General features: G+C 69.2%; 41 protein-coding genes. 11 read left to right on the top strand and 30 right to left on the bottom strand.

What is annotated here, in order from left to right:
- The 3 genes from LJE69_RS07405 to LJE69_RS07395 all read right to left on the bottom strand — a co-directional run.
- The coding region (locus LJE69_RS07405) for an efflux RND transporter permease subunit (protein WP_296923382.1) at nucleotides 1–2,952 on the bottom strand (2,952 nt) is incomplete at its 3' end.
- A gap of 588 nt (nucleotides 2,953–3,540) precedes the next feature.
- Nucleotides 3,541–4,740 (bottom strand): efflux RND transporter periplasmic adaptor subunit, encoded by a 1,200-nt coding sequence (locus LJE69_RS07400; protein WP_296923379.1) that lies wholly within the window; start codon nucleotides 4,738–4,740, stop codon nucleotides 3,541–3,543.
- A gap of 223 nt (nucleotides 4,741–4,963) precedes the next feature.
- Nucleotides 4,964–5,452 (bottom strand): DUF4405 domain-containing protein, encoded by a 489-nt coding sequence (locus LJE69_RS07395; protein WP_296923376.1) that lies wholly within the window; start codon nucleotides 5,450–5,452, stop codon nucleotides 4,964–4,966.
- Between the two features lie 234 nt (nucleotides 5,453–5,686).
- Between LJE69_RS07395 and LJE69_RS07390 the strand changes: the two genes are divergently transcribed.
- Together LJE69_RS07390 and LJE69_RS07385 are read left to right on the top strand one after the other, a co-directional pair.
- Nucleotides 5,687–6,415, top strand: a complete 729-nt coding sequence (locus LJE69_RS07390; protein ID WP_296923373.1) for a response regulator — start codon at nucleotides 5,687–5,689, stop codon at nucleotides 6,413–6,415.
- Nucleotides 6,416–6,422: 7 nt separating this feature from the next.
- Nucleotides 6,423–7,856 (top strand): ATP-binding protein, encoded by a 1,434-nt coding sequence (locus tag LJE69_RS07385; RefSeq protein ID WP_296923370.1) that lies wholly within the window; start codon nucleotides 6,423–6,425, stop codon nucleotides 7,854–7,856.
- Between the two features lie 17 nt (nucleotides 7,857–7,873).
- Here LJE69_RS07385 and LJE69_RS07380 read toward each other — a convergent pair whose 3' ends face one another.
- The 4 genes from LJE69_RS07380 to LJE69_RS07360 all read right to left on the bottom strand — a co-directional run bounded on the left by LJE69_RS07380 (nucleotide 7,874) and on the right by LJE69_RS07360 (nucleotide 9,632).
- Nucleotides 7,874–8,134 (bottom strand): hypothetical protein, encoded by a 261-nt coding sequence (locus LJE69_RS07380; RefSeq protein ID WP_296923399.1) that lies wholly within the window; start codon nucleotides 8,132–8,134, stop codon nucleotides 7,874–7,876.
- A gap of 106 nt (nucleotides 8,135–8,240) precedes the next feature.
- Nucleotides 8,241–8,807: a YecA family protein gene (locus LJE69_RS07370; protein ID WP_296923367.1), complete on the bottom strand. Its 567-nt coding sequence runs from the start codon at nucleotides 8,805–8,807 to the stop codon at nucleotides 8,241–8,243.
- 46 nt (nucleotides 8,808–8,853) lie between these two features.
- Nucleotides 8,854–9,222 (bottom strand): hypothetical protein, encoded by a 369-nt coding sequence (locus LJE69_RS07365; RefSeq protein ID WP_296923397.1) that lies wholly within the window; start codon nucleotides 9,220–9,222, stop codon nucleotides 8,854–8,856.
- A complete protein-coding gene (locus tag LJE69_RS07360; protein WP_296923394.1) occupies nucleotides 9,219–9,632 on the bottom strand; it encodes a hypothetical protein in 414 nt (137 codons plus the stop codon). Before LJE69_RS07360 ends, LJE69_RS07365 begins: the two co-directional genes overlap by 4 nt.
- On the opposite strand from LJE69_RS07360, the gene LJE69_RS07355 reads away from it, so the two are divergent.
- A complete protein-coding gene (locus tag LJE69_RS07355; RefSeq protein ID WP_296923388.1) occupies nucleotides 9,540–9,926 on the top strand; it encodes a transposase in 387 nt (128 codons plus the stop codon). The two genes, LJE69_RS07360 and LJE69_RS07355, sit on opposite strands and share 93 nt — an antisense overlap.
- 220 nt (nucleotides 9,927–10,146) lie before the next feature.
- Here the strand turns inward: LJE69_RS07355 and megL are convergent, their stop codons facing one another.
- From megL to ilvB, 4 genes are all read right to left on the bottom strand, one after another.
- The gene (gene megL, locus LJE69_RS07350) at nucleotides 10,147–11,364 is read right to left on the bottom strand and encodes a methionine gamma-lyase (RefSeq protein ID WP_296923363.1); all 1,218 of its coding nucleotides are present in this window, start codon (nucleotides 11,362–11,364) and stop codon (nucleotides 10,147–10,149) included.
- Nucleotides 11,365–11,509: 145 nt separating this feature from the next.
- Nucleotides 11,510–11,812 carry a 4a-hydroxytetrahydrobiopterin dehydratase gene (locus LJE69_RS07345; protein ID WP_296923360.1) on the bottom strand — a complete coding sequence of 101 codons (303 nt, stop codon included), beginning with the start codon at nucleotides 11,810–11,812 and terminating at the stop codon, nucleotides 11,510–11,512.
- A gap of 342 nt (nucleotides 11,813–12,154) precedes the next feature.
- A complete protein-coding gene (locus LJE69_RS07340) occupies nucleotides 12,155–12,595 on the bottom strand; it encodes a hypothetical protein (protein ID WP_296923357.1) in 441 nt (146 codons plus the stop codon).
- Between the two features lie 318 nt (nucleotides 12,596–12,913).
- The gene (ilvB, locus tag LJE69_RS07335; RefSeq protein WP_296923355.1) at nucleotides 12,914–14,656 is read right to left on the bottom strand and encodes a biosynthetic-type acetolactate synthase large subunit; all 1,743 of its coding nucleotides are present in this window, start codon (nucleotides 14,654–14,656) and stop codon (nucleotides 12,914–12,916) included.
- A 121-nt stretch (nucleotides 14,657–14,777) separates the two neighbouring features.
- Here ilvB and LJE69_RS07330 point away from each other — a divergent pair, with 121 nt between their 5' ends.
- Nucleotides 14,778–15,569 carry a zinc-dependent peptidase gene (locus LJE69_RS07330; RefSeq protein ID WP_296923352.1) on the top strand — a complete coding sequence of 264 codons (792 nt, stop codon included), beginning with the start codon at nucleotides 14,778–14,780 and terminating at the stop codon, nucleotides 15,567–15,569.
- Here LJE69_RS07330 and LJE69_RS07325 read toward each other — a convergent pair.
- Nucleotides 15,556–16,305 (bottom strand): TIGR02281 family clan AA aspartic protease, encoded by a 750-nt coding sequence (locus tag LJE69_RS07325; RefSeq protein WP_296923349.1) that lies wholly within the window; start codon nucleotides 16,303–16,305, stop codon nucleotides 15,556–15,558. The genes LJE69_RS07330 and LJE69_RS07325 overlap by 14 nt on opposite strands.
- 300 nt (nucleotides 16,306–16,605) lie before the next feature.
- Here LJE69_RS07325 and LJE69_RS07320 point away from each other — a divergent pair, with 300 nt between their 5' ends.
- A complete protein-coding gene (locus LJE69_RS07320; protein WP_296923345.1) occupies nucleotides 16,606–18,561 on the top strand; it encodes a bifunctional diguanylate cyclase/phosphodiesterase in 1,956 nt (651 codons plus the stop codon).
- A gap of 71 nt (nucleotides 18,562–18,632) precedes the next feature.
- Here the strand turns inward: LJE69_RS07320 and LJE69_RS07315 are convergent, their stop codons facing one another.
- The gene (locus LJE69_RS07315; protein WP_296923342.1) at nucleotides 18,633–21,086 is read right to left on the bottom strand and encodes an SUMF1/EgtB/PvdO family nonheme iron enzyme; all 2,454 of its coding nucleotides are present in this window, start codon (nucleotides 21,084–21,086) and stop codon (nucleotides 18,633–18,635) included.
- Between the two features lie 307 nt (nucleotides 21,087–21,393).
- On the opposite strand from LJE69_RS07315, the gene LJE69_RS07310 reads away from it, so the two are divergent.
- Together LJE69_RS07310 and argF are read left to right on the top strand one after the other, a co-directional pair.
- The gene (locus LJE69_RS07310; RefSeq protein ID WP_296923340.1) at nucleotides 21,394–22,590 is read left to right on the top strand and encodes an aspartate aminotransferase family protein; all 1,197 of its coding nucleotides are present in this window, start codon (nucleotides 21,394–21,396) and stop codon (nucleotides 22,588–22,590) included.
- Nucleotides 22,591–22,732: 142 nt separating this feature from the next.
- Nucleotides 22,733–23,656: an ornithine carbamoyltransferase gene (gene argF, locus LJE69_RS07305; protein ID WP_296923337.1), complete on the top strand. Its 924-nt coding sequence runs from the start codon at nucleotides 22,733–22,735 to the stop codon at nucleotides 23,654–23,656.
- Between the two features lie 523 nt (nucleotides 23,657–24,179).
- Here argF and LJE69_RS07300 read toward each other — a convergent pair.
- Nucleotides 24,180–25,034: a GNAT family N-acetyltransferase gene (locus LJE69_RS07300; protein ID WP_296923335.1), complete on the bottom strand. Its 855-nt coding sequence runs from the start codon at nucleotides 25,032–25,034 to the stop codon at nucleotides 24,180–24,182.
- A gap of 490 nt (nucleotides 25,035–25,524) precedes the next feature.
- Between LJE69_RS07300 and LJE69_RS07295 the strand changes: the two genes are divergently transcribed.
- The gene (locus tag LJE69_RS07295; RefSeq protein WP_296923332.1) at nucleotides 25,525–26,070 is read left to right on the top strand and encodes a hypothetical protein; all 546 of its coding nucleotides are present in this window, start codon (nucleotides 25,525–25,527) and stop codon (nucleotides 26,068–26,070) included.
- A gap of 369 nt (nucleotides 26,071–26,439) precedes the next feature.
- Here the strand turns inward: LJE69_RS07295 and LJE69_RS07290 are convergent, their stop codons facing one another.
- Together LJE69_RS07290 and LJE69_RS07285 are read right to left on the bottom strand one after the other, a co-directional pair.
- Entirely contained in the window at nucleotides 26,440–26,943 is a 504-nt protein-coding gene (locus tag LJE69_RS07290; RefSeq protein ID WP_296923329.1) for a TIGR00645 family protein, read from the bottom strand.
- A gap of 139 nt (nucleotides 26,944–27,082) precedes the next feature.
- A complete protein-coding gene (locus LJE69_RS07285) occupies nucleotides 27,083–27,619 on the bottom strand; it encodes a Slp family lipoprotein (RefSeq protein ID WP_296923326.1) in 537 nt (178 codons plus the stop codon).
- 297 nt (nucleotides 27,620–27,916) lie between these two features.
- Between LJE69_RS07285 and LJE69_RS07280 the strand changes: the two genes are divergently transcribed.
- A complete protein-coding gene (locus tag LJE69_RS07280; protein WP_296923323.1) occupies nucleotides 27,917–28,459 on the top strand; it encodes a cyclic nucleotide-binding domain-containing protein in 543 nt (180 codons plus the stop codon).
- A gap of 179 nt (nucleotides 28,460–28,638) precedes the next feature.
- On the opposite strand, the gene phbB is transcribed toward LJE69_RS07280, so the two are convergent.
- The 11 genes from phbB to glgX form a co-directional block, all read right to left on the bottom strand.
- Nucleotides 28,639–29,400 (bottom strand): acetoacetyl-CoA reductase, encoded by a 762-nt coding sequence (phbB, locus tag LJE69_RS07275; RefSeq protein WP_296923320.1) that lies wholly within the window; start codon nucleotides 29,398–29,400, stop codon nucleotides 28,639–28,641.
- A gap of 207 nt (nucleotides 29,401–29,607) precedes the next feature.
- Entirely contained in the window at nucleotides 29,608–29,979 is a 372-nt protein-coding gene (locus tag LJE69_RS07270; protein WP_296923317.1) for a phasin family protein, read from the bottom strand.
- 463 nt (nucleotides 29,980–30,442) lie between these two features.
- Nucleotides 30,443–31,219 carry a membrane integrity-associated transporter subunit PqiC gene (locus tag LJE69_RS07265; RefSeq protein WP_296923314.1) on the bottom strand — a complete coding sequence of 259 codons (777 nt, stop codon included), beginning with the start codon at nucleotides 31,217–31,219 and terminating at the stop codon, nucleotides 30,443–30,445.
- Nucleotides 31,219–32,949: an MlaD family protein gene (locus tag LJE69_RS07260; RefSeq protein ID WP_296923311.1), complete on the bottom strand. Its 1,731-nt coding sequence runs from the start codon at nucleotides 32,947–32,949 to the stop codon at nucleotides 31,219–31,221. Before LJE69_RS07260 ends, LJE69_RS07265 begins: the two co-directional genes overlap by 1 nt.
- Nucleotides 32,912–34,192: a paraquat-inducible protein A gene (locus LJE69_RS07255; RefSeq protein ID WP_296923309.1), complete on the bottom strand. Its 1,281-nt coding sequence runs from the start codon at nucleotides 34,190–34,192 to the stop codon at nucleotides 32,912–32,914. The genes LJE69_RS07260 and LJE69_RS07255 overlap by 38 nt, the downstream gene beginning before the upstream one ends.
- A gap of 338 nt (nucleotides 34,193–34,530) precedes the next feature.
- A complete protein-coding gene (pabB, locus tag LJE69_RS07250; RefSeq protein WP_296923306.1) occupies nucleotides 34,531–35,973 on the bottom strand; it encodes an aminodeoxychorismate synthase component I in 1,443 nt (480 codons plus the stop codon).
- A gap of 233 nt (nucleotides 35,974–36,206) precedes the next feature.
- Nucleotides 36,207–37,673: a glycogen synthase gene (locus LJE69_RS07245; protein ID WP_296923304.1), complete on the bottom strand. Its 1,467-nt coding sequence runs from the start codon at nucleotides 37,671–37,673 to the stop codon at nucleotides 36,207–36,209.
- A 271-nt stretch (nucleotides 37,674–37,944) separates the two neighbouring features.
- Complete coding sequence (locus LJE69_RS07240) at nucleotides 37,945–39,132, bottom strand: hypothetical protein (protein ID WP_296923302.1); 1,188 nt, start codon at nucleotides 39,130–39,132, stop codon at nucleotides 37,945–37,947.
- Between the two features lie 73 nt (nucleotides 39,133–39,205).
- Complete coding sequence (locus LJE69_RS07235) at nucleotides 39,206–40,630, bottom strand: glycoside hydrolase family 57 (protein WP_296923300.1); 1,425 nt, start codon at nucleotides 40,628–40,630, stop codon at nucleotides 39,206–39,208.
- Nucleotides 40,631–40,902: 272 nt separating this feature from the next.
- Nucleotides 40,903–41,097, bottom strand: coding sequence for a hypothetical protein (locus tag LJE69_RS07230; RefSeq protein ID WP_296923298.1), 195 nt, complete (start codon nucleotides 41,095–41,097; stop codon nucleotides 40,903–40,905).
- Nucleotides 41,094–43,151, bottom strand: a complete 2,058-nt coding sequence (gene glgX / locus LJE69_RS07225; RefSeq protein WP_296923296.1) for a glycogen debranching protein GlgX — start codon at nucleotides 43,149–43,151, stop codon at nucleotides 41,094–41,096. Before glgX ends, LJE69_RS07230 begins: the two co-directional genes overlap by 4 nt.
- A 271-nt stretch (nucleotides 43,152–43,422) precedes the next feature.
- Between glgX and LJE69_RS07220 the strand changes: the two genes are divergently transcribed.
- Nucleotides 43,423–43,692 carry a hypothetical protein gene (locus LJE69_RS07220; RefSeq protein ID WP_296923294.1) on the top strand — a complete coding sequence of 90 codons (270 nt, stop codon included), beginning with the start codon at nucleotides 43,423–43,425 and terminating at the stop codon, nucleotides 43,690–43,692.
- Here the strand turns inward: LJE69_RS07220 and LJE69_RS07215 are convergent.
- The 3 genes from LJE69_RS07215 to LJE69_RS07205 form a co-directional block, all read right to left on the bottom strand.
- Entirely contained in the window at nucleotides 43,652–44,788 is a 1,137-nt protein-coding gene (locus LJE69_RS07215; RefSeq protein WP_296923385.1) for an MFS transporter, read from the bottom strand. The two genes, LJE69_RS07220 and LJE69_RS07215, sit on opposite strands and share 41 nt — an antisense overlap.
- A 295-nt stretch (nucleotides 44,789–45,083) precedes the next feature.
- A complete protein-coding gene (gene aroC, locus LJE69_RS07210) occupies nucleotides 45,084–46,199 on the bottom strand; it encodes a chorismate synthase (RefSeq protein ID WP_296923292.1) in 1,116 nt (371 codons plus the stop codon).
- 220 nt (nucleotides 46,200–46,419) lie between these two features.
- Nucleotides 46,420–47,775, bottom strand: coding sequence for a TolC family outer membrane protein (locus LJE69_RS07205; RefSeq protein ID WP_296923289.1), 1,356 nt, complete (start codon nucleotides 47,773–47,775; stop codon nucleotides 46,420–46,422).
- Between the two features lie 346 nt (nucleotides 47,776–48,121).
- Between LJE69_RS07205 and LJE69_RS07200 the strand changes: the two genes are divergently transcribed.
- Entirely contained in the window at nucleotides 48,122–49,099 is a 978-nt protein-coding gene (locus LJE69_RS07200; protein WP_296923287.1) for a hydrolase, read from the top strand.
- The last annotated feature ends 53 nt before the right edge of the window (nucleotides 49,100–49,152 follow it).

Raw genomic sequence — 49,152 nt, 5'->3', positions numbered from 1 at the left:
CGCGAGCGGCAGGACGCCGAAGCCGAACGCGAGCGAGGTCATGACGATGGGGCGCAGGCGCATGCGGGCGGCCTCCAGCGCGGCGCCGAGGGCGTCGCGGCCCTGCTCCTGAAGGGTCTTGGCGAACTCGACGATGAGGATGGCGTTCTTGGCCGAGAGGCCGATGGTGGCGAGCAGGCCGACCTGGAAGTAGATGTCGCTGGGCAGCCCGCGCAGCAGCACCGCGAGCACGGCGCCGAGCACGCCGAGCGGCACCACCAGCATCACCGAGAAGGGCACGGACCAGCTCTCGTAGAGCGCGGCAAGGGCGAGGAAGACCGCCAGCGCGGAGAGGGCGTAGAGCAGCGGCGCCTGGGCACCGGCGGCGCGCTCCTCTCTCGACACACCGGTCCATTCGAGCCCGATCCCCGGCGGCAGCTTCGAGACCAGCTCCTCGACCACGGCCATGGCGGTGCCGGAGCTCACGCCGGGGGCCGCCTGGCCGACGATCTCCGCCGACGGCAGGCCGTTGTAGCGCTCCAGGCGCGGCGAGCCGTACACCCAGCGACCGGTGGCAAAGGCCGAGAACGGCACCATGGCGCCCTGGTCGTTGCGCACGAACCAGGTGTCCAGATCCTCCGGCTGCATGCGGAAGGGGGCGTCGGCCTGCATGTAGACCTTCTTGACCCGGCCCTGGTGGACGAAGTCGTCCACGTAGGCGCTGCCCCAGGCGATGGACAGGGTCCGGTTGATGTCGTCCAGCGACAGGCCCAGCGCGCCGGCCTTGGTGCGGTCCACGTCGATCTGATACTGGGGCTCGTCGTCGCGGCCGTTGGGGCGCACGCCCGCGAGCAGCGGGTGCTGGCTGGCCATGCCGAGCAGCTGTCCGCGCGCGGCCATGAGGGCCTCGTGGCCGACGCCGGCGCGGTCCTGGAGCTGGGCGTCCCAGCCCGAGGCGGTGCCGAGCTCGATGACGGCCGGTGGTACGAAGGCGAAGACCCGCGCATCGCGGATGTGCGAAAACGCCTGCATGGCGCGGCCCGCCACCGCGTCGGCGCTGAGGTCCGGGCGCTTGCGCTGACCCCAGTCTTTCAGCCGCGCGAAGCCGATGGCCATGTTCTGGCCCTGGCCGGCGAAGCTGAAGCCGGCGACGGTGATCATCTGCTCGATGGCCTCGGCCTCGTCTTCCAGGAAGTGCCGCTCCACCTGCTTCATGACCGCCAGCGTGCGCTCGCGGGTCGCCCCCGCCGGCAGCACGGCCTGGACGATCACGAAGCCCTGATCCTCGTCCGGCAGGAATGCCGTCGGCAGACGCGGATACAGCCAGCCGAGCGCGGCCACCAGCAGCGCGTAGACGCCGAGGAACACCCACCGGCGCCGCAGCATGGCGCCGACGCCACGGCCGTAGAGGTGGACGCTGCGCTCGAAGTTGCGATTGAACCAGCCGAAAAAGCCCCGCCGCGGGCCGTGTGCGATGGGCTTGAGCAGCGTCGCGGTCAGCGCCGGGCTCAGGGTCAGCGCCACGATCACCGACAGCAGCATGGCGGCGACGATGGTCACCGAGAACTGCCGGTAGATGACGCCGGTGGAGCCACCGAAGAAGGCCATCGGCACGAACACCGCGGACAGCACCAGCGCGATGCCCACCAGCGCGCCGGTGATCTGGTCCATGGAGCGGCGGGTCGCCTCCTTCGGCGGCAGCCCCTCCTCGCGCATGACCCGCTCGACGTTCTCGACGACGACGATGGCGTCGTCCACCAGCAGGCCGATGGCGAGCACCATCGCGAACAGCGTCAGGGTGTTGATGGAATAGCCGAAGGCGGCGAGCACGCCGAAGGTGCCGAGCAGCACCACGGGCACGGCGATGGCCGGGATCAGCGTCGCGCGCAGGTTTTGCAGGAACAGGTACATGACCAGGACCACCAGCACCACGGCCTCGAGCAGGGTCTTGATGACCTCGCCGATGGAGATGCGCACGAAGGGCGTGGTGTCGTACGGAAACACCGCCTCGACGCCGGGCGGGAAGCCGGCGGAGAGCTCATCGAGCTTGCGCTTGACCGCATCGGCCGTCTGCAACGCGTTGGCCCCGGTGGCGAGCCGGATGGCCATGCCGGCGGCGGGCGTGCCATTGCGGCGCGCGGCCTTGGTGTAGGACTCGCTGCCGAGTTCCACCCGCGCGACGTCACGCAGTCGCACGCTGGAGCCGTCGGCGCGGGTGCGCAGCCGGATCTCGCCGAACTCATCCGGCGTGGTCAGCCGGTCCTGCACATTCACGGTAGCCGTCAGCACCTGCCCCGGCGTGGCGGGAATGGCGCCGAGCTGGCCGGCGGAGATCTGCGCGTTTTCCGCTTCCAGGGCGTCGGCCACCTCCACGGGGGTCAGGCCGTACTGGTTAAGCCGGTTGGCGTCGAGCCAGATGCGCATGGCGTACTGGGGCTCCAGCATCATGACCTCGCCGACCCCTTCGACCCGGCTGATGGGGTCCTTGACGAAGCTGGCGGCAAAATCGCCCAGGTCGTCGCTGCCCAGGCTCCCATCATGCGACACGAAGGCGACGATCATCAGGAAGTTGCGCACCGACTTGGCCACCTGGATGCCCTGCTGCTGCACCTCCGCCGGCAACAGGCCGCTGGCGAGCTGGAGCTTGTTCTGCACCTGCATCTGCGCGACGTTGGGGTCGGTGCCGTTGTCGAAGGTCAGGGTGATGGTCGCGACGCCGGTCGCCTCGCTGGTGGAGGACATGTAGCGCAGGCCGTCGAGGCCGCTCATTTGCTGCTCGATGACCTGAGTCACCGCGCTCTCCAGGGTCTGTGCCGAGGCGCCGGGATAGGTCGCGGTGATGGCGATGGCCGGCGGCGCGATGCTCGGATACTGGGAGACCGGCAGCGTCAGGATGGACAGCACCCCGGCCAGCGCGATGACGATGGCGATGACCCAGGCGAAGATGGGCCGGTCGATGAAAAAGCGGGCCATAGGAAATGTGTCTCCGGGGTCTCGAGGCGACCGAGATGCCTTGCTCCGGGAATCCCGAGCAAGCCGTGGAACGATTTCGCGTCGTTGTCGTTGTCGTTGTCGTGGTCGTGGTCGTGGTCGTGGTCGTGGTCGTCGAGCGTCCGCACGATTACGACAACGACAACCGTGGGAGCGCCACCGCCTTTTGTGGCGCAATCACTGCCGCACGACTGCCTGCCGCTTGGCGGTTACTCGGGGCGTGGCGTACTGACTTGCCGGCCGGTCGCGGCACCGAGAATGCCGCTCCCACAAGCGCTGCTCCTCCCATAACGGCGACTCCAGGTGCGCTGGCACTGTGGGAGCGCCACTGCCGTTTGTGACGCGATCGCGGCCGCGCGACTGCCTGCCGCTTGGCAGTTGCTCGGGGCGTGACGTACTGCCTTGCCGGCTGGTCGCGGCACCAAGAGTGCCGCTCCCACAGCGGCACCGAGCGTGCCGCTCCCACAAGAGCTTCCACAAAAGCTCCTACAGGGGTGTCTCGCAATCGGATCGGGACCGATCGCGACACCGGCACCGCTGGTCACCTGCGTCCACGGACTCACCGCGGTCTCAGGGGTTAGCGGCCAGCGCGCTGAAGGCGGGCTCGCCGCTCACATCGACGCCCTGCGCCACATCACCGGGGCGGACCTTCTGCACGCCCTCGACGATGAGCCGGTCGCCGGGCTCGAGGCCCGCGTCGATCAGCCAGCCGCTGCCGACGGTGCGGCCGGTCTCGAGCTTGCGCTCTTCGACCTTGCCGTCGTCGCCGAGCACCAGCGCGGTGGGATTGCCGCGCCGGTCGCGCTGCACCGCCTGCTGCGGCACCAGGATGGCGTCCGGCTGCACACCCTCCTCCACCACCGCGCGCACGAACATGCCCGGCAGCAGCAGGTGGTCGGGGTTCGGGAAGGTGGCGCGCAGCGTCACCGTGCCGGTGTCCTGCTCCACGGTCACCTCGTAGAGGGCCAGCCGGCCGGTCTGGTCGTAATTGCTGCCGTCCTCCAGGATCAGCATCACCCGCGGCTGCTCGCCGGCCGGGCGCTGCAGGCGGCCCGCGCGCAGTGCCTGGCGCAACCGCAGAAGCTGCACGCTGGACTGGGTCAGATCCACGTAGATCGGGTCGAGCTGCTGGACGGTGGCCAGCGCCTGGTCCTGGTTCGCGGTCACCAGCGCCCCCTGCGTCAGCGACGAGCGCCCGATCTGCCCGGCGATGGGCGAGGTCACGCGGGTATAGGCGAGTTGGATGCGGGCGGTGGCCAGCGCCGCCTCGTCCACGGCAACGGAGGCCGCCGCCTCCTTCAGCGCGGCCTGGACGTCGTCGGAGTCCTCCTGGCTCACGGACTTGGACTGGAGCAGCTTGGCGTAGCGGTCGGCCTTGAGCTGCGCGCGCTCCAACGCCGCACGCTCGCGCGTCAGTGCCGCCTCGGCGCTGTCCCGGGCGGTCTGATAGGGCGCCGGGTCGATCTGGTAGAGCACCTGCCCGGCGGCGATCTCCGCCCCCTCCTGGAAGCGCCGCTCCTGGATGATGCCACCCACCTGCGGGCGCACCTCGGCAACGCGATAGGGCGAGGTGCGTCCGGGCAGCTCGGTGGTCAGCGTCACTGGCCGGGCCTTGACGGTGACGACACCGACCTCCGGGACCGGCGCGCCCGGACCGGCTTTGGCGCCGCCGCCGGCTTTGGCCGGGGAACCGTCACAGCCGCTGACGAGCAGTAACGCGGCCAACATGCAGACTGGCGCGCAGACCGGCGCGATCCGATGGTGAAGCATGGAAACTCCTCTGGGGGTTGGTGAAGCGCGCCGCTGCGGTGACCAGCCGCATGCGCGGGCAATCCTCGTATGACCGGCAAGATCCAAGGGCGGATCAGCGCAACGCATCCGCCATTCGACCTCGCATCAGCGGCGGGGCCTGAGCAGTCTGACGACAAGCGGCGCCACTGGAAAGGATATCGGTCACGCCTGGAGTCGCGGCGGCGAGCGCGGCGCTCGCGCTTCAGTCCAGCAGCAGCCGCATCACCGCCTTCGGCTCGGCGCCGTTGGCGGCAGCGATGGCCGTGATGGACTGATCCACGCCCTGAACGCTGAAGCCGGCGGTCCGCACGGTGTCGACCACCTGGTCGGTGCTCCGATCAAGCAGCAGCGCCACCTGGGCCAGCGGCGCGTCTTCGATCTTGTGGATCAGCCGGTGGATGCCGTGGCCGCCGTCCTCTTCCTCGCCCGGCAGCAGCAGCAGCGCGGTCGCCAGCGCCACGGCGCCGACGATGCCGAGCGTCAGCGGCCGCGTGAAATAGCTCTTGAAGCCGCGCCAGTGATTGACGACATGCAGGGCAATGGCCGCGGCGAACACGAGGCCGATCCACTCATGCGCCCGTTCCACCGGGTCGTGCAAGCCGAAGAACATCATGACGCCAGAGACGGCGACGAACAGACCCGCGGCGATAATCGCGGGCGTTGACCAATGACGCAAGCTGGCGGTTTTCATGCCGGTACCCCTCGATGAACAAAAAATTTCCGGAGGCCGCGGTCAGCCAGTCATCAGCACAACTGCGTCTGGTGGCGTCGCCCCGCGGATGGTGTCCATTGCAACCGTTGGCTGTGTCGGGCATTTGTCGGATGCACCGGGCTCATGTGACGTTGTGTGACAACCCGCCGGACTGACACGGTCCGTCACCCGATTTCAGCGCGCACGCCGGCGGCAGGGCCTAGACTGCGGGGCATGGAAAAGCAGCGACACATCCTGGTGGTCGACGATCACGCCGAGATCCGCGCCTTGGTGCAGCGCTATCTCGGCGACCACGGCTATCGCGTCAGCACCGCCGCGAACGGCGCCGAGATGCGCCGGGTGCTGGCGGATGCGGCCATCGACCTGATCGTGCTGGACCTGATGATGCCGGGCGAGGACGGCCTCACGCTTTGCCGCAACCTGCGCGCGGGGCCGGACGGGAGCCTGCCGGTGATCATGCTGACGGCGATGGGCGAGGACACCGACCGCATCATCGGCCTGGAGATGGGCGCGGACGACTATCTCGCGAAGCCCTTCAATCCACGCGAGCTGCTGGCACGCATCCGGGCCGTGCTGCGCCGCAGCGGCGAGTCGGCCGCGCAGCAAAGGCAGCGGGCGCCGGAGCAACTGCGCTTCCTCGGCTGGACCCTGGTGCCCCACTCCCACGAGCTCATCGATCCCGAGCAGACCCTGGTACCGCTCAGCGCCGCCGAATTCGCGCTGCTGATGGCCCTGGTCACCCGGCCAGGGCGGGTGCTGAGCCGCGACCGGCTCCTGGACCTGGCGCGCGGGCGCGATGCCCGCGCCTTCGACCGCTCCATCGACACCCTGGTGAGCCGGCTGCGCCGCAAGCTCGGCGACGACCCGCGCGAGCCTGCGATCATCAAGACCATCCGCGGCGACGGCTACCTGTTCGCACCCAAGGTCGAGCAACTGCCGTAGGACCGCCATGCACCGCTGGCCCGACACCATCGCCGGACGCACCCTGGCGCTGCTGATCGGCATGACGCTGGTCATGCTCGTGGGCAGCGCCGTGCTGCTGCACGATGAGCGTCGCGACCGCTTCGAGGAGCGCAACCTGTTCTATCTGCTGGACCAGGTCACGACCCTGGTGCTGCTGCTGAACGACGCCGGTCAGACCGGGCGGGAGCGCATCATCGCGCGCTTCGCCCGGCTCGGCGATGAGATCACCCTGACCGATCAGCCCGCCATTACCGGACCGCGACCCTGGCGCTATGCCGTCGAGCACCTGATCCACCACAAGCTGCGGGCGGCGATGGGTGTGGAAGAGCGTGCAGGGCTGCGGGTCGCGGTGGAGCTCGACCCGCGCCACAAGGTGCAGCCGCTGCCGCCGGACCTGCCGCCCGAGCAGGCGAAGCGTCTGCACCAGGACATCCGCACCGGCGACGTCAGGAGCATTGCCGTCTCGGTGCGCCTGCACGACGGCCGCTGGCTCAACATCCGCACGACGCGGCTGGAGGAGCCGCCGCCCTGGGCCGGCAAGACCCTGCAACTGCTGGGGCTGCTGCTCATGGTGGTGATCGCCGGCGGGCTCGTGATCGCGCGGCGCATCGCCCGGCCCATGGCGCGGCTGGCCGAGGCGTCGAACCGGCTCGGGCTCGGCCAGGCCGAGGCGCACCTCGCCGAGGAGGGTCCACGCGAGATCCGCCAGACCATCCACGCCTTCAACCTGATGCAGGAGCGCCTCCAGCGCCACATCCGCGACCGCTCGCGCATGCTGGCCGCGGTCTCGCACGACCTGCGCACCCCCATCACCGCGCTGCGGCTGCGGGCGGAATACATCGACGACACCGAGATCCGCGAGCGGACCCTCGCCACCCTCGCCGAGATGGAGGCGATCCTGTCCGCCACCCTCGCCTTCGCCCGCGACGAGGCCGCCGACGAGCGCGCCCGCGCCACGGACCTGGCCGCCCTGGTGCAGAGCCTGGTGGACGACTACGCGGACCTGGAGGCCGACCGCGGCGGCGCCGTCAGCTACCAGGGGCCGGACCGGTCCATCTTCCAGTGCCGGCCGGTGGCGCTGCGGCGCGCGCTGAGCAACCTGATCGACAACGCGCTCAAGTACGGCGGCGCCGCCCGGGTACAACTGCTGGAGCTAGGCCGGGACCAGAAGCCGGGCGGGGGCGGGGGCCGAGGCCGCCTGATCCTGATCGACGATGACGGCCCCGGCATCCCCGAGGCCGACCTCGAGCGGGTCTTCGAGCCCTTCCTCCGGCTGGAGACGTCGCGCAGCCGCGAGACCGGCGGCACCGGCCTCGGGCTCGCGGTGGCCCGCACCATCGTGCACGCCCACGGCGGCACGCTGCGGCTAAGCAACCGGCCAGGGGGCGGGCTGCGCGCGGCGGTGCGGTTACCGGCGTAGATGGACTGCTCGAAGGTCTAAGCACACCCGAGCGCATCCTCGACGATCAGGAATGGAGGGCAGTCCGCGAAGAAGCACGGGCACGCCTCGCGGCCCGCGACCAGACTACAGATGGCTGAGACAGCGTCGGCACGGTGGCGGGAAAGGTCTACCAGCGGGCCGCAGCCCGGCAGGATCTGATCGAGCACTTCGTCTATCTCGCCGAAGCTGCCGACCTGGACACCGCGGAGCGCTTCCTTGCTGCCGCTCGCACAACCTTCGCGGAACTCGCGGAGCACCCGACGCTCCGAGCGCTGCTGCAGCCCAAGCGCGCTGAGCTTGCCGGCAGGATGGCCTCGATTTCTGCGTGCGACAGGTAGCCGACCAATGGCCGTTCAAAGCGCTTCATCGGGATCGCCAGGACTGGCTGAATCGTTGCCAGCGCGCTCGGCGCCTGCAGCGCGGCATAGTGGAGGAAGGCGCGAAGCGCCGCCAGCTCCGGCCGCACGGGTCCCCAACAAACTGTCGGCGCTCGAGCCAGAACCCGTGGATCTTCAGCAGCGACCAGGCCTTAGAGTCCAATCGGGTGCCCGTCAGAAAGCCCTCGCACCACTCCGAGGCGCCCCACCGGGCGCCGTCGAGATACACCGGCCGAAAGGCTTCGGGATCGATCCTGAAGCGGTTGATCAAGCCGTTGTGCAGCCGCATGACGAGGCCGAGCATGGCGTTGGCCTCATCCAGGTCCTCGAAGGGCGGTGCCACCTGTCCGTCGATACGATCCCAGATCCAGGGTATCCACTGCGAGGGTCTGACGATGTTCGGCCCGATCACGAGGGCGGTGAGAAACCCTTCGAGTGTCGCCAAGTCCATGACGCGCTCGTCGAACCGCGGTGACGCCAGGAACTCGTCTAGCGCCCACCGTTGGTCCGGGCTGAGGTCGATACCGAGGGGGGCAGAGCGTGCGTCGGTCATAGGACCTGAGTTGGGCGGCATCGATTCAGCCAGTTGTCCAGCGCCCTTAGTCGTCGCAAGGGGTTACACACGCCTGGCCAGTCGCGGGGTCGATATCGAGCAGCAACTCGCAATGCTCGGTGATGGCATCCACCGGCGTCGGGTCGTCGGCGCAGCTGCAGCCGGCGATGACGCCCTCGTAGAAGACACCGAGGTGCACCTGTACGCGGCCAGCCTCCTCGTGGCCACTGAGCACCTGCACCCCGATCGGGGCTTCGGCCACCGCGCTCGTCTGCGTCAGCGCCGCCTGCAGCAAAGGCCGGAGCACGGGGTCATGGGCGCCGAGCGCCTGGAGCTCGTCGACCAGGGTTGGACGAAACGCCGGGCCGTTCCACGCCGCGGCCGATCGCCTCAGCACCAGCATCGCCTCGGTCACTGGGCGGCCTCCATCTCCCGCCGGCGCATCGGCATCGCATCGATGCGTGCGAACAGTCTCCGCAGGTCGATGTCATCGCGTCGCTGACCCGTGGCGAGGAGATTGCGCCGGCGATACTGCGCCGCAACCTCGTCGTCTCCGGGATCAACCTTGTCGCACTGCAGGGCCAGTGCGTTCGCATCGGCGACGTCGTGCTGGAAGGTACTGGGCTCGCGCACCCCTGCGGCAGCCAGCGCCAAACGCTGTGGCCCCAAGCTGTCGCGTTCCGGCTCCGTTACTGTGCCCGCCCGCCGTTCGCGCTCGAGCGTCTCGAGCTCATCGATGAGCAGCAGGTCATCTACCGGCTGCCTCGAACCCAACGCGACGGCACCACTGCGCTCTCGCTCACCCCACTGGAGCTGATCGACCATCTCGCGGCGCTGATCCCGCCGCCCAGGCGGCACCGCCATCGCTACCACGGCGTGCTCGCGCCCAACTCGCCCCTGCATGCTGCGGCCGTCGCCTTCGGGCGCGATGCGGCTGACGACCTGAGCGCCTGCGCCGAGGCGAACCCACCGTCTGCTGCTCCGCTGCGCAACATGCGATCTCCGGTGCGCTATCTCTGGGCCATGCTGCTGGCGCGGCTGTTCGAGTCGACGCCGGACTGGGACATCATCGCCCAACCGGACCCAGGCTTCGCGTTTGACCAGCGCGTCTCCTGGTAACCGCCCTGTTCTGCCACAGAGGGTGCCGCCGCCCCTGATCTCTCGCCCGCCCGCTGCGCTTGCAATCTCCATTCAAACCCCGCCGAAGCGCGTCCCGACACCTGCGAGATGTCCGCGCCGCTCTCGGTTGAGCCTTGACCAGCCCTTTGGCCCTCGCTAGCCTCGCGGCCTGACGCCGCCTTGGGCTCGCATCGGCGGTTGAATTTCCTATCCGTATCCGTTATCCGTCTTGCGCCGGCCCCAATGCCGCCTCCAGCGCCTGCTCCAGGTCCCGCCACAGGTCCTCGGCGCTCTCCAGGCCGATGGACAGGCGCACCAGGCCCTCGGTGATCAGGTGCCGCTCCCGCTCTTCGGGGCTGTAGGTGCTGTGGGTCATGCTGGCCGGGTGCTGGGCGAGACTTTCGGCGTCGCCGAGGCTGACGGCACGGGTGAAGAGCCGCAGCGCGTCGATGAAGCGGGCGCCGGCCTCGGCACCGCCCTTTAGCTCGAACGCGATCATCGCGCCCGGCAGGCGCATCTGGCGCCGGCACAGGGCATGCTGCGGGTGCGATGCGAGCCCCGGGTAGTCCACGCGCGCCACGGCCGGGTGCTCGGCCAGGGCCTCGGCGAGCCGTTGTGCGGTCCGGCAATGGTGCTCCATGCGCAGGGCCAGGGTCTTGATGCCGCGCAGCACCAGGTAGGCGTCCATGGGCGACATGCAGGCGCCGGTGAGCTCCTTCAGGCCTTGCATGCGCACCTGCGCCAGCAGCTCGGCCGGCCCCAGCAGGGCACCGGCGATGATGTCGCCGTGACCGTTGATGTACTTGGTGAGCGAGTGGATCACCACGTCGGCGCCGAGGGCCAGGGGCTGTTGCAGGTACGGCGTGCAGTAGGTGCTGTCCACCGCCACCAGCGCGCTGCTGCCCGCATGCACCAGCGACGACACCGCCGCAATGTCCACCAGGCGCATATTCGGGTTGGCTGGCGTCTCGAATAGCACCAGGCGCGTCCGCTCGCTGAGCTGAGCGGCCAGATCCTCGGTGCGCGTGAAGTCCACCGACCGGGTCACGATGCCGAACTCCGGAAGCAGGTGATTCACCAGCGAGTGGGTGCAGCCGTACAGCGTCAGGTCCACCAGCAGCTCATCGCCCGGGCGCAGCAGGGTCCAGAGCAGGGAGTTGATGGCGCCCATGCCGGAGCCGAAGGCGAGCCCCGCCTCGGCGCCCTCCAGCGCCGCGAGCCGCTCCTCCAAGGTCTGCACCGTCGGGTTGGTGACGCGGGTGTAGATCATGCCCGGCTCAGTGCCGGCGAAGCGAGCCGCGCCCTGCGCCGCGGACTCGAAGGCGAAGGTCGACGACCAGAACACCGGCGGATTCAGCGCGCCCGCGTGCGCCATGGCGTCGTAGCCGGCGTGGATGGCACGGGTGGCGAAGTCCTGATCGGGGTTGGCGTCGGTCACGGTAGTCGCTCGGGCTGGACGAAGGGGTGGAGCTAGCATGCCGCAACCCGAGCGAGAACGCCTTACATTTCGCCACGCCACAGTTCGCCACGCTCTGGCGGCGCCATGCGCTCACCGGCGCCTGGCCGTAAGCGCGGCCTCGACCTCAGCCGGCGATGGTCTCCATGCGGCCAGCGAGGGCGAAATCCAGCTCGGTGATGCCGCCGGCATCGTGAGTGGACAGGTCGACGCGAACGGTGCGGTAGACATTGAACCACTCGGGGTGATGGTCCATCGACTCCGCCGCCAGCGCCGCGCGGGCCATGAAGCCGAACGCCTCGCTGAAATCTCGGAACTGAAATTCCCTGTGCAGCTTGCCGTCGACGACCTCCCATGGCGATGCCGCGGATGCATTCAGAGCGGCCAGGGCGCTTTGGATCTCCTGCTCGGTCAGCTTGTTTGGGCTCATGGTGACCTCCGGATGCTCGTTTGGTTGGTGACGAGAGGGAGGTTGCCCCGTGGAGACGCGGGTTCAAGGGACGCGCCTGCCCGCGAGCAGATCACCGGCGGAACGATGACGCCGCCGGCGGCCTGCGCCGGCAGCGACGGGCGGCGCGCAAGCACGACGCCGCGCGCCCGAACTGTAAAGGAAAGACTAGCAGATGACAGATCTGTTACGAACGCAAGCCCCGACACCCCCGTGGGGGGCAAGAGACCGCGCCGACGGTGGGACCGCCGGCGCGCGGCGAAACAGAACGGATTTGTAGGCCGGCGGGAGCCGGCCGGGAAGGCCAATAGTCGAGGTCTCGCCCTAAGCCGCCTGCTTCTCTTCCAGCTTGCGGATCAGCGGGTACAGGTGCTCGGTCTCACGCTGGATGCGGTCCAGGACCAGCGCGAACATCTGCTCGGTCTCCGCCAAAAAGTCGGCATGATTGCGGATGGTGAGGCGGCGCTTGGACTCACTGCACCAGTCCTTAAGGTACTTGTTGAAGATGCGCTTGATCTCAGTGGACCCAGACAGGAACCGGTCAGCGGTGTTCTTGACTGTTTGATCGGGATAGGAGATGAGCTGGCCGCAGAGCTCGCGGTCCACCAGCTCGATGTGCTCCTTCACTTTGGCCGTGTACTCGAAAAAGACGTCGCACGCGGTCTCGGTGTCGCACATCTCGCGGCTCTGCACGAGATACAAGAAGACATTGGACAGCTCGGTAATCTTGTGATTCTGGGCATGCAGCTTGGAGAAGGCGGTCATTTTTCAGGCATCCTCCGGGGGAGGTGGGTCGTTATCAAGGTGGTATTTGGCATGTCGGCCCCGGGCGCGGGCGTCACGGGCAAGAGCACCCGATCGGTGGCAGTCATGGCGCTGTGAAACATGCGCCGGCCTTGCTGCGACGCCGCGGTCGGTCCGACTCGATCTGGGCTGCGGCGCCAAACGTGAGCTACCCCGGCGCGGAGGTGCCACGTGCGGGGAAGCCCCCAACTGGCCGCATCCATAACATTGCAGATTGTAGCCGAATGTTTCGGCGTGCGTCGCGCACACTTTACGATAAGTATTGCCGGATCAACGACATCAGGACTCGATCATCGCCTCCAGAGACTGCCCGGGAGGCACCATTGGTAACACGTTTTCCGCCTTGTCCACCCACACATCCACCAGCACCGGGCCGGGTTGCGCAAGGGCCTCGGCAAGGGTTTCCTCAAGCTTGCTCGGCAAACGTACCCGTAATGTGTTGAGCCGCGGATAGACCGATCGCAGCGCGGTCAGATTCGGCAATTGGCGGCGGCAATTCTGGTCCAGCACCGTGCAGTCGGCGTCGCAGTCAAATTGCCGGGCTAGGCAGGTCTCGTGGTGGTGGCCGTCGTCCATCATGTCTTCCCACTGCCGCACCATGCCGAGGAAGCTGTTGTTGAGCACGAACATCTTGAGCGGGATGCGGTTGGCGACGACGGTGGCGAGCTCCTGCATGTTCATCTGGAAGCTGCCGTCACCGTCCACCAGCACCACCGGCTGGTCCGGATTGCCGTACCAGGCACCAATGGCCGCCGGCAGGCCATAGCCCATGGTGCCGAGCCCGCCGGAGCTGATCCACTGCCGCGGCCGGCTGAATTGGTAGTACTGCGCGGCCCACATCTGGTGCTGGCCGACGCCGGTGACGACGGTGGCCTGCCCGTCGGTGAGCCGCGACAGACAGTCGATGACCGCCTGAGGCTTGATGTAGTCGCCGTCCGGATACGGCAGCGGCATCTGCTCACGCCACTGCCGGACCCGCTCCATCCACTGCGCGTGGCGCGCACCGCGCCCGGAGCCGAGGGCGTACTCCAGGAAGCGCGCGAGTGGTGCCACCAGCGGAAAGTCGCACTTGACCGTCTTGTCGATCTCGCTGGGATCGATGTCCACGTGCGCGATGCGCTTACGCTCCGCGAACCCGCGCACCGCAACGCGGTCGTCGAAGCGACCGCCCAAGGTGAGGATCAGGTCAGCCTCGCGCAGCGCGTAGTTCGCCGGAATGGTGCCGTGCATGCCGGGCATGCCGAGGCTGTACGGGCGAACCAGCGGCACGGCGCCGAGGGCGTTGAAGGTGGTGGTCACCGGGGTATCGAAGCGCTCGGCGAGCGTGCACAGGGCATCCGCCGCCTCGGCGTGGATGACACCGCCGCCGGCCTTGATCACCGGGCGCTCGGCCTGCGCCAGAGCGTCCAGGATGGCGTCGGCACGCGCGGCATCGAAGGGCACCTCCGCGCGGTGGCGGACCCGTGGCGGATTCGGGGTGTCCAGTGTCGCCAACTGCACGTCTTTGCAGATGTCCACCACCACCGGCCCCGGCCGGCCGCTGCCGGCCAGCTGGAACGCCTCGCGCAGCATCCATTCGAGGTCCGCGACGTCCTTCACGAGATAGTTGTGCTTGGAGATGGGCCGGGTCACGCCGACGGTGTCCACCTCCTGGAAGGCATCGCTGCCGATGGCAGCGCTCGGTACCTGGCCCGTGATGAACACGGTGGGAATCGAGTCCTTGTGGGCATCCGCGATGGGGGTGGTGAGGTTCGTGGCCCCGGGCCCGGACGTCGCCAGCGCCACCCCGACCCGCCCGCAGGCGCGCGCGTAGCCCTCGGCCGCGTGTCCGGCACCCGGCTCCTGGCGGCACATGACCACCTCGGGTACGGGCTCGCCGCGGCGCAGGCGCTTGTTCAGCTCCACGTGCAGCGGGATCACGGCCCCGCCCGTGTGCGCGAAGATCACCCCCACATCGAGCTCCGACAGGACGTCGAAGAGCACCGCGGCACCGGTGCGGGGGGTGGTTGCGGCTTCGGTCATGGTCATGGGAACCCGTGGCGGCAAGAGTAAATTGCCGCATGATACGACTCGGTACGGGCATTGCGGTTGATGCTCGCCAACCCGAGCGGCAGTGATCACAGCCTCACCATCGGTCCATCCTATGCCGAATCCACTCAGCAACTGGTGGCGCCGCCGGCGCCTCGAACGCGCCCACGCGGAAATCGAGCCCGCCCGCTGGCGCGCGCTCTGCGCCGAGCTGGCGCTGCTGGACGGATTCGACGAGGCCACCCTTGACCGGCTCGGCGACACCGCCGCGCTGTTCCTGCGCGAGAAGACCTTCGAGGCCGCCGGCGGCGCGCGGCTGGATCAGCGCACCTGCATGGAGCTGGCGCTACAGGCGGCCCTGCCGGTGCTGGAGTTGGGGCTTAGCTGGTACCACGGCTGGCACGCCGTCATCATCTATCCGGACGAGTTCGTGCCGGCGCGCGAGGTGATGGACGAGAACGGCCTGGTGTGGGTGGATACGACACCGAAGAGCGGCGAGGCCTGGAACCGCGGCCCGGTGATCCTGTCGCTGGCCGACGCGCTGGCCGGGCGCAAGCGCACCGGTCACAACGTCGTCATCCACGAGATGGCGCACAAGCTGGACATGTGCGACGGCGCCGCCAACGGCCGCCCACCGCTGCACGCGGGCATGGACGCCCGCGCCTGGGCCGAGCGCCTGCAGCGCGCCTACGACGACCTCTGCCGGCAGGCGCGCGCGGCACCCGAGCTGTCCATGGTGGACCCCTATGGCGCCACGTCACCGGCAGAGTTCTTCGCCGTGGTGAGCGAGCTGTTCTTCGAGCTGCCGCATCGGCTGCGCGCCGTCTACCCGGATGTCTACACGGAGCTCGCGGCCTTCTACCGCCAGGACCCGGCGCTGCGCCTGCGGCCCGTCAGCGGATGGTGAGGGTCAGCCGGTTCGCCTGGTCGTCGATGGTCATCTGATAGCGCCCGAGCACGCCCATGCCGAGCAGGCCAGGATTGCCGAGCTTGTCGTCTTCCAGGAAGGCCACCGCCACGTCCGGCACCCGCTGCGAGTCGAGCCATACGGCGGCGAGCCTTCCGGTCCGCGCCCGGGCGAGGCCGTTGGCCGTCTGCACCTCGCGCTCCGTCAGGGTGTTGGCATCGATGCCGAGCCGCGCGATGAGCGATTCCGGCAGCACCAGGGCGTCGGCCCCGGTGTCGATAAGCAGCAGGCGGGCCAGGCGCCGCCCGCTGTCCGCCTCCAGCGCCACCCGCACCGCGTGCTGGTTGCCTTGCCGAATGGTGCGCAGCTCGATGGGCGCCTCCGGCTGCGTCCCACCGTCCACGGACACCAGCGGCTCGCGCGGCGCCGCGCCGGGCGTGGCGGCACCGAGCACGATCACCCGCTCGACGCCGCCGTGGCCGTCCTGCACGATGATGTTGTCGAAGTTCTCCAGCAGGATGCGCACGCGATGGAACGGGTCGTCCCCCTCCGCCCGGCCGACGGCGTCAGCCAAGTGCTCGTCGCCGGTGACGGTGAAGCCGTAAGCATCCGCGAGCCGTGCCAGCTCGGGGGCGATCGCCACCTGCTGCGCGCCGCCGCCCGCCACCGCCGCACCCGCAAGCACGGCGAGCACGCCGGCGACGATGAAGCCGAAGACCGATGACGATGCGCGCATGCGGCAGAACCGTTCTCGCGGGGCCGTTCTCTCAGGGCCGTTGTCGCTGCGCCCCGGGGGGCTGTGCCCAGGGGGCGGCTGCGCATTGACAGTGAAACCGGCGAGCCAAGCAGCGGATGATGGATCGAAGCGTTGAGGACCGGGCGCTGCAAGGCCCCCGGCCCCTCGCTGAAGAAGCTTAGCAGCGCAGGCGCCCCGCAACCAGGCACACCAAAGGTGCGCGACCGCGCCGCCGCATTGCTAGACTGTCCCCATCCGCGCGGCTGGAGCACAGCATTCGCATCCAAGGGGAAGGGGGTCATGTCCGGCGCGAACACCGTCATGTCGGCGGACGCCAGGGTAATCTTCGACCGGCGGGCAGAGCTTTTCGTGGGCGCCGCGCCGGTGGCATTGCTGGCGGTGATGATCAACGCCTGCGTACTGGCGTGGTTTCTGCACAGGTCCGCGCCAACGGGCCGGCTCGTGCTCTGGCTCGGCGCCGTCACGCTGCTGAGCGTCACGCGGCTATGGGACTACCGCGCCGCCCGCAGACACTGGCACAGCGCGCTGCACCTGCGCCGCCATCTGCGCCGGGCGGAGTTGGGCGTGCTCGTGTCGGGGGCGCTCTGGGGCGCGGCGAGTCTGTTCCTGTTTCCGGTCGACAACGTCGCCCACCAGGCGCTGCTGACGGTAATACTCGCCGGCTTGTCGGCGGGATGCGTCAACACCTTCTCGGTCTTCCTGCCGGTGTGCTGGGCGTTCCTGACGCTGACACTGGTGCCGCTGTGTGTGCAGATGCTGCTGCAAGAGACGGAAGCGGGCTACGCCATCGCGCTGCTCACGGTGCTGTATCTGGCGCTCATGCTCACCATCGCCCGGCGCTACCAACGCACGGTGCTGAACAGCCTTAACCTGGCCTACGCCCGCGAGCGCGCCGAGGCCACCATAGTCCAGCAGGCCTACTACGACCCGCTCACCGGGCTGCCGAACCGCCGGCTGCTCTGCGACCGGCTGCAACTGGACCTGGCCCGCCATGCCCAGAGCGGCCGGGTGGGCGGATTGCTGTTCCTGGACATCGACCGCTTCCAGCTCATCAACAATACTTTTGGTCACGATGCGGGCAACGCCCTGCTCCGGGCCGTGGCCGCGCGCATCAGCGACCTGCTCGGGGGCGCCCACACCATCGCCCGGCTGGATGGCGACCACTTCGTCATTGTGCTGACGGAGCTCGCCGACGCCACCCAGCCGGCAGCCAACCGCGCCCGGCAGTGGGCAGAGAACCTGCGCCGCGTGCTGGCGATGCCGCTGGAGGTGCAGGGGCAGGACGTTCAGCTCAGCATCAGCGTTGGCATCGCGCTCTACCCGGGCGACGGCGACTCCCCCGAGGAGTTGCTGCGCGCGGCGGAAGCCGCGCTGACCCAGGCCAAGACGGCCGGGCGCGACTGCACCCGTTTCTACCTGCCGCAGATGCAGGCGGCGGCGAAGGCGCGCATGGATCTGGAGGGTGCACTGCGGCGCGCGCTGCGCGATGGCGAGCTGGCCCTGCACTACCAGCCGCAGTGCGATCGCCACGGGCACATCCTCAGTGCCGAGGCACTGATCCGCTGGCCGCGCCCGGATGGTGGGGACGTGGTGGCGAGTCCAAGCGTGTTCGTGCCCCTGGCGGAGGACAGTGGCCTGATCCACGAGCTCGGCGAATGGGTCATCACTGAGGCGATACGCGATATCAGGACGCTGGAGAAGGAGACCGGCCCGCAGCGTCCGGAGCGCATCGCGCTGAACGTCAGCCCGGTGCAGTTCCGTCAGGTGGATTTCGCCGGCACGCTAGCGGCCCGGCTGTTGGCGGAGCGCCTGGATCCGCGGCGCCTGGAGTTGGAGATCACCGAGCACGTCCTGGTCGCCGACTTCCAGGACACCGCCCGCAAGATGACCCGGCTGCGGGACCTGGGCGTGCATTTTTCGGTGGACGACTTCGGCACCGGCTACTCGTCGCTGAGCTACCTGAAGCGCCTGCCGCTGGACGCGCTGAAAATCGACCGCTCTTTCGTGCGCGATGTGGCCGTCAACCGCTCCGACGCCACCATCGTCGAGACCATCATCGACATGGCACACCGCCTCGGCTTGCGGGTCGTCGCCGAAGGCGTCGACAAGCCAGAGATCAAGACGTTTCTCGAGCAGCGCGGCTGCGATCGCTACCAGGGCTTTCTGTTCTATGAGCCCATGCCGCTCGGGGCGCTCATCGCTACCCTGCAACAGCAGGGGCGTGCGGCTGGCTGAGCGTCGCGGCGCGGGCCCGGCGCTCGCTGGCGCGAGTCGTCATGGTTGCGGCAACGCGCATCGCCACGCGGTCAGGAAGCCGTCGCCGGCGCATCGGCGATGGCTTCGAGCGCACAGGCGAGACGAAAGCCGGTACTGCCTACACGCTCCTCGGGCAGCGCGTCGAGGCGAAAATCGGCCCGTGCGAAGCCGCGGTTGACGCGCCAGGAGCCGCCGCGGATGACGCCGGCGGCGGGGGCCGCCGCAGTTGGCCGCACCTGCGCCGCGAAGGCACTGCGGCACCACTCCCAGGTGTTACCGGCAAGATCGAGCACCCCTTGCAGGCTGCGCCCATGTGGATACAGGCCGACGGCCATGGTGCGCCCAACGCCCGCTTCGTCGGTGTTGGCGCGCCCCGAGGTCCAGTCCGGCCCCCAGGGATAGAGAAAATCGTCCCGGGCGCTCTGTGCCGCCCACTGCCACTCCCATTCGTCCGGCAGCCGCACCTCGTAGCCTAGCCGCGCCGAGAGCCAGCGGCAAAAGGCCACGGCATCCAGCCAGGACACCTGGGTGACAGGGTGGTTGGCACGCTGCCCCGACGCCCAGCCGCCGCAGCGCGGCGGCACCGCGTCCGACCACCAGCGCGGATCCGCGAAGCCGTCCGGCGCACGCAGGAAAGCATCGAACTGCGCGTGGGTCACCGGATAGGCGCCGATGGCAAACGGCGCCACCGTCACCCGGCGGCGTCCGTCGAGCATCACGCGACCGCCCGGAACGCGGCACCAGCGTGGCTGCGGCAGGCCATTCACCGGCAACACGCCGGTGCGCGGATCACCGATGCGCGCAAGCCTGAGCCCGATGTCCTCACGGCGCGCGGCGGGCGTGCCAGACTGGTCGATCTCGCACAGCAGACGCACGGGCTCCGGCGTCAGGAAGTCCGCCATGTCCGCGTCCTGCTCCAGATCGGAGAGCAATTGGGCGGCGGTCAGGAGCACGCGTGCGGGCTCGAGCTGTTCGTGCAGCCAGCGGCCGGCGTTGGGGCGGCCCGCCCCGCGCCATTCGGCGAGCGCGATGCCAAGCCGGCGCGCCAGGCGCAGCCCCTCGCGCCGTGCGTCCACCCAGTCGGCCAACTGCGGCCACTCGAGCAGCAGCGCACCATGGGCCAGCTCCAATGTGGCGTCCGCACCAGCGCGCGCCTGCGCGTCCCGGCGGCGCAACAGCGGCGGCTGCATCCGGGTGAGCATATCGATGAGCCGCCCGGCCGCCGCATCATCGTGCCAGTGACGCAGGTCAACGGCCCGACTCCTGGCCGGGCCGCCATCGGGCGACACCATCACCAGCGGTGCCAGCACCCGCGGCAGCGCCGCACGCGTCGCCCGGTCGACCGAGCGCAGCGCCACGGCGCAACGCCGGCCGAACAAATCCGGCGCCGGCAGTGGCAGCAGGCCGGCGGACGCGGGACGCGCGCTGCCCACCCCGGCGTCCGCGTAGAGCTCCGGCGCCCGCGCCGCCAGGTGGATCAGGGGCAGCGGCCGGCTCGCCGCCTCCGCCGCCAGCATGGCAATGGCTTCGCGCGGGACCTGCACTGGCGGCTCCAGCGCCAGTTCCGTCAGCGGGGCGCTCAGCATCCATTCCAGCCGCGGACGCGACGGCGCTGTCAGGGGCAGCACCCGACCGGCTTCGATGGCCGCCGCCAGCGCCGGATGTGCGATGGCGGCGCCAAGAAAGTCCGCTCGCACCAGGACCACCACGTCCACCCGAGGCAACACCGCGGCGGCACCGAGCAAGTGCAGCGCCTCCCCTGCCCGGGCGTCGGGCTCCATCAGCAGGCGCTCGAGATCGTCCAGCACCAGCAGCAGGCGTGCAGTTCTCGACGACGAGCGCAGTCCCGCCGCCAGCCACGCGGCGAGGCTGCCATCGCCGTCCGGCTCGGCGGCGAGCTCCGTCGGCCCCGCAGCCGCGGCGCCGAAGGCAGCGGCCATCTGTTGCCGCAGCGGCAAGGCATTGCCCGCCGGATCCAACACCACCACCCGGTCAGTGGAGCGCCGCGCGAGCAGTCCGGCACACAGCAACGAGGTTTTGCCGCTGCCCGCGGGGCCGGTGACGATTACCGGCGTCCGGGCGTCCGCCAGCAGCCGTGACAACCGGCGGGACTCCAGGCCACGACCGAAGAAGATGGGCGCCTCCGAGGCACGGAAGGCGCGCAGCCCGGGATGGGGCACACCGCGGATCACCACTCGCGGGAGGCGCGATCGGGATGCCGCCAGCGCGCGGCGCAAAGATTCGGGCAGCAGATCCGCGTGCCCCAGATCGGTCAGACTCCAGGCAAGCACCGCCAAGGGCTCGGGATGCGTCGCCCGCGCGCACAGGCGGGCGACGTCGGCCTCGGTCTCGGCGGCCGTCGCGACCCGGGGCGTCGCCACGCTGTCTGGATCGTTGCCGAGCTGCAGGCCGAGGTCGGCGACAAATGTCGCCCGCGTTTGAGGCTGCGTCCAAAACGGCAGCCGCCGCAGCCAGCGAAAGTCCGTGGGTTCAAGCGCGGTCATCGCATTATTCGGCGCCGCCCGGGCCGCGAACGTCAAGCCCGGCCCCGTGACCGCCGCCGCATGCCCCAGGCCACGGGCGCTGCCCCCGCGACTTGTGCACGCCCGTCCGGGCGTGATAATCTTCGATGCTTTCTCAAGCGTCATTCGGCGCTATTGCTGGCATGTCGCACACGCCCAACGGACGCGGCAGTCTCGCAGAACCGTCAGCTCGCCGAGGGCGGCCCGCACAGCACCCGGGCCGCCTTTTTCGTTTTCGGCCCTTCTTCACCTATGGGTCTTTAGGAACAGACAGCGGGTTTCCGGTGCAATGACAGACCACCTGATGGCAACCTACAACCGACTGCCCATCAGCTTCGAGCGTGGCGAGGGCGCCTGGCTATGGTCCAGCGACGGCAAACGCTACCTCGACGCGCTCGCCGGCATCGCCGTCTGCGGCCTGGGCCATGCGCATCCCGGGGTGCGCGATGCGCTGTGCGAGCAGGCGGGGCGCCTGCTCCACGTCTCGAACCTCTACCAGATCCCCGCGCAGTCCGCCCTTGGCGACCGGCTCTGTGCCGCCGCCGGCATGGACCGGGTGTTCTTCGCCAATTCCGGCGCCGAGGCCAACGAGGCGGCCATTAAGCTCGCGCGCCTCTTCGCCAGCCGCCGCGGCGTACAGCGGCCGGAGATCCTGGTGATGGAGAACAGCTTCCACGGGCGCACGCTGGCAACGCTGACCGCCACCGGCAACCGCAAAGCGCAGGCGGGCTTCGAGCCCCTGGTCTCCGGCTTCCTGCGCGTACCCTACGACGACCTCGCCGCCGTCGAGACCGCCGCCGCCAACCGCACCAACATCACCGCCGTGCTGGTGGAGAGCATCCAGGGCGAGGGCGGCGTCGTCGTGCCCCAACCCGGCTACCTCGCCGGCTTGCGCGCGCTGTGCGACCGCAACGGCTGGCTGCTGATGCTGGACGAGGTCCAGTCCGGCATGGGCCGCAGCGGCGAGCTGTTCGCGTTTCAGCACGAGGGCATCGTGCCGGACGTCATGACCCTGGCCAAGGGCCTCGGCAACGGCGTGCCGATCGGTGCCTGCCTGGCCCGCGGCGAGGCGGCCGAGGTGCTCGGCCCCGGCACCCACGGCTCCACCTTCGGTGGTAATCCGCTCGCCTGCCGTGCCGCAATGGCGGTGCTCGACGCCCTGGCCCAAGACGACCTGCCTGAGCGCGCCGCGCAACTCGGCGAGCGCATCCGCAGCGGCTTGCACGACCGGCTCGCCGATGCTCCCGGCGTGACGGACATCCGCGGTCGCGGCTTGCTGATCGGCATCGAGCTGGACCGGCCCTGCGGCGAACTCGTGGCCGCCGCGCTGGCCGAAGGGCTGCTCATCAACGTCACCGCCCAGCGGGTGGTGCGCCTGCTGCCGCCGCTCATCATCGATGATGAACAGGCGCAGCAGATCATCGACACCGTCGCACGCGTCGTTCTCGCCTTTCTGGACGAGGCCGATGGAGGCGGTGCCGGCTGAGCCCGGCCACCCCGGGCGCATCCGTGCTCACCCGCGGCAACCGGCATCCGCCGAAATCCCCGGCGCGCCCGCGGCAGATGCAGGCGGAGCGCAACGCCAGCCCGCATCCCATGGCCGCCGATCGTTTCCCAGGGAGGCCCCCATGCCCCGACCCGTCCGCCATTTCCTGACCCTCCTCGATCTCGGCGCGGACGAGGCCCGCGCGCTGCTGGACCGCGCCATCCAGCTGAAACGGATGCTCGCCGACGGCGTCGACTATCGACCCCTGAGCCGGCGCACCCTGGCCATGGTGTTCGAGAAGTCGTCCACCCGTACGCGCGTCTCCTTCGAGGTCGGCATGGTGCAATTCGGCGGCCATGCGCTGTTCCTGTCGCCGCGGGATACCCAGCTCGGCCGCGGCGAGCCGGTGGAGGACAGCGCGCGCGTGCTCTCGCGCATGGCGGACGCCGTAATGATCCGCACCTTCGACCACGAGAAGGTCGAGCGCTTTGCCGCGCACTCCCGCGTGCCCGTCATCAACGGCCTCACCGACCGCTTCCACCCCTGCCAGCTCCTCGCGGACATGCAGACCTACCAGGAGCACCGCGGCGACATCCGCGGCCGGCGCGTGGCCTTCGTCGGCGACGGCAACAACATGTGCCATTCGTACATGAACGCCGCGCGGCTGTTCGACTTCGAGCTGCGCGTCGCCTGCCCCGAGGGTTTCGATCCCGATGCCGACCTGCTCGACGCCGCCGCCGAGCGCTGCACCGTCGTGCGCGACCCGCTGGAGGCGGCGCAGGATGCCGACCTCGTGGTTACCGACGTCTGGGCCAGCATGGGCCAGGAGAGCGAGCAGGACCACCGCGCCACGGCCTTCGCGCACTACTGCGTCGATGCCAAGGTCATGGCCGCCGCCAAGCCGGACGCCCTGTTCATGCACTGCCTGCCGGCGCACCGCGGCGAGGAAGTAACGGCCGAGGTCATCGACGGCCCGCAGTCCGTGGTCTGGGACGAGGCCGAGAACCGGCTGCACGCGCAGAAGGCGCTGCTCGAATTGCTCCTCGTAGGCAGCCCCGCCGCCTAGGGCTTGCCCGGGCGAGGTGAAGGCAGCACAACGGATGCGGGGAGCGCATCGGGGCAGGAGTGCACCAGTGCAGGAGTGCAGGAGTGCCAACGCATCAGTGCGCAAATGCATTGGTGTATGGCGACAGGAAGTGCAACTCATGCAGTGCACGCCATGGCCGCAGCCCCAGCATCGGCCCGAGTGTCGCCCGGAGCATCGGCCATCGTGTCGGCCGGAGTGTCGCCCTCCAGGGCGACACAGCGTCCGCGCCAACAGAACGGATCGACCAGCGAAACACCACCGCCGATCAGCGAAGACCGTACGTCGGGTCAGCGTAACACGACGCTGAGCGCCCTCAAGCCGTTGATTGTCGGGGGCACTGTCGTGCCGCGACTTGGCGAAGCGCGGTGACGCAGCCGCCGAGAACCACGCAGCGCTTTGCCGCTCAGCGCGCTCACATGCCGCCTGGCGGCGGCGGGCCGGCGCTCCCGGGGCGCCGCACGGCGCCAGGCGGCGGCGGGGATCTTTGCGGCGGCGCCGCTCATCAGCCCGTCCGCGCTTGTGAGAGCGGCGTCCGCGCCGCGATCGGGCGCCGTCGCGCCGAGGACGGCGCTCCCACGAGGGCGCGCTGCCGGTCGGCGGCGTGATCGAGACCAGCGCGGCAGGCGCCCAGCCAGGCGCCCGGCAGCCAGCAGGCGCCGGCGTCCTCGAGCCCGGCGGCAGTGCAGGTGGCGACCGCGCCGAGCAGCGTGCACCAGTCGTGCTGGACCGCCACCGGGTCCAGCAGCACGGCGCCGGGCCAGTCGGGCGCCGGCGGCACCAACGGCTCCGCCGCGGGCAGCAGCGGGATGCGGTAGGTGACGCTGCCGTCCTCGCCGCCGCTCCGCTCGCCGCCAAAGGACTCCGCCAGCGCCCGCATGGGCCTGTTGCGGGTGAGCACCTCGCAGTGCAGGGTGCGGATGCCGCGGGGGCGGGCGTGGGCCACGAGCGCCTTCAGCAGCGCCCGGCCGAGACCGAGTCCGCGCACCTCGTCGGCGACGGCCATGGCCAGCTCGGCGGTGTCGCGCCGCGCGGGCAGGCGCAGGCAGCGCGCGGCGCCGAGCAGCTCGGCATCGGCACCGTCGGCGGTGACGGCGAAGGCGCCAAGCGCAATGTGCTCCCAGCCGTCCGGCCGGCAGAAGTGCTCGACCTCGGCGTCGGTGAGGCGCTCCTTGGCGCCGAAGAAGCGCGCCTGGCGGGCCTCGGCCGACAGCCGCTGGAAACAGGCGCGCAGCCGCGGGCCGTCGGCGGGGCGCAGCCGGCGGATGCGCCAGCGGCGACCACCGCCGCGCGCCGCGGCGGACCGGGCGGGCCCGCCGTCATGGTGGTGACCGCTGCGGCGCCCGCGCGGGAGCCACAACGGCCGGGCGTCAGCGCCCGTCGACAAGCTGCTCGAGCCGGTCTTCCGCGGCCACCTGCAACAGGATGAAGCCGCCGCTGGCGAGTGCGGACGCGATGCCCGCGATGGACAGTAGGTCGAAACTCATGGCAGTACTCCAGATACAGCTTGGTTACGGCACATCGAAGCGGCGGCGGTGGCCGGGCCGGCTCCTCCCGTGTTGGAAAACCCGTACGGCCGCCCTGCGCCCCTTCGATCTCTGACTGTCATCTTCCCGAAGAACCGTTAACCGAGTGTTTCGGTCCGGCACCGCTTTGCAACAAGTTGTGACTCAGGCGCATCACTTTTGTTGCTCTCATGCAACACTTGCAGAGCCGAAACCACGCCGACACGGGCTCTGACGCCCAGGGCATGTAGCCGATCCGCCACGAGATTTGTGACAGCGACATAAATCAGCAAAGCTTCATATACTGATGTGCTTGACCAACCGATCCCGCTGGGCACCCCCACCATGCGCTTTCAAGTCAGCCGCGACGAGATCAGGCGTGCCAACGTGCCGCACGAGATCTTCCTCACCAACCTCATCGGCAACCACATCCTGATGGCGGTGGCCGCGGGCGGCATCGCCGGCAGCTTTCCGTGGGTGATGGCGGTGATTCCGGCCATCTCGTTCTCGATACTCAGCTACACCCTGTGGCGGGCGCACAGGTCCATCGGCCGCGACCCCTGGTACGTGATGTGCCACTGGCAGGTGTGCGCGCGCCGCAGCAAGCTGTTCATCCTGATGCTGACGCTGCTGCTGGCGGCCGTCGCGCTCGCCTGGGTGGGCCATGTCTACGGCGGCCTCATGAAAGAGGCCGCCATCGCAATGGTGGCGGGCGGCGGTATCCTGCCGGTGATGGTGACGGTGCTGGTGCTGATCATCGTCGAGTCCGACGCCCTCTACCACGCCAACCAGGCCAAGCTGCCGGCCTGGGTCGTGGAGCGCTTTCCGAACCCGGACGCCGTCGTCATCGAGGACGATGCGCCCGTCGCAACCGCGCAGGCCGAGATGTGAAACAAGACCTGTTGCATCGCCTGGCCGGGCGGCGGGTGTAGGTCGGGCCGACGCAGGAGGCCCGACGATCAGGCGGTCACAGCGGGCGCCCTGCCGGGCTTCGTTCCTCAGCCCGACCTGCGCGGGTCTTGCTCACCAGCTCCGAGCGCCGGGAAGCGCCATGGCGCCCAGACGACCTCGGCCCGCGGAGGCTAGTGCACGCATTCGGAAGTATCGAGTGGCACTCTCAAGGCCGCCCGTGGCGCTGATCCCTGTCGACCTGGAGGCCGACACTCCGGCCGCGGGCGCGATGGTCGGAGTGTCGCCCTCCCGGGCGACCCTCGCTCGCGCCGGACCGCGAACGGTATCGACAATTCCAAGGTGGTGCCACTAGTGGTCGCGGTGGGACGCAAAGGAGATCCGGTCCAGCACGCCCATCAGCAGCGCCGAGACGACAAAGGTCAGGTGCATGACGACGTACCAGAGCAGCTTGTCACTGGCGATGTGGCCGAGTTTCATGAAGGCGCTCAGCAGGTGAACCGAGGAGATGGCCACGATGGAGATGGCCACCTTGAGCTTCAGCGTGCCGGCATCGAGCTTGCCGAGCCAGCCGAGCTTCTCGCTGTCGGATTCGATGTCGAACTTGGAGACGAAGTTCTCATAGCCCGCGAACATCACCATCACCACCAGACTCGCCACCAGCGCGAGGTCCACCAGCCCCAGGGCCATCAGGATGAGGTCCTTCTCGCTGATACTGACGATGTGCGTCAGCATGTGCCAGATCTCCTGGAAGAACTTGACGCCCAGGGCCACCAGCACCAGCGCCATGCCGAGATAGACGGGTGCGAGGATCCACCGGGTGGAGAAGAGCAGACGCTCGAAGAAGCGTTCCATGGATTTGGGCTCCAGGGTTTCAGGACAGCCGGCAAGCTAGGCGTGGGCGTTGTTCTCGGCGCCGGCGTTCAGTGCACGGTGCATTCGTGCAACGTGCAGCCAACGCACTCCGCACCCCGCACTCACACACCAAGCGAGCTCAGAACGAAATCCCAACGCCACCACCGCTCCAGCCACGCCCGCCGCCGACCCCAACGCTGATCCAGGGCCGCACGTTGCCACCGCCGTAGCCGGTATCGCGCGCGGGCCAGATGGTGGGCGCGGCATCCTCCAGCACCGGGAAGCGGTAGTCGGCCTCGCCGATGTGGCCCTCCGCACTGGCGATGATGCGCCCACTGGCGGTGATTGGCCGGCCGGGGGCGAGGTCGGCGGTCTCCAGGTAGCCGGGGCGGCGGATGATGAAGCGGCCGTGCGCCGGCTCGTCCAGCAGCGGGCGGCCGCAGTCGTCCAACGGGTAGGCCAGCACCTCCAGGTCCGTGGCGTCGGCGAGATTCTTCGCGGACACCAGGGTGCCGCCCCAGGTGATGGACTGGCCGACGTGTGCGTCACCGGCCGCGGCCGCGGCGGGGGTCAGGGCGCGGTCGCCGATGGGCTTGCGGCAGTGCTCGCCGGTGGTGGCACAACCCGTGACGAGCAATGCGGCGGCGAAGACGATGACGGGCCGGCTGAGGCGCATGACAGGGGGTTTCCGGGCGGGTTGCTTGCCGTGACCGGGCTGTCTCGCCCGACCTGCACGGCATTTTAGCGCAGCACGCGGGATGACCGGACCACCGGCGCGTGCAAGCCGGGTATTACCGCCACGCCGGCGGGCTTCATACAATGGCAACGTCGCCAGTCAGCCGCCGGGGCATCATGATGCCCTTGCAGTCTTCTCGACGCCTGGCGCGCGCAGGCCCTGGCGGAGCTGAGCACCGAAGGCGCCTACTACCCGCCCATCGCACCCGAGCAGATCGCCGCGGAGCCGACGGAGCTGATGCGCGACGAGCCGAGGCTCGGCTTCTTTCCCGGCCTGTCGGCAGCGACCCTCGCGCGCATTGCCGCGCGCCTGGTGCACAAACGCGCGCCGGACGGCTACACCTTCTTCACCCAGGGCGAGCCAGCGGACCGGCTCTACCTGCTCCGACGCGGCACGGTGTACGTGCTCGACCAGGACCAGCGCAGCCACCGCCCGCAGGTGGTGGAGGTCGGCGAGGACTTCGGCGGCTTCGCGTTCTTCACTGGTGGCACGCACGCGGTGAGCGCGGTGGCGCACGGCGAAGTGGAGGTCTCGGAGCTGAGGCGGCGGGAGCTCGACCAACTGCTCGCTGATGACCGGTGCCGGGGCCGCGCTCGGCGCGGTGTGGCTGGAGGGCGCCTCGGCGGAACTGTTCGCACTCATCGAAGGCGTCGCCGCCGGGGCGATGCTCACCATGGTCGCGGAGACCATGCTGCCGGAGGCCTTCCACAAGGGGGCGGTGTGGTGGGGCTTTCTACCCTCGCTGGGTTTTTGTTGGCGATTTATTTCAATACGATTTGAAGAAAGCGTGGCTCAGCGCCATCGCGATCCGGCCCGGCAGGGCGTCACCGGCAGCGAACAGACCAAAAAAAGCCCGGCGGGGAGCCGGGCAGAGGAACGTCTCATCAGAGAGAGACGAGGAGGACTCGGTGGCCGCGCCCTGCACGCTGACTAGCAGGCGGCGCGGCCGGAGAAGCTTATCAATGCATGAACAGGCCGCCGTTCACGGGCAGGTTGGCGCCGGTGACATAGCCGTTCTCGTCCGCCACCAGGAAGGCGACGGCGCTGGCGATCTCATCAGGCTTGCCCATGCGGCGCATCGGCACGCCGGCGACAATGGCCTCGCGCACGTCGTCGCGCATGGCGAGCGTCATCGCGGTCTCGACATAGCCGGGCGAGACGGTGTTGACCGTGATGCCCTTCGCGGCACCCTCCTGCGCCAGGCTCATAGTGAACCCGTGCATGCCGGCCTTGGCCGTCGCGTAGTTGGTCTGGCCGAACTGACCGCGCTGCCCGTTCACCGAGGAAATATTCACCACCCGGCCGAAGCCCGCCTCCAGCATGTCCTCCCAGACGCTGCGGGTGACGTTGAAGACACTGTTCAGGTTGACGTCGATGACCGCCCGCCAGGCATCCTCTTCCATCTTCTTGAAGGTCTTGTCGCGGGTGATGCCGGCACAGTTCACGAGCACGGCGACCGGGCCGTGGCGCTCCTTGATCTCGGCGACCATGCGGCGGCTGTCTTCGAAGGAGGACACGTCACCGGCGATGGTATCGATGTCGAGGCCAATACCGGCCTGGTCGTTCTTCCAGGCCTGGGCGGCCTCCTGCTCCGAGGGATGATGATTGGCGACGACACGGAAGCCGTCCTGCGCCAGCCGCTGGCAGATGGCGGTACCGATGCCGCCGATGCCACCTGTGACCAAGGCCACGCGTTCTGGGGCCACCCGTGCTGCTGTCATAGCTGATTCTCGCTGTTCTTCGTCTGTCTGATTCGGATGCGCCCGCACCGGTACAACGCGGGGCGCCCCGGTGTCGGAGCCACCCGGCTCCGCCGGAGCTGGCATGCCGGCCGATCCCGCGACGGGGGACGACACTGCGGGCGTCCCTGCCACACCCGCCGCGCCGGCACCGACGCTGGGCGCGGCGCCGGCGCGCGGGCTGGTCCCTCAGGCGGTGACGGCGTTGCGCACCGCGGTGTTGCCTTCCTTCAGGTCGGCCATGGCGGCGTCGAACCAGCCGCGGTAGTCGTCGCGGATCTCGCCGGCCAGGGTCATGTTGGTCTTGGACTCGGCCATCAGCTTCTCGCTGACGTCCTTGGCCATCTCCACCTGGCCCTTGTACAGCTCGCTGTAGCCCTTGGCCTCGGTAGCCAGCTTCAGCATGCGCACGCCCTGCTCCATGAACAGGTTCATGGCATCCATCTGGCGGGCGACCATCTTCTCGGCAACCTTCAGGTTCAGCTCGCCGAGGGCGTTCAGGCGCTCGACGTTCTGGTTGGTGAGGTTGTTGTAGGTGTTCATCACGTCTTGGGCACTCATCGGGTCTCTCCGGTGGGTTTGCCTGAGGGGCACTGCGTTGACTTGCTGCGGTGCAGCATTTGTTGCAGTGCACAATAGTCGCCGCCGGAGGGGTTGTCAAGGGCGTGACAGCGATTCTTGTTGCAGCGCAGCAATACCACGGCGCGAGCCCGCCGCGAGCATGTCGGACCGGGCGCGTGGGAGCCGCGTCCCCGCCGCGATCGGATGCGCAGACGCCATCGAGATTGGGCATGTATGGGAGGTCGGGTTAGCGTTATCGTAACCCGACAATCAATGGCTTACTCGCGCCCTGACTGGCGCCCATCGTCGGGTTACGCTGCGCTAACCCGAACTACGATGCCCTCGATTTCGGCGTTGCGAGCAATATTTGCCCGGTCTCCATCGCGCCCGGGACGGCGCTCCCACGGCACGCACCACGCCCCGGCCCGGGGGCCAGAGCGAGGCGGCCAGGCGTGGGGGCGCCTCAGCGCTGCGGCGTCGGTGCCGGCGGCACCGGCGTGATGATGGAGGATGGCGCCGGCGGCGGCTGGGGTAACTCGGGCTTCGGCAACCTGGCGAGCACGCCTGCCACGTCACGGCTGAAGGCACCGAGGCATTGGCTCATGGCTGCCACCACGGCGGTGTAGCGGGCGGCGGTGGCCGCTTGGGGATCAGCGCCGGCGACAGCGGTGCTGCCGCCGCGAATCGGGCAGCGGTAGGCGTCCTCCCGGGCGGTGAGGCTGTGCCGCAGGCGGTCATCCATCACCGACCAGCGCACCTTGAGTACCGCCGCACCGTCGGGACCGCCCTCGAACGCGAGCACCTCCGCCGGCACGCGGAAGTCCAGCGGCGCGCGCGACTCGGCCGGGAACAGGGTCACACGGCTGCTGCTGAGCAGGAGGGCGAGGTCCTCCCCCCAAACCCGCAGGAAGTCGTCCTGCAGGGCGCCGCCCCAACGGTGGAACTCGTTCACGCTCAGCTCGTTGCTGCCCGTGCGGGTAACGATCTGCGGGCGATCCAGGAACTGCGGAAAGGTCACCGGGCCGAGCCCGACGGAGACGCGGCCGCCGGTGATGTCACCCGCGCGCCCGGCGGCCTCCGGGATGGGCGTCAGCGTGTAGAAGGTGGACGGCGGCGTGCTGGCACAGGCGGCCAGCAGCAGCGTGAGCCCGCAGGCCAACAGTAATCGCGGCCGGCGCGCGGCCCGCAACAGGCGCGGCGCGCGTGGCGCCGGACGCCCAGTGAAACTCTGCATCGACATCAGCGTCCGCCTCCTTTGCCCTGGATCAGGGCCTCCGGGTGTCGTTCCAGATACTCCGCCAGCAAGCGGACCGCGCGCGCCGCGCCGGTCACCTCTTGCATTGCACTTACCAGCTCGGTGCTGGCGGGCGCGTCGGGGGCCACGAGGTCCTGCACGCTCGACAGCGCGCCGTTGGCGCTGTTCAGCGTGCGCTGGGCGTCGCGCAGCAGCGGGCCCATCTCCGGCATGACCGTGGCGTTCAGGCCCTGCGTGAGGGTCCGTATCTCGGTCAACACCGCCGACAGGTCGGCGATGGCGGAGCGCAGCTCGCGTGAGTCCGCGATGGCCCGCGTGCCGGCGAGGGTGCCGCGCAGATCGTCGCCGATCTCCTCGATGGGCAGCGCATCGATCTTGTCCAGGATATCCATGATCCGGTTGGTGGCCGCCTCCAAGGGCGTCGGCAGCGTCGGGATCACGGGCACACCGTCGCGCTCGTACTCGGTCGCCGGGGGCGCATTCTGATGGAAGTCCAAGTCGATGTAGAGCGCGCCGGTCAGCAGGTTCTCGGGCTTGAGCTGGGCGCGCAGGCCGCGCTGGATGAGATCCTTCAGCAACTCGGGATTCTCGGAGCGGATCTCCTCCAGCGGCCGCCGCAGCCCGAGGCGATCCGGGTTGATTTCCACGGTCACCGGGATCAGGATCTTGATCTGCTGCGCCTCGAACTCGAGGTTGATGTCCGTCACCTCGCCGATCTTGATGCCGCGCAGCGACACCGGCGCGCCGACCTTGAGGCCGCGCACGGACTGTTGGAAGACCATCACGTAGGTGAGCCGGTTGAATTCCGGCTCCTTCATGGCGGCGGCACGGTTCGGGAAGAGGTTGAAGAATTGCTTCGGCGGCGCCCGCGGCGGATGCTCGGGCTCCGCCGGTGTCTCGAAGGCGATGCCGCCGATCAACACGGACATCAGGGACTCGGTATCGACGGTGACACCGTCCACGCCGACCTTGACATCGATGCCGCTCGCGTTCCAGAAGCGAGTGGTCTTGAAGATCAGGCCATCGTTCGGGCTTTGGATGAAGATGTCGATGGTCAACCGCTTGCCGTCCTTGTCGATGTTGTAGTTGACGACCTGGCCCACCTGGATACCACGGTAGTAGACCGGCGTGCCGAGATTCAGCGAGCCGAGCGAGCTCGCGCGCAGCCGAAAGCGGCGCCCCGGGGCATTGATGGTGACCACCGGTGGCTTGTCGAGGCCCTTGAAGTCGCGCCGTCCGAGCTTGCCGGTGCCGGGAGCCAAGGCGACGTAGGGACCCGACAGCAGCGTCTCCAGCCCAGAGATCTGGCTTGCGGTAATGAGCGGGCGGGCGATCCAGAACTCCGTATCCTCGGCGAGCATGTGGTCGGTGCCGTGACGCAGCTCGGCGGTAACGGTGACGTACTGCAGATCATCACTGACCGCGATGTCCGTCACCGTGCCGATGTCCACGTCCTTGTACTTGACCTTGGTCTTGCCCGCCTGGAGCCCACCGGCATTCGGAAACTCGATGGTGATGGTCGGCCCGCGCTCCGCCAGCGTCTTCACCACCAGCCAGCCCCCCACCGCCAGCGCGAGGATGGGCAGCAGCCACACCAGCGACCAGCGCTCGCGGCGGGTTACCCGCGCCGTGGGCAGGGTGGACTGGCCGTCCGCGGGATCGCCGTCGGGGGCGTCGTCAGGTGGCGGCTCGGGGGGCCGCTCGGACTCCGTCATGGTCCTGCTCCAGCGTGTCCCAGATCAGCCTGGGGTCGAACGACATGGCCGCGAGCATGGTGAGGATCACCACCGCGCAGAAGAACACCGCACCCGCCTTGGCCTCGATGCTGGCGAGATTCCCGAGCCGCACCAGGGCCACCAGGATGGTCACCACGTACACGTCCGTCATGGACCAGCGGCCGATGGCCTCGGTGATGCGATACATCCTCGTGCGCTCGCACGGCCGCCAGCTGGACCTGAAATGCACCGACAGCAGCAAGAACAGCAGAATCAGCAGCTTCAGCAGCGGCACGAAGATGCTTGCGGTGAAGACGATGATCGCGAGCGGCCACATGCCATGGTGCAGCAGGAAAAGCACGCCGCTCAGGATAGTATCCGCCTGCGTCTGGCCGAGCGAGGTGACGGCCATCACCGGATAGATGTTCGCCGGCAGGTAGAACACCGCCGCGGCGATCACCAGCGCCCAGGTCCGCTGCAGGCTATCCGGCTTGCGCCGGTGCAGGACGTCGGCGCAGCGCGGGCAGCGCAGGCGGCCGCCCGGATCGACGTCAGCGGCCCGCTCCGGCACCACCAGCTCGCAAACGTCGCAGCCGATGACAGCCTCCCCCGGGGCCGGTGCTCGGCGCACGGCGGGGCGCAGCGGCACCCGCTCCCACACCACGTCCGGGTCCAGTGACGCCTGCGCCGCCGCCAGCACGAAGATCAGCACCACGAAGGCGAACAGCGAGGTGCCAGGCACGATGGTGGCCATGTCCGTGAGCTTCACCACCGACACCAGGATGCCGATCATGAACACGTCCATCATGCCCCAGGGGACCAGGCGCTTGAACCAGCGGAACAGCGTCGGGAACCGCGGCGGCAGCCGGCCGCCCAGCTTGAGCGGCGCCAGCACGATGAGCAACAGCAGCAATTGCAGCCCCGGCGCCACCACGCTGGTGAAGAGCACCACCGAGGCGACGCCGACCTTGCCTTGGGCGGCGAGATCGTGCACGCCGGTGACGAGGGTCGTCTGCGTCTCCTGCCCCTGCATCTCGAAAGACAGGAAAGGGAAGGTGTTGGCAATGGCGAACAGCACCAGGCCCGTGACCGTCAGCGCCAGGGTCCGGTCGACGCTGTTCGGCCGGTGGCGATGCAGCACATGGCCGCAGCGCACGCACAGCGAGGCCCCACCCGGCGGCAGCGGCGGGCTCTGCTGCAGCAGGTCGCATTCATCGCACAGGGTCGGGGTGCCGGCGGACATGGGCCGGGAGTATAACCCCCGACCTGCGTCCGGGTACGGCCGGCAGAATCGGACACGCCCGCCATCGGCATGCAATAGCCGGCCTTGTCATGGTTGCTCTGACTATCGCGTCCCTAGCGATGATCGATGCAATCACTTCCCCGCCGCCCATGCTCCCGGGGGCACCGAGCTCCACTCGGCTCGCCGGCGGCATTACCAAGTGGCGGGGGGGATGGAACCGCTGCGATACCGTGAAAGTATTGCTCGCAACGACGAAAACGAGCGGATCGTAGGTCGGGACAGAACTGCTGGTCTTACACGGGAAAACGGGATCAGGCCATGGACATCTGAAATCGGCCTCACACCAGGTCGCTGCGCCAAGCAACAGCGCCGCGATCGCGTCCCAGAGCCGGCCACGCGTCACCACTGACTGCCCCAACCAGCTCCAGCATGGCGCGCGCCTTGAGCCCGATCTCCGCCCACTCGGCATCGCAGTCGGAGTCGACCACCAGGCCACCGCCGGCGCGGAAGTCGAGGCGGCCGTTGCAGACTGTGGCGGTGCGAATGGCGATGTTGGTATCCATGGCGCCGTCGAAGCCGATGTAGCCGATGCTGCCGCAATAGACCCCGCGCGGCGCGCGCTCTAGCTCGTCAATGATCTGCATGCTGCGGATCTTCGGCGCACCGGTGATGGAGCCGCCCGGGAAGCAGCCGCACAGCAGCGCCGCCGCGTCGGCATCGGCCCGCAGCCGGCCGGTGACGGTGCTCACCAGATGGTGCACGCCGGCGTAGGACTCGACCTTGAACAACTCCGGCACCCGGATGCTGGCGGTCTCGCAACAGCGGCCGAGGTCGTTGCGCAGCAGGTCCACGATCATCAGGTTCTCGGCGCGGTCCTTGGCGCTGGCCGCAAGCCCGGCGGCCAGTGCCCGGTCGCGCGCGGGGTTCGGGTCGCGCGCCGCCGTGCCCTTGATGGGACGGGTCTCGACCAGACCGTCGCGCAAACTCAGGAAGCGCTCCGGCGAGGCGGAGAGCACCTGCATGCCAGGGGTATTGAGATAGGCCGCGAAGGGTGCCGGGTTGAGCTGCCGCAGCACGCGATAGGCGCTCCACGGGTCACCGGCGCAGGGCGCCTGCCAGCGCCGTGCCAGGTTCACCTGGTAGCAGTCGCCGGCGCGGATATAGTCCTGCACGGCGGCGAAGCGCCGGGCATAGTCGGTCTGATCCATGTCGCTGAGGAGCGGCCCGGTGACCCGAAACGGCAGGCAGGGCGCCGGCTCCCACTCCTGCGCCAGGCGCAGCAGCCGCTGCCGGCGTGGGTCTGCCGGGCTGCCCTGCCCCACCAGATAGGCGGCGCGGGCGTGGTGGTCCACCAGCAGCGCCCAGTCGTAGATGCCGACGGCCATCTGGGGTGCGCCCGCAGGCAGCGGCGCCTGGAGCCCGAGTCGCTCGAGGCGTCGACCAAGGTCGTAGCCGAGCCAGCCGATGGCGCCGCCGATGAAGGGTAGCCCCGGCTCAGCGGCGGCCGCGGAATACACCCGTGGGCCGATCGCTTCGCGCAGCAGGTGCAGCGGGTCGGCCCGCGACCGGCGGCGGCGGTTGCCGGTGCGGATCTCGGTGACGGCACCGACGGTATGCAGCGTCGCCCGCGGCGCCAGCGCCAGGATGTCCCAGCGCCCGCCACCGGCGTGGTGGGCATTGCTGTCCAGGAGCACCGCCCAGGGCTCGGCGGCCGCGGCGCCGAACAACGCGGCCGCGTCGGCGCGATAAGAGAGCTGCTCGATGCGGGTGGCGTCCTTCATGGCGGGCGCAGAGCAGAAGGTCAGGTCGTGCGCGGTGTCGGGCCTCGTTCCTCGGCCCGACCTACGCGGCATTCTTGTCGAATCTCGACGCGAAAGCCACCGGACCCAGTGCAGCGTTTCACCTAACTTTGCCTTCCTTGTCGTTGTCGTTGTCGTTGTCGTTGTCGTTGTCGAGTATCCGACCACGACCACGATATGCCGCCCGCACCGCACGCGGAACGGCGGGCGTTTTCCTAGACGCGGATGTGGTTGTAGATGTCCAGGTAGTGCTGCCCCGGCTCGTTCCAAGAGTGGTCCTGGCGCATGCCGTTGACACGCAGCTGGCGGAAATACTCAGGGAAGCGCTTCCAGAGCCCGATGCCGCGCCCCAAGGCGCCCTCGAGGCCGGCGTAGGTGAAGTCGTCGAAGACGTAGCCGTTGCGATCCTCGAACGGCCGGTCGGAATAGTTGGCGTCGAACACGGTGTCCGCCAGGCCACCGACGCGCCGCGCGACGGGCACGCAGCCGTACTTCATCGCGATCATCTGCGTGAGGCCGCAGGGCTCGTAGATGCTCGGGATCAGGATCATGTCCGCGCCGGCATAGATCAGGTGCGCCAGGTCCTCGTCGTAGCCGAGCTCGAGGTGGCAATCGGGGTTCGCGTCCATCTCATGCTTGATGCGCCGGAAGTCCGCATCGACGGCGGGGTCGGGCGCACTGCCGAGCAGCACGAACTGGCAGCCCTGCTCCAGCGCGTAGTAGATGCCGTGGCGGATCAGCTCCACGCCCTTCTGCTTGTCGAGCCGGCTCACCACGGCGACGATGGGCTTGAACGCGTCGCCGAGGCCGACGCGCTGGCGCAGCGCCGCCCTGCACTTGGCCTTTTCGGGGAGGGTATCCGGGCCGTACTGCGCCGGGATGTGCGGATCGATCTCCGGATTCCAGGTGTTGTAGTCGATGCCGTTCAGCACGCCGCCGAACTTGCGGTCGTGCTCCTGCAGGACGCCTTGCAGACCCATGCCCTGATCGGTGTGCTGGATCTCCCAGGCGTAGCGCGGCGACACGGTGGTAACAAAGTTGGAGAAGACGATGCCGCCTTTCATCAGGTTCACCGCGCCGGGATTCCCCGGGTCGCGCAGGCGCTCCGGCGTCATCAGCCTGCCGGCGTCGAGACGGTTCATGTGCAGCACCTGCGGGCCGGTCCAGCCCTGGTGGCCCATGTTGTGCAAGGAGTAGCAGACACGGCTGTGATCCATGCCGAGCTCGGCGTACACCTCCCACAGCAGCACGGGCATCAGGCCGGTGTGCCAGTCGTTGCAGTGGATGATGTCCGGGCGCCTACCGGACTTGTACAGGAACTCCATCACCGCCCGCGAGAAGAACGCGAAGCGGTCCGCGTCGTCGGCGTCGCCGTAGATCTTGCCCCGGTTGAAGAAACCGTGCTCGGAGTGGGCATCGATGAAGAAGCACTGGAGCCCGTCCACCTCGCCGTACTCCACGTCGCAGTGGATGGCCTTGTCGTGGAAGGGCACCCAGAGGTCGCGGTAAACCTTGTGCATCCCCGAGATGCCAGCGAAGCGCAGGGCGTCGTACTTCGGTAGCACGATCTCCACGGCGTTGCCGCGGACGGACAGCTCACGGCCCAGCCCCTGGACGAAGTCACCGAGCCCCCCGGCCTTGGCGACGGGGGCACACTCTGGGCTGGCCATGACAATGAACATAGGGCGGTCCTTAGCTGAGGCTTGCGCGTTGAGATCAGGGGTTGTGCGGCCCGAATCGGAAATCCGGCATCTGGGCTCAAGGCCGGGGCGGCTCGACATCCCGGCGGCGCCGGATGCCACCGGGTTGCGACGCGCCTGACGGATACAGCGATGGCGGCGGCTGGGGCGGGCTCGATGCCGGGATTATACGCATCGTGCCGGCTTTGCCGCCGCTGCACTCGCTGCGTCCAGCGCGGTTGCGGTCGGTGACGATGCAGGCTCTGGCGCCCGATCACTCCTCCGGCAGCCCCTGCACCTCGCCATCGGCCGGGGCGGCCACCGGCAACCGCGGCAGGGTCGCCAGCACGCGCATGATCACCTCGCGATCGCGAATGGGGATGCGCAACTGAAAGCGCCCGCCCGGGCCAACCCGGTAGGCATGACCGCCCAGGTCCAGCAGCGTATTGGGCGGTGCGCTGCCTTGCACCAGAAGCTCCGCGGTGAGCGTCGCCTCGTCAGCCGCCGGGCGCAGCGGGCCGCTGCCCGGCACCGGCGTCTGTGCCGGTTGCGGGGCCGCGGGCCGCGGGCCGGGCTGAGTCTCAGGCTGATCTGGACGCGGGAGCGGCCGCTGCGTCAGCCGCGGCACCACGCCGCCGGGTGGCGGCTCCGACAGCGACTGCCCGTCCGCGCCGGCCAGCAGCCGCGCTCCATACCCGGCCCGGCCCAGCGTCGTGTCGGCAGCCGCGCCGGCGCCGAAGGGAGCGCGGGCTCCGGTCGCAACATCGGTGGCGGCATCGAGATCGGAGGCGAGGGCGACGCCGCTCGCCACCGTCGGCGTCCGCTCCGGCGCGGCGCCCGGCACGACGCCCGACGCCGCGCGCTCGGACAGCTCCGGCGCCACCAGCGGGAACTCGGGCTCGAGCCGCAGGGGCTCGGCCGCATCCCGGGCTGCAACGGTGCCCGATCGGCCGGCATCCGCCGATGCCGCCATTGCACCGGACTGCGCGGCGTCCGCAGCGGCGACCACGGGCGCCGACGCAGGCCCCTGCTCACGCAGGAAGTCCACCTCCACAGGCGCTGCGGCCGGCAATCCGTTGGAGCGGGCGATGAGCAACCAACCGCCATCGGCGCTGGCAAGCCCGATCTCCGCCTGCAACAGCCCTTCGGCATCGCCTCCGGCGTAGTGGGCCAGACCGCTTTCGGCCTCGGTATCGCTGCCCAGCGCCGCATCTGCCATGAGCCGGTTGTCGCCGTTGCCGCCGAGGTGGAAAAGCCGCAGCACCGCGTGGGCCTCGGCGCCGGCGAAGGCGGCGCGAGCGTGCGCGATATCGGCGGGGTCGATGCGCCAGCGCAGGTCTACGGCGCCGTCGTCGGTCTGGTACAGCACCAGGTGCGTGCCGATCGCGGTGTCCGGAAAGCCGTCGGCCGCGCTGACCGGCTCGGCGCCGAGGCCGCCCAGGGTCGGATCGGGGGCCGGCATGGAACCATCGCCATCGCGGTGCCCGGTATTCACGAGTGCATCCGTTGCGGCTTGTCAGTGGTTCGTGACGCGCTCAGGAGTCCGGCTCCCGTTCGGCCTTGCCCGACGGCCCGCCTGCCTTGGAGACAGTTTCCGAGGCGGTCTTCGAGAGGTCTTCCGAGCCACTTTTCGAGCCAGATTGGGGCGCGGCAGGGACTGGCGCGGCCGCTGCCGGCGCCTCGCTCGCGACCTCGGCCGCGACTTCGACCGCCGGCACCGGCTGCTCGGACACCGCGGCCACATCGATCGCTCCGACCGCCTCCTGCGGCGCACTGGCCGCCTGCGCCGGCGCAGGCGCGGCCGCGGGCGCCGTTGCGGGTGTCGCCCCGGCCGCCGGCTGCTGTTGCTCCGCCTCGGCGGGCCTGGCCTCCATGGCCTCGATCAGCTCCGCCGCAGCATCGGTCAGCCACGCGAGCTTCGGCAGCCAGTCGTCGCCCCAGAAGAGATAGCAACTGGTCTCCGCCTCCAGCACCAGCCGGCGGGCGCGCGCAAGCGGGTCAGCGGGCGCGGTGCCCTTATCGCGCAGCGCCCACCAGCGCCGGCTCAGATCGCGGACGGTCTCGGCGCCTTGACGCTGCCGCGGGGAGCCGGCCCACTGGCTGAGATCGAAGCCGGAGGTGGAGCCGACGTTCCAGGCGCCGGTCTGCACGTGCGCGTGCGCACTGGCGGGGTGAGCGGCGAGGTATTCGCTCAGACCCACGGGCCGGATCGGATAGTCGCCGCCGCGCACGCGCTCCATGTAAGGCGAAAAATAGTGGCCGAAGAAGCCGGCGCCCTCGTGCGTCTGCCGGAACCAGCCGCCATTCTCGCCATCGGACCAGGTGGTGCACAGCCGCGGCTCGCCCGGGCGCGCCGAAAAGCGGCAGCGATGCGTGACCTCGTGCGCGAACCAGGTGGCGTCGAGCCCGCTCTCCTGCGCGTTCGACACGTCGCGGTCCCGCGGCACGATGGTGATGCAGGCATCGTCGTAGCAGGCGAGATAGGGCCGAAAGACGTCGCTAACCCCGTCCTCCGGATGCACGTGGACGCCGTCCACCACGACGTATTCATACCCCGCCCGCACCAGGGCCGGGATCATCTCCATCGAGAAGGCCATCTCCGGGGGCCAGAAGCCGCGCGGCGCACGGCCGAAGACCTCCGTCATCATGTCCCGGCCGGTGCGCAGCTGCTCCTGCCAGTCGGCCTCCGGGATCAGCGGGAAGATGGGGTGGAAGTAGCCCATGCCGATGAGCTCGATGTTCGGCGTACTGCGGTAGGCGTCGAGCATCGCCGGGATGTCGATGATGTGGCGGTAGCGGTCGACGATGGCAGGGTCCACGAACTGCTCCAGCAGGATGCCGGAGAAGCCGATGTGGAGGTGCCCCACATCGGCGTAATGCTGCGCGTAGCGGGTCGGGCGCTCGTAGCAGCGGATGATCTGCTCCGCCTCCCAGGGATTGGTCTCGATCAACACAGCCATATTCCCCGGCGGCTGGTGCATGTGCAGACCGAGAGCGTGGGAAATGTTCGTGGCGAGCATCGCGGCGCCGAATCACAAGGGAACAAACCGGGAATTGTGCCCGATCCGGCGGAGACTTGGCGAGTTCGCCCCCCGTAGTCGGCCAGCCGAGAACACCGGACGGGTCTTGCCCGCGGTTGTCGGGCAAGGCGTGGCGCAAGCCGGCCACCCAAAGCCGGTGCCGGGCCGCGGTTGCGCTAGCCCGCTTTGCTATCGAGCCAGGTTGTTGGGTCCTACTCCAACATGTGGGACAGGGGAGTCTGGAGATCGGGCTCGACGGCGACATCGGGGCGCTCGGTGCCGGCGATCCGGCCTGAATCCGCGGTCTCGACGCTCGCGCCTGCCACGCCCTCCATCACGCCCTCGGGGACCGCGTCGCCACGGCCCGGGTAGAGATTATCCGCGCCATCGTCGCATCGGACCTTCATCCGCTACGCCCCTCCAGCACCAGCACACTGCGCGCGCCAAGCCGCCAGCGCCTGGCACCGATGGTGCGCTGGTGCTCGGGCGCGATCAGATCCCGCGGCGGCGCCGCCCCGGTGTCGACCGCGATGGCCCAACCCCAACCCTCGACCGGCGGCAGCAGGCAAGTGCACGCCTTGGTGCTGAAGTTCATCAGCACATGCAGCGGCGGCTCGTCGTTGGCGCGGCCGGTCAGCGTGAAGGCGAGCTCGCGGCACTGCGGGTCGCCCCAGCCGGGCGGGCCGCCGTCCAGGGCCTGCCACAGGATGTCGTCATCGCGCAGAAAGTGCCGCCGGCGCAGGCTGCGGTGGCGCTTGCGCAACGCGATGAGCCCGGCGACGAAGCGCACCACGTCGGCGTTCTTCTCAGCCAGGCGCCAGTCGAGCCAGCCGGTGGGATTGTCCTGGCACCAGGTGTTGTTGTTGCCGCCGGCTGTGCGCAGCAGCTCGTCGCCTGACGCCAGCATCGGGATGCCCTGGCTCAGCAGCAGAACGGTAAGGAAGTTCTTCGCCTGGCGGCGGCGCAGCGCCAGCACGGCGGGGTCATCGGTGTCGCCCTCGACACCACAGTTCCAGCTCAGGTTGTGCGCGCAGCCGTCGCGGTTGCCCTCGTGGTTGGCGGCGTTGTGCTTGTGGTTGTAGGCGACGAGGTCCGCCAGCGTGAAGCCGTCGTGGCAGGTGACGAAGTTGATGCTGTTGATGGGGTGGCGCAGGTTGCCCTGGTAGAGATCGCTGCTGCCGGCGATGCGGGTGGCCAGCTCCGCCACCAAGCCGGCGTCGCCGCGCACCGCGGCACGCAGGGTGTCGCGGTACTTGCCGTTCCACTCCATCCAGCGATAGCCCGGGAAGCTGCCCACATGGTAGAGGCCGGCGGCGTCCCAGGCCTCGGCGATGATCTTGGACTGGGCGAGCACGTCCGAGAGCTCGATGCCCCAGAGCACTGGCGGATGCTCCATGGGCACGCCGTGGCCGTCGCGGGCCAGGGCGCTGGCGAGGTCGAAGCGGAAGCCGTCCACGTGCATCTCGCGCACCCAGTATTCCAGGCAGTCGATGATGTAACGGGCGACGAAGGGGTGGTTGGCGTTGACCGTGTTGCCGCAACCCGTGAAGTCCAGGTAGCGGCTGTGGTCGGCGGCGTCCAGCATGTAAAAGGTCTCGTTGCCGAGGCCCTTGAAATGGATCACCGGGCCGCCCCGCCCGCCCTCGGCGGTGTGGTTGAACACCACGTCCAGCAGCACGCCGATGCCGGCGCGGTGCAGCGCCTTCACCATGTTGCGGAACTCGCGCCGGTGCTCGGTGGGGTCGCCGGTGCAAAAGCCCGGATGCGGCGCGAAGAACCCGTGCGTGCTATAGCCCCAGTAGTTGCTGAGCCCCGCGTCGCCCGTGCCCGGCGGCACATCCTGCGGGTCGAACGCCATCACCGGCATCAGCTCCACGTGGGTGATGCCGAGCCGCTTCAGGTGATCGATCTTCTCCACGACGCCGGAAAAACTGCCCGGGCGCGTCACGCCCGCGCTCGGGTGGCGCGTGAAGCCGCCCACGTGCAGCTCGTAGATCACCATGTCCTGGGACGGCACCCGCAGCGGCTCGTCGCCCTCCCAGTCGTACGGGTCCGCCAGCACCACGCCGCGGATGCCGTCGCCCGGTCGCGGCCCGTCGCCGCAGCGCCGGGCACGGTCCCAGTGACTCGCGTCCAGCGCCCGCGCCCAGGGGTCCAGCAGCTCCACGTGCGGGTCGTACAGCCAGCCGTGGCCCTGGGGATCCCAGGGCCCGTCGAGCCGCCAGGCGTAGCGGGTGCCTGGGGGCAGGTCGACGACCTCCACGTGCCAGCTGAAAAAGCTGTGATTCACCTCCGGGTCCAGCACGATGACCTGGAACGGCGCATCCGTACCCGGCGCGTACAGCAACAGCGTCGCACCGGTGGCGTGACGGCTGTAAAGCGAGAAGTTGATCCCCTCGTCGGAGATGCTGGCACCGGGCGGATAACGGCGGCCGGACCGCACGGCATAGGCTTGGGTCATGACAGGCAAGGCTCGGCTCGAGGACGACTGCGCCCCGCCGAGCAGGGCGGCGCCGGGGTGTAGGGCGCCTCGAAAAATTCGAGGTGCTCGCGCGGGGCAGGATGCTCCGCCATTTCTCAGGCGCCTCGGCGCTTGAGAAATGAAGCGAAGCGGAAACCGCGTTTTCGCTTCGCGTCTCGAAAAATGCCATGGAAGGCATTTTTCGAGGTCTCCTGTAGCCGCGGCGCACGCGCCATTCTAGCGCCCTCGCGGAGCATGACACAGGCGCGCGGTGCTGCGTCTCTACGTGGAAGCGGCGTCCCCGCAGGGCGTGGAGCAGGACATTGCTATGCTGGACCAAATGCATGACCTCCGCGAGCTCGCCTGCCGCCCCTACAACCTGCGGCTGATCCAAGCGCAGGTGGACCGGCTAGAGGCCAGGCAGCGCACCGGCGAGCGCGTCGCCGTCGCAAACCTGTCGCGGTCGGTGGCGGGTCGGTATCGGTCGGAGCGCCGCGCCGTCAATACCGCCGCTCCCGATCCACCCACAGCGCGGCAATGAACCCAAGCCCGGCAAGCCCGGAGGCCGCGGCAAAGGTGACCATGGCGCCGGCGCCCGACCACAGCGAGCCGGCGATGAGGCTGCCGGTGGCGCCGCCGACGCCGAAGCTGACGCTATTGTAGAGGGCCTGGCCGCGCGCCTGGGTGCGGCCGGGAAAGTAGTGATGCGTGAGATGGATAGCGGAGGCGTGGAAGCTGCCGAAGGTGGCCGCGTGCAGGCTTTGCGCCAGGAGCTGCACCGCCACGAGGTCCACGTAGGCGCCGATCAACAGCCAGCGCAGCACCGCCAGTGCCAGGCTAGCCAGCAACACCCGGCGCGCGCCGAAGCGTGCCAGCAGCCGGTGCATGTTGATAAATACCAGCACCTCGACGCCGACGCCCAGCGCCCATAGGGCGCCGACGGCGGTGTCGCCGTAGCCGTGGTTTTCCAGGTGGATGGAGTAGAAGGCGTAGTAGGCGCCGTGGCTCGCCTGCATCAGGAGACAGGCCGCAAGGAAGGCGAGGATTTCCGGGCGCGCCAGCAGCCGGCGGAGCCGCAGATGCGTATGGTCCGCACGAGCCTGACCGCGGTCGGGGATCAGCAGGCACGCGAGCCAGACGCCGCCGAAGAGCGCCAGCACCGCCGCGGGCACCACTCCGCTACCGGCGCGCTCCTGCAGCCAGCCCAACAGCAGCACGACAACGATGAAGCCGATGCTGCCCCAGACCCGCACGTTGGCGTAGCGATTCACCCGCTCGCCCAAGTGGTTGAAGGTGACCGCCTCCATCAGGGGTAGCGGCGCGTTCCAGAAGAAGCTGAACGCGGCCATCACCAGGGCCATGCTCCAGAAGCCGCCAGCCCAGAACACGGGCACCGCGCACACCAGCGCCAGGAAGGCGCCGAGTCGCACGCTGGGCATGCGCGCGCCGGCGCGGTCCGCCAACACGCCCCAGACGTTGGGGGCGACGATCTTGGTGCCCATCAGGATGGCCATCAGCACGCCGATGGCGGCGGGCGCGAAGCCGCGCTCCAGCAGGTAGGGTCCCCAGTAGGGCACCAGGGCGCCGAGCGCCCCAAAGTAAAAGAAGTAGTAGCTGGAAAGCCGCGCGTAGGGCATACGCTCGCCGGTCTCAGCGCGGAAAGTCACGGATGGAAGCATCTCGGCGCAGCCTCTTTGCGCGCATTATGCCGAGGCGCACGGCCGCGCGGGTTGGCGTTTCGCCGTTGCGGGGGCACTTGGCGTTGGCCCATATAGCCCGGAGGGGGCGCCAGAGGGGAAACCGGATGCGGCAGCGAGGCCAACGAAAGCGCATTTTGGAGACGGCGGTGGGACGATTCCTGGGGGTCGCGGCACCGCGAGTGCCGCTCCCACAAGCGCGGCACCGCGAGTGCCGCTCCCACAGGCACGCGAGCTAGCCGCGGCCAGGCGGGATCGGTGCCAGCGGCGGCGTCACCTGGGCATTCTGCCCGCGGTGGCGCAGCAAGTGGTCGGCCAGCACGATGGCCAGCATGGCCTCGGCGATGGGCGTCGCACGGATGCCGACGCAGGGGTCGTGGCGGCCCGTGGTGACCACCTCCGTCGCCTGCCCGTGCAGATCCACGCTGCGACCGGGGAGCCGCAGGCTGCTGGTGGGCTTGAGCGCGAGGCGCGCGACGATGCGCTGGCCGCTGGAGATGCCACCGAGCACGCCGCCGGCGTTGTTGGACAGGAAGCCCTCGGGAGTGATCTCGTCGCGATGCTCGGTGCCCTTCTGCGCCACGCACCCAAAACCGGCGCCGATCTCCACGCCCTTGACGGCGTTGATGCCCATCAGCGCATGCGCGATGTCGGCATCGAGCCGGTCGAACACCGGCTCGCCGAGCCCGGGCGGCACGCCGTCGGCCACCACGGTGACCTCGGCGCCGATGGAGTCGCCGGACTTGCGCAGCGCATCCATGTATTCCTCCAGCTCCGCCACCCGGGCGGGGACGGGGCAGAAGAAAGGGTTGCGGTCGGCCTCGTCCCACTCGAAGCCGTCGGCGTCCAGGCTGGCCGCGTCGATCGGCCCGAGCCGCGACAGGAAGCCGCGCACCGTCACCCCCGCCAGCTCCCGCAGACACACCTTGGCGATGCCACCGCCAGCGACGCGGATGGCCGTCTCCCGCGCCGACGAGCGCCCGCCGCCGCGGTAGTCGCGGAAGCCGTACTTCATGGTGTAGGTGTAGTCCGCGTGGCCGGGACGGAACCTGACGGCGATGTCGGAGTAGTCCTTGGAGCGCTGGTCCTGGTTCTCGATCAAGAGCCCGATGGGCGTGCCGGTGGTGCGCCCCTCGAACACGCCGGAGAGGATGCGCACCTGGTCGGGCTCGCGGCGCTGGGTGGTGTGCCGCGACTGGCCCGGCCGGCGGCGGTCCAGATCGCGCTGGAGGTCGGCCTCGGTGAGCGGCAGTCCGGGCGGGCAGCCGTCGACGATGCCGCCGATGGCGGGCCCATGGCTCTCACCGAAGGTGGTGAGGACGAACGACTTGCCGATGGAGTTGCCTGACATTGAATGAGGGGCTAGAGGCTAGTGCACTCACGCGGAAGTAAGGAGGCCGCTCTCAAGGCGGCCCGCGGCGCTGATCCGTGTCGACCTGGAGGCCGACACGCGCTCGCGTCCGACAGCAGCGAACGGTATCGACAATTCCAAGGCTGTGCACAAGGGGCTAGGTGGAGCGGCGGCCCGCGAAGACAGTGGCCCTAGCTCCCAGCCCCGACTACCTGGTCACTCAGTATGCCGGCGGCGGAACCGTATCCGCCTCGGTGAGCCATTCGTTGCCCTTGGCCAGCACGTCGCGCGTGAGGGTGCTGGTGGCCTGGTGCAGCTTCACGCCGTTGATGATGTAGTTGTAGCGGGCGGCGAGGTAGTCGAATTCGGCCTGGAACAGGTCCCGCTGGGCGTTCAGCACGTCCACCTGGGTGCGGGTGCCGACCTCCAGACCGGCCTGGGTGGACTCCAGCGAGCTGCGGGCGGAAACGATGGCCGCCTGCCTCGCGCGCACGTCGCTGATGCTGGAGATGACGCCGCGGAAGGCGTCCTTCACCTGGTTGATGACGTCGCGGCGCTGCTGGTCGAGACGGTCCTGCGCCGCGCGGAAATTATGCCCCGCCTGGCGAGTGCGTGAGGCGACGGCGCCACCCTGGTACAGGGGGACGTTCAGGCTCAGGCCGACGTAGCCGGTGTCGCTGTCCGAGTAGAATTCCGCGCCGTCGCGGGCGATGTCGTAACCGGCCTGGGCGTCGACGGTCGGGAGGTACCCGGAGCGCTCGATCTTGATCTCCTTGCGCGCGGCCTCGGTGGCCTCTTTGGCGGCGATAATGGCGTAGTTGTTGGCAAGCGCGGTTTCGGCCCAAACGTTGATGTCGTCGGGCTGAGGAGGAGCCAGCGGCAGGCGGTCACCGAGCCGCGCCAGCGGTACCGACACCGGGCCGATGATGCGGCGCAGGGCCTCCCACTTGTTGTCCAGATCGTTCTCGGCCGTGATCAGGTTGGCACGGGAGCGGTCGTAGGCGGCCTGACTGTCGTTGACGTCGGTGATGGCGACGAGGCCCACCTCGAAGCGCTGCTTGGACTGCTCCAGCTGGCGCTCGTCGGCGGCCACCAGGGCCGCGTTGACGCGTACCGCGTCGGACGCCTCCAACACCCCGAAGTACGCCTCGGTCACGCGGACCATCAGGTCGATCTGCGAGTTGCGGTATTCCGCCTCGGCCTGGGCGATGGTGTTGTTGGACTGGCTCAGGCGCATCCAGTTGGCGCGGTCGTAGACCGACTGATTCACCACCGCGCCGACAGTCCCGCTGGCATAGGTGTCATTGCGCTTGAAGGTGCCGAACGTGGTTTTCTGGTTGGTCTTGACGTTCTGGTACCGCCCGTTCCCCGTGAGGGAGAAGTCCGGCAGCAGCAGCGCCCGCGCCTGGGGCTTTACCTCTCGGGTCGCGTACAGGTTCTGCTCCGCCTCACGCAGAGTCGGATCGCTCTGCACGGCCAGGTCGTAGATCGCCAGCAGATCGTCGGCCCCGGCGTGGAGGGGGGAGAGGGCGATGACGCAGGCGGCAAGCAACAGCGCCGGTCGAAGCATGGTCATAATCTTTCAGGGGGCGTCTGGCGTGACAGCGTGGACGACGAAGAGTATAGGGGACGGTGTGCCCGCGCCACAAATGAAAGCCGTCAATCGGACATGGGCCTAGCCGTAGAAAGCCATTCAAGTCAATCTCATACTGGTTTTCTCCGAAATTGACTTGGGGAGACACACGACATCGCTGTTGCACATGTGACCCAGGGGGTGGCGGTACCGGACACGACCGCGGGCTACCGCTGGGCAGACCTGCTCGCCATGGTGACGGCGCCTACGCGGCACTCTACGCGCGGCAGCTGGGGTAAGCACGGCGGGAACCAACCGCTCCATTGCAGTGAATTTGCGAGCAAGGCTCATGGGCCAGATCGTTCCAAGCGACTTCCAACCCGCCTGGTGGCTGCCGGGAGCGCACGCGCAGACGCTGTGGGGCAGCCTGGCGCGGCGGGCAGCGCCCGCATCGCGGCTGCCGCTGACCCGCCGGCGCGTCGAGCTCGCGGACGGGGACTTCATCGACCTCGCCGTGGGCGCCGAGACGGGACCAGCGGTGCTGATCATCCACGGACTGGAGGGTGACCTGCGCTCCCACTACGCGGGCGCGCTGGTGAGACGCCTGCGACGGGAAGGCTTCAGGCCGGTGTTCATGCACCTGCGCGGCGCGAGCGACGAACCGAATCGCCTCGACCGGTCCTATCACTCGGGCGCCAGCGCGGACCTGGCGGAGGTGCTGGCGGCGCTGGCGCGAGACCCCGGCGGCGCGCCGCGCGCCGCGGTGGGCTACTCGCTCGGCGCCAACCTGCTGCTCAAGTACCTGGGCGAAGGTAGGCCCGAGGTGCACCTCGAGCGGGCGATCGCCGTATCCGCCCCCTTCGTCCTGAGGGATGCGATGCTGCGACTGAATTGCGGCTTCTCGCGCATCTACCGCGACTATCTGGTGCGGCGGCTCAAGCGCAGTTTCCGCCGCAAGTTCGCCGGCCGCCCGCTGCCGGCGGCGCTGGGGCCGGCGCTGGACCTGGATGCGATCCGGGACTTCAACACCTTCGACGACCGCATCACGGCGCCGCTGAACGGCTTCGCCGGCGTCTTCGACTACTACCAGCACGCCAGTTGCCGGCAATACCTGCCGGACATCGACACGCCCACGCTGATCATCCAGGCCGCCGATGATCCCTTCCTGTTTCCGGCGAGCCTGCCCTTCGCGCACGAGCTGGGGCCGGGCGTGACCCTGGAGCTGAGCTCCCGCGGCGGGCACGTGGGCTTCGTCGCCGGGCGCTGGCCGTGGCGGCCGGTGTATTGGCTGGAGGAGCGGATCCTGCGGGCGCTACGGAGTTCGTAGTGCGGATTGCGGAGGCGCAGTTCTCGCACTGCGCACCGCGCACTCCACACTCC

Source organism: Thiohalocapsa sp., from assembly GCF_022340605.1.
Lineage (GTDB): Bacteria > Pseudomonadota > Gammaproteobacteria > Chromatiales > Chromatiaceae > Thiohalocapsa.
This window is presented reverse-complemented; position numbering and strand designations above follow the sequence as displayed.

What these genes read in the sequence shown, in the direction of transcription:
- LJE69_RS07400 (WP_296923379.1), bottom strand. Translation starts at nt 4,740, where the DNA reads ATGCTTCACCATCGGATCGCGCCGGTCTGCGCGCCAGTCTGCATGTTG.
- LJE69_RS07395 (WP_296923376.1), bottom strand. Translation starts at nt 5,452, where the DNA reads ATGAAAACCGCCAGCTTGCGTCATTGGTCAACGCCCGCGATTATCGCC.
- LJE69_RS07390 (WP_296923373.1), top strand. Translation starts at nt 5,687, where the DNA reads ATGGAAAAGCAGCGACACATCCTGGTGGTCGACGATCACGCCGAGATC.
- LJE69_RS07385 (WP_296923370.1), top strand. Translation starts at nt 6,423, where the DNA reads ATGCACCGCTGGCCCGACACCATCGCCGGACGCACCCTGGCGCTGCTG.
- LJE69_RS07370 (WP_296923367.1), bottom strand. Translation starts at nt 8,807, where the DNA reads ATGACCGACGCACGCTCTGCCCCCCTCGGTATCGACCTCAGCCCGGAC.
- LJE69_RS07360 (WP_296923394.1), bottom strand. Translation starts at nt 9,632, where the DNA reads ATGGTCGATCAGCTCCAGTGGGGTGAGCGAGAGCGCAGTGGTGCCGTC.
- LJE69_RS07345 (WP_296923360.1), bottom strand. Translation starts at nt 11,812, where the DNA reads ATGAGCCCAAACAAGCTGACCGAGCAGGAGATCCAAAGCGCCCTGGCC.
- LJE69_RS07340 (WP_296923357.1), bottom strand. Translation starts at nt 12,595, where the DNA reads ATGACCGCCTTCTCCAAGCTGCATGCCCAGAATCACAAGATTACCGAG.
- ilvB (WP_296923355.1), bottom strand. Translation starts at nt 14,656, where the DNA reads ATGACCGAAGCCGCAACCACCCCCCGCACCGGTGCCGCGGTGCTCTTC.
- LJE69_RS07330 (WP_296923352.1), top strand. Translation starts at nt 14,778, where the DNA reads ATGCCGAATCCACTCAGCAACTGGTGGCGCCGCCGGCGCCTCGAACGC.
- LJE69_RS07325 (WP_296923349.1), bottom strand. Translation starts at nt 16,305, where the DNA reads ATGCGCGCATCGTCATCGGTCTTCGGCTTCATCGTCGCCGGCGTGCTC.
- LJE69_RS07320 (WP_296923345.1), top strand. Translation starts at nt 16,606, where the DNA reads ATGTCCGGCGCGAACACCGTCATGTCGGCGGACGCCAGGGTAATCTTC.
- LJE69_RS07315 (WP_296923342.1), bottom strand. Translation starts at nt 21,086, where the DNA reads ATGACCGCGCTTGAACCCACGGACTTTCGCTGGCTGCGGCGGCTGCCG.
- LJE69_RS07310 (WP_296923340.1), top strand. Translation starts at nt 21,394, where the DNA reads ATGACAGACCACCTGATGGCAACCTACAACCGACTGCCCATCAGCTTC.
- argF (WP_296923337.1), top strand. Translation starts at nt 22,733, where the DNA reads ATGCCCCGACCCGTCCGCCATTTCCTGACCCTCCTCGATCTCGGCGCG.
- LJE69_RS07295 (WP_296923332.1), top strand. Translation starts at nt 25,525, where the DNA reads ATGCGCTTTCAAGTCAGCCGCGACGAGATCAGGCGTGCCAACGTGCCG.
- LJE69_RS07290 (WP_296923329.1), bottom strand. Translation starts at nt 26,943, where the DNA reads ATGGAACGCTTCTTCGAGCGTCTGCTCTTCTCCACCCGGTGGATCCTC.
- LJE69_RS07285 (WP_296923326.1), bottom strand. Translation starts at nt 27,619, where the DNA reads ATGCGCCTCAGCCGGCCCGTCATCGTCTTCGCCGCCGCATTGCTCGTC.
- LJE69_RS07280 (WP_296923323.1), top strand. Translation starts at nt 27,917, where the DNA reads ATGCGCGACGAGCCGAGGCTCGGCTTCTTTCCCGGCCTGTCGGCAGCG.
- phbB (WP_296923320.1), bottom strand. Translation starts at nt 29,400, where the DNA reads ATGACAGCAGCACGGGTGGCCCCAGAACGCGTGGCCTTGGTCACAGGT.
- LJE69_RS07270 (WP_296923317.1), bottom strand. Translation starts at nt 29,979, where the DNA reads ATGAGTGCCCAAGACGTGATGAACACCTACAACAACCTCACCAACCAG.
- LJE69_RS07265 (WP_296923314.1), bottom strand. Translation starts at nt 31,219, where the DNA reads ATGTCGATGCAGAGTTTCACTGGGCGTCCGGCGCCACGCGCGCCGCGC.
- LJE69_RS07260 (WP_296923311.1), bottom strand. Translation starts at nt 32,949, where the DNA reads ATGACGGAGTCCGAGCGGCCCCCCGAGCCGCCACCTGACGACGCCCCC.
- LJE69_RS07255 (WP_296923309.1), bottom strand. Translation starts at nt 34,192, where the DNA reads ATGTCCGCCGGCACCCCGACCCTGTGCGATGAATGCGACCTGCTGCAG.
- pabB (WP_296923306.1), bottom strand. Translation starts at nt 35,973, where the DNA reads ATGAAGGACGCCACCCGCATCGAGCAGCTCTCTTATCGCGCCGACGCG.
- LJE69_RS07245 (WP_296923304.1), bottom strand. Translation starts at nt 37,673, where the DNA reads ATGTTCATTGTCATGGCCAGCCCAGAGTGTGCCCCCGTCGCCAAGGCC.
- LJE69_RS07240 (WP_296923302.1), bottom strand. Translation starts at nt 39,132, where the DNA reads ATGCCGGCCCCCGATCCGACCCTGGGCGGCCTCGGCGCCGAGCCGGTC.
- LJE69_RS07235 (WP_296923300.1), bottom strand. Translation starts at nt 40,630, where the DNA reads ATGGCTGTGTTGATCGAGACCAATCCCTGGGAGGCGGAGCAGATCATC.
- LJE69_RS07230 (WP_296923298.1), bottom strand. Translation starts at nt 41,097, where the DNA reads ATGAAGGTCCGATGCGACGATGGCGCGGATAATCTCTACCCGGGCCGT.
- glgX (WP_296923296.1), bottom strand. Translation starts at nt 43,151, where the DNA reads ATGACCCAAGCCTATGCCGTGCGGTCCGGCCGCCGTTATCCGCCCGGT.
- LJE69_RS07215 (WP_296923385.1), bottom strand. Translation starts at nt 44,788, where the DNA reads ATGCCCTACGCGCGGCTTTCCAGCTACTACTTCTTTTACTTTGGGGCG.
- aroC (WP_296923292.1), bottom strand. Translation starts at nt 46,199, where the DNA reads ATGTCAGGCAACTCCATCGGCAAGTCGTTCGTCCTCACCACCTTCGGT.
- LJE69_RS07205 (WP_296923289.1), bottom strand. Translation starts at nt 47,775, where the DNA reads ATGACCATGCTTCGACCGGCGCTGTTGCTTGCCGCCTGCGTCATCGCC.
- LJE69_RS07200 (WP_296923287.1), top strand. Translation starts at nt 48,122, where the DNA reads ATGGGCCAGATCGTTCCAAGCGACTTCCAACCCGCCTGGTGGCTGCCG.